General features: G+C 68.6%; 57 protein-coding genes (2 of these 57 cut by a window edge). 23 read left to right on the forward strand and 34 right to left on the reverse strand.

Annotated elements, in window-relative coordinates; all coding sequences use genetic code 11:
• Nucleotides 1-61 carry the 3' end of an Rv2578c family radical SAM protein gene (locus EV653_RS29065; protein ID WP_134107363.1) on the forward strand. 1,187 nt of this gene lie to the left of the window's left edge, so the window shows 61 of its 1,248 coding nt (coding positions 1,188-1,248); its start codon lies beyond the left edge, outside the window; its stop codon occupies nt 59-61.
• A 378-nt stretch (nt 62-439) separates the two neighbouring features.
• Here EV653_RS29065 and map read toward each other — a convergent pair whose 3' ends face one another.
• Nucleotides 440-1,207 carry a type I methionyl aminopeptidase gene (gene map, locus EV653_RS29070; RefSeq protein WP_134107365.1) on the reverse strand — a complete coding sequence of 256 codons (768 nt, stop codon included), beginning with the start codon at nt 1,205-1,207 and terminating at the stop codon, nt 440-442.
• 64 nt (nt 1,208-1,271) lie between these two features.
• Between map and EV653_RS29075 the strand changes: the two genes are divergently transcribed.
• From EV653_RS29075 to EV653_RS29085, 3 genes are all read left to right on the forward strand, one after another.
• Nucleotides 1,272-1,556 (forward strand): helix-turn-helix domain-containing protein, encoded by a 285-nt coding sequence (locus tag EV653_RS29075; protein ID WP_134107367.1) that lies wholly within the window; start codon nt 1,272-1,274, stop codon nt 1,554-1,556.
• A 72-nt stretch (nt 1,557-1,628) separates the two neighbouring features.
• Nucleotides 1,629-2,786 carry a CapA family protein gene (locus EV653_RS29080; RefSeq protein ID WP_238160516.1) on the forward strand — a complete coding sequence of 386 codons (1,158 nt, stop codon included), beginning with the start codon at nt 1,629-1,631 and terminating at the stop codon, nt 2,784-2,786.
• Between the two features lie 61 nt (nt 2,787-2,847).
• On the forward strand, nt 2,848-3,390 hold the full coding sequence (locus tag EV653_RS29085; protein WP_134107369.1) for an rRNA adenine N(6)-methyltransferase family protein: 543 nt from the start codon (nt 2,848-2,850) through the stop codon (nt 3,388-3,390).
• 348 nt (nt 3,391-3,738) lie between these two features.
• Here EV653_RS29085 and EV653_RS29090 read toward each other — a convergent pair whose 3' ends face one another.
• Together EV653_RS29090 and EV653_RS29095 are read right to left on the reverse strand one after the other, a co-directional pair.
• Nucleotides 3,739-5,475: an ABC transporter ATP-binding protein gene (locus EV653_RS29090; protein ID WP_134107371.1), complete on the reverse strand. Its 1,737-nt coding sequence runs from the start codon at nt 5,473-5,475 to the stop codon at nt 3,739-3,741.
• Nucleotides 5,472-7,193, reverse strand: coding sequence for an ABC transporter ATP-binding protein (locus EV653_RS29095; RefSeq protein ID WP_134107373.1), 1,722 nt, complete (start codon nt 7,191-7,193; stop codon nt 5,472-5,474). The genes EV653_RS29090 and EV653_RS29095 overlap by 4 nt, the downstream gene beginning before the upstream one ends.
• A gap of 170 nt (nt 7,194-7,363) precedes the next feature.
• Here EV653_RS29095 and EV653_RS29100 point away from each other — a divergent pair, with 170 nt between their 5' ends.
• A complete protein-coding gene (locus EV653_RS29100) occupies nt 7,364-8,329 on the forward strand; it encodes a glycerophosphodiester phosphodiesterase (RefSeq protein ID WP_134107375.1) in 966 nt (321 codons plus the stop codon).
• Nucleotides 8,330-8,436: 107 nt separating this feature from the next.
• Here EV653_RS29100 and EV653_RS29105 read toward each other — a convergent pair whose 3' ends face one another.
• Nucleotides 8,437-8,778 (reverse strand): PspC domain-containing protein, encoded by a 342-nt coding sequence (locus EV653_RS29105; RefSeq protein ID WP_134107377.1) that lies wholly within the window; start codon nt 8,776-8,778, stop codon nt 8,437-8,439.
• A 119-nt stretch (nt 8,779-8,897) separates the two neighbouring features.
• Here EV653_RS29105 and EV653_RS29110 point away from each other — a divergent pair, with 119 nt between their 5' ends.
• The 6 genes from EV653_RS29110 (at nt 8,898) to groL (ending at nt 13,666) form a co-directional block, all read left to right on the forward strand.
• On the forward strand, nt 8,898-9,638 hold the full coding sequence (locus EV653_RS29110) for a PASTA domain-containing protein (RefSeq protein WP_134107379.1): 741 nt from the start codon (nt 8,898-8,900) through the stop codon (nt 9,636-9,638).
• Between the two features lie 91 nt (nt 9,639-9,729).
• Nucleotides 9,730-10,179 carry a SigE family RNA polymerase sigma factor gene (locus tag EV653_RS29115; RefSeq protein WP_134107381.1) on the forward strand — a complete coding sequence of 150 codons (450 nt, stop codon included), beginning with the start codon at nt 9,730-9,732 and terminating at the stop codon, nt 10,177-10,179.
• Nucleotides 10,176-11,024: a PASTA domain-containing protein gene (locus tag EV653_RS29120; RefSeq protein WP_134107383.1), complete on the forward strand. Its 849-nt coding sequence runs from the start codon at nt 10,176-10,178 to the stop codon at nt 11,022-11,024. Before EV653_RS29115 ends, EV653_RS29120 begins: the two co-directional genes overlap by 4 nt.
• A gap of 34 nt (nt 11,025-11,058) precedes the next feature.
• A complete protein-coding gene (locus EV653_RS29125; RefSeq protein WP_166679613.1) occupies nt 11,059-11,394 on the forward strand; it encodes an MmcQ/YjbR family DNA-binding protein in 336 nt (111 codons plus the stop codon).
• A 97-nt stretch (nt 11,395-11,491) separates the two neighbouring features.
• A complete protein-coding gene (locus EV653_RS29130) occupies nt 11,492-11,815 on the forward strand; it encodes a cupin domain-containing protein (protein WP_134107385.1) in 324 nt (107 codons plus the stop codon).
• Nucleotides 11,816-12,040: 225 nt separating this feature from the next.
• Entirely contained in the window at nt 12,041-13,666 is a 1,626-nt protein-coding gene (gene groL / locus EV653_RS29135) for a chaperonin GroEL (RefSeq protein ID WP_134107387.1), read from the forward strand.
• Between the two features lie 212 nt (nt 13,667-13,878).
• Here groL and EV653_RS29140 read toward each other — a convergent pair whose 3' ends face one another.
• The gene (locus tag EV653_RS29140; protein WP_134107389.1) at nt 13,879-14,859 is read right to left on the reverse strand and encodes a glycoside hydrolase family 6 protein; all 981 of its coding nucleotides are present in this window, start codon (nt 14,857-14,859) and stop codon (nt 13,879-13,881) included.
• A gap of 257 nt (nt 14,860-15,116) precedes the next feature.
• Here EV653_RS29140 and EV653_RS29145 point away from each other — a divergent pair, with 257 nt between their 5' ends.
• Together EV653_RS29145 and EV653_RS29150 are read left to right on the forward strand one after the other, a co-directional pair.
• The gene (locus EV653_RS29145) at nt 15,117-16,055 is read left to right on the forward strand and encodes a GNAT family N-acetyltransferase (protein ID WP_134107391.1); all 939 of its coding nucleotides are present in this window, start codon (nt 15,117-15,119) and stop codon (nt 16,053-16,055) included.
• A gap of 110 nt (nt 16,056-16,165) precedes the next feature.
• On the forward strand, nt 16,166-16,627 hold the full coding sequence (locus EV653_RS29150; RefSeq protein ID WP_134107393.1) for a hypothetical protein: 462 nt from the start codon (nt 16,166-16,168) through the stop codon (nt 16,625-16,627).
• Here EV653_RS29150 and EV653_RS29155 read toward each other — a convergent pair.
• The 12 genes from EV653_RS29155 to EV653_RS29210 all read right to left on the reverse strand — a co-directional run bounded on the left by EV653_RS29155 (nt 16,624) and on the right by EV653_RS29210 (nt 30,174).
• Nucleotides 16,624-17,358: an FHA domain-containing protein gene (locus EV653_RS29155; protein ID WP_134107395.1), complete on the reverse strand. Its 735-nt coding sequence runs from the start codon at nt 17,356-17,358 to the stop codon at nt 16,624-16,626. The genes EV653_RS29150 and EV653_RS29155 overlap by 4 nt on opposite strands.
• Complete coding sequence (locus EV653_RS29160) at nt 17,355-18,632, reverse strand: vWA domain-containing protein (RefSeq protein WP_134107397.1); 1,278 nt, start codon at nt 18,630-18,632, stop codon at nt 17,355-17,357. The genes EV653_RS29155 and EV653_RS29160 overlap by 4 nt, the downstream gene beginning before the upstream one ends.
• A 15-nt stretch (nt 18,633-18,647) precedes the next feature.
• On the reverse strand, nt 18,648-19,712 hold the full coding sequence (locus EV653_RS29165) for a PP2C family protein-serine/threonine phosphatase (protein WP_134107399.1): 1,065 nt from the start codon (nt 19,710-19,712) through the stop codon (nt 18,648-18,650).
• Complete coding sequence (locus EV653_RS29170; protein WP_134107401.1) at nt 19,697-22,036, reverse strand: serine/threonine-protein kinase; 2,340 nt, start codon at nt 22,034-22,036, stop codon at nt 19,697-19,699. Before EV653_RS29170 ends, EV653_RS29165 begins: the two co-directional genes overlap by 16 nt.
• Nucleotides 22,033-23,148 (reverse strand): hypothetical protein, encoded by a 1,116-nt coding sequence (locus tag EV653_RS29175; RefSeq protein ID WP_134107403.1) that lies wholly within the window; start codon nt 23,146-23,148, stop codon nt 22,033-22,035. Before EV653_RS29175 ends, EV653_RS29170 begins: the two co-directional genes overlap by 4 nt.
• Nucleotides 23,145-24,146: a glutamate ABC transporter substrate-binding protein gene (locus EV653_RS29180; protein ID WP_134107405.1), complete on the reverse strand. Its 1,002-nt coding sequence runs from the start codon at nt 24,144-24,146 to the stop codon at nt 23,145-23,147. Before EV653_RS29180 ends, EV653_RS29175 begins: the two co-directional genes overlap by 4 nt.
• Nucleotides 24,143-25,468 carry a hypothetical protein gene (locus tag EV653_RS29185; RefSeq protein ID WP_134107407.1) on the reverse strand — a complete coding sequence of 442 codons (1,326 nt, stop codon included), beginning with the start codon at nt 25,466-25,468 and terminating at the stop codon, nt 24,143-24,145. Before EV653_RS29185 ends, EV653_RS29180 begins: the two co-directional genes overlap by 4 nt.
• Nucleotides 25,465-26,925, reverse strand: coding sequence for an AAA family ATPase (locus EV653_RS29190; RefSeq protein WP_134107409.1), 1,461 nt, complete (start codon nt 26,923-26,925; stop codon nt 25,465-25,467). The genes EV653_RS29185 and EV653_RS29190 overlap by 4 nt, the downstream gene beginning before the upstream one ends.
• Nucleotides 26,922-27,518 carry a hypothetical protein gene (locus tag EV653_RS29195; RefSeq protein ID WP_134107411.1) on the reverse strand — a complete coding sequence of 199 codons (597 nt, stop codon included), beginning with the start codon at nt 27,516-27,518 and terminating at the stop codon, nt 26,922-26,924. The genes EV653_RS29190 and EV653_RS29195 overlap by 4 nt, the downstream gene beginning before the upstream one ends.
• Nucleotides 27,519-27,549: 31 nt before the next feature.
• The gene (locus EV653_RS29200; protein WP_134107413.1) at nt 27,550-28,809 is read right to left on the reverse strand and encodes a toxic anion resistance protein; all 1,260 of its coding nucleotides are present in this window, start codon (nt 28,807-28,809) and stop codon (nt 27,550-27,552) included.
• A 121-nt stretch (nt 28,810-28,930) separates the two neighbouring features.
• Nucleotides 28,931-29,386 carry a dihydrofolate reductase gene (locus EV653_RS29205; RefSeq protein ID WP_134107415.1) on the reverse strand — a complete coding sequence of 152 codons (456 nt, stop codon included), beginning with the start codon at nt 29,384-29,386 and terminating at the stop codon, nt 28,931-28,933.
• Nucleotides 29,383-30,174, reverse strand: a complete 792-nt coding sequence (locus EV653_RS29210) for a thymidylate synthase (protein ID WP_134107417.1) — start codon at nt 30,172-30,174, stop codon at nt 29,383-29,385. Before EV653_RS29210 ends, EV653_RS29205 begins: the two co-directional genes overlap by 4 nt.
• 33 nt (nt 30,175-30,207) lie before the next feature.
• Between EV653_RS29210 and EV653_RS29215 the strand changes: the two genes are divergently transcribed.
• Nucleotides 30,208-30,888, forward strand: coding sequence for a peptidyl-tRNA hydrolase (locus tag EV653_RS29215; protein WP_238160518.1), 681 nt, complete (start codon nt 30,208-30,210; stop codon nt 30,886-30,888).
• Here EV653_RS29215 and EV653_RS29220 read toward each other — a convergent pair.
• Genes EV653_RS29220 through EV653_RS29240 form a run of 5 tightly spaced genes read right to left on the reverse strand, consistent with a single transcriptional unit; the run spans nt 30,873 to nt 33,537 of the window.
• Complete coding sequence (locus EV653_RS29220; protein ID WP_134107421.1) at nt 30,873-31,541, reverse strand: DUF6928 family protein; 669 nt, start codon at nt 31,539-31,541, stop codon at nt 30,873-30,875. The genes EV653_RS29215 and EV653_RS29220 overlap by 16 nt on opposite strands.
• 10 nt (nt 31,542-31,551) lie before the next feature.
• Nucleotides 31,552-32,139 (reverse strand): dihydrofolate reductase family protein, encoded by a 588-nt coding sequence (locus EV653_RS29225; protein ID WP_134107423.1) that lies wholly within the window; start codon nt 32,137-32,139, stop codon nt 31,552-31,554.
• Nucleotides 32,140-32,144: 5 nt separating this feature from the next.
• Nucleotides 32,145-32,747: a dihydrofolate reductase family protein gene (locus EV653_RS29230; RefSeq protein WP_134107425.1), complete on the reverse strand. Its 603-nt coding sequence runs from the start codon at nt 32,745-32,747 to the stop codon at nt 32,145-32,147.
• Nucleotides 32,744-33,211 carry an SRPBCC domain-containing protein gene (locus EV653_RS29235; RefSeq protein ID WP_134107427.1) on the reverse strand — a complete coding sequence of 156 codons (468 nt, stop codon included), beginning with the start codon at nt 33,209-33,211 and terminating at the stop codon, nt 32,744-32,746. The genes EV653_RS29230 and EV653_RS29235 overlap by 4 nt, the downstream gene beginning before the upstream one ends.
• Nucleotides 33,208-33,537, reverse strand: a complete 330-nt coding sequence (locus EV653_RS29240; protein ID WP_134107429.1) for an ArsR/SmtB family transcription factor — start codon at nt 33,535-33,537, stop codon at nt 33,208-33,210. The genes EV653_RS29235 and EV653_RS29240 overlap by 4 nt, the downstream gene beginning before the upstream one ends.
• 124 nt (nt 33,538-33,661) lie before the next feature.
• Here EV653_RS29240 and EV653_RS29245 point away from each other — a divergent pair, with 124 nt between their 5' ends.
• On the forward strand, nt 33,662-33,886 hold the full coding sequence (locus EV653_RS29245) for a hypothetical protein (protein ID WP_130441176.1): 225 nt from the start codon (nt 33,662-33,664) through the stop codon (nt 33,884-33,886).
• Nucleotides 33,886-34,368, forward strand: a complete 483-nt coding sequence (locus EV653_RS29250; RefSeq protein ID WP_134107431.1) for a Clp protease N-terminal domain-containing protein — start codon at nt 33,886-33,888, stop codon at nt 34,366-34,368. Before EV653_RS29245 ends, EV653_RS29250 begins: the two co-directional genes overlap by 1 nt.
• A gap of 71 nt (nt 34,369-34,439) precedes the next feature.
• On the opposite strand, the gene EV653_RS29255 is transcribed toward EV653_RS29250, so the two are convergent.
• From EV653_RS29255 to EV653_RS29265, 3 genes are read right to left on the reverse strand one after another with little or no spacing between them, the layout of a single operon-like run.
• Nucleotides 34,440-35,948 (reverse strand): multicopper oxidase family protein, encoded by a 1,509-nt coding sequence (locus EV653_RS29255; RefSeq protein ID WP_134107433.1) that lies wholly within the window; start codon nt 35,946-35,948, stop codon nt 34,440-34,442.
• Nucleotides 35,945-36,376 (reverse strand): hypothetical protein, encoded by a 432-nt coding sequence (locus EV653_RS29260; protein WP_134107435.1) that lies wholly within the window; start codon nt 36,374-36,376, stop codon nt 35,945-35,947. Before EV653_RS29260 ends, EV653_RS29255 begins: the two co-directional genes overlap by 4 nt.
• Nucleotides 36,373-36,765 (reverse strand): hypothetical protein, encoded by a 393-nt coding sequence (locus EV653_RS29265; RefSeq protein WP_202871885.1) that lies wholly within the window; start codon nt 36,763-36,765, stop codon nt 36,373-36,375. The genes EV653_RS29260 and EV653_RS29265 overlap by 4 nt, the downstream gene beginning before the upstream one ends.
• Before the next feature lie 145 nt (nt 36,766-36,910).
• Here EV653_RS29265 and EV653_RS29270 point away from each other — a divergent pair, with 145 nt between their 5' ends.
• Nucleotides 36,911-37,255 carry a hypothetical protein gene (locus tag EV653_RS29270; protein ID WP_134107437.1) on the forward strand — a complete coding sequence of 115 codons (345 nt, stop codon included), beginning with the start codon at nt 36,911-36,913 and terminating at the stop codon, nt 37,253-37,255.
• Between the two features lie 71 nt (nt 37,256-37,326).
• Here the strand turns inward: EV653_RS29270 and EV653_RS29275 are convergent, their stop codons facing one another.
• Nucleotides 37,327-37,536, reverse strand: a complete 210-nt coding sequence (locus EV653_RS29275; RefSeq protein WP_134107439.1) for a hypothetical protein — start codon at nt 37,534-37,536, stop codon at nt 37,327-37,329.
• A 73-nt stretch (nt 37,537-37,609) separates the two neighbouring features.
• Nucleotides 37,610-38,647: a LacI family DNA-binding transcriptional regulator gene (locus EV653_RS29280; protein WP_134107441.1), complete on the reverse strand. Its 1,038-nt coding sequence runs from the start codon at nt 38,645-38,647 to the stop codon at nt 37,610-37,612.
• Between the two features lie 109 nt (nt 38,648-38,756).
• On the opposite strand from EV653_RS29280, the gene EV653_RS29285 reads away from it, so the two are divergent.
• Both EV653_RS29285 and EV653_RS29290 read left to right on the forward strand, forming a co-directional pair.
• Complete coding sequence (locus tag EV653_RS29285; protein WP_134107443.1) at nt 38,757-39,461, forward strand: copper homeostasis protein CutC; 705 nt, start codon at nt 38,757-38,759, stop codon at nt 39,459-39,461.
• The gene (locus EV653_RS29290) at nt 39,458-39,724 is read left to right on the forward strand and encodes a DUF4031 domain-containing protein (RefSeq protein ID WP_134107446.1); all 267 of its coding nucleotides are present in this window, start codon (nt 39,458-39,460) and stop codon (nt 39,722-39,724) included. Before EV653_RS29285 ends, EV653_RS29290 begins: the two co-directional genes overlap by 4 nt.
• Nucleotides 39,725-39,739: 15 nt before the next feature.
• Here EV653_RS29290 and tuf read toward each other — a convergent pair whose 3' ends face one another.
• Both tuf and EV653_RS29300 read right to left on the reverse strand, forming a co-directional pair.
• Nucleotides 39,740-40,927, reverse strand: coding sequence for an elongation factor Tu (gene tuf, locus EV653_RS29295; RefSeq protein WP_134107448.1), 1,188 nt, complete (start codon nt 40,925-40,927; stop codon nt 39,740-39,742).
• A 329-nt stretch (nt 40,928-41,256) separates the two neighbouring features.
• Nucleotides 41,257-43,638 carry a hypothetical protein gene (locus EV653_RS29300; protein WP_134107450.1) on the reverse strand — a complete coding sequence of 794 codons (2,382 nt, stop codon included), beginning with the start codon at nt 43,636-43,638 and terminating at the stop codon, nt 41,257-41,259.
• 175 nt (nt 43,639-43,813) lie between these two features.
• Between EV653_RS29300 and EV653_RS29305 the strand changes: the two genes are divergently transcribed.
• On the forward strand, nt 43,814-44,698 hold the full coding sequence (locus tag EV653_RS29305) for a Gfo/Idh/MocA family protein (protein WP_134107452.1): 885 nt from the start codon (nt 43,814-43,816) through the stop codon (nt 44,696-44,698).
• Here EV653_RS29305 and EV653_RS29310 read toward each other — a convergent pair.
• Together EV653_RS29310 and EV653_RS29315 are read right to left on the reverse strand one after the other, a co-directional pair.
• Nucleotides 44,682-46,928, reverse strand: coding sequence for an outer membrane protein assembly factor BamB family protein (locus EV653_RS29310; protein ID WP_134107454.1), 2,247 nt, complete (start codon nt 46,926-46,928; stop codon nt 44,682-44,684). The genes EV653_RS29305 and EV653_RS29310 overlap by 17 nt on opposite strands.
• A gap of 97 nt (nt 46,929-47,025) precedes the next feature.
• Nucleotides 47,026-47,337, reverse strand: coding sequence for an ArsR/SmtB family transcription factor (locus tag EV653_RS29315; protein ID WP_134107456.1), 312 nt, complete (start codon nt 47,335-47,337; stop codon nt 47,026-47,028).
• 170 nt (nt 47,338-47,507) lie between these two features.
• Here EV653_RS29315 and EV653_RS29320 point away from each other — a divergent pair, with 170 nt between their 5' ends.
• Genes EV653_RS29320 through EV653_RS29330 form a run of 3 tightly spaced genes read left to right on the forward strand, consistent with a single transcriptional unit; the run spans nt 47,508 to nt 51,158 of the window.
• Nucleotides 47,508-48,698, forward strand: coding sequence for an MFS transporter (locus EV653_RS29320; RefSeq protein ID WP_134107458.1), 1,191 nt, complete (start codon nt 47,508-47,510; stop codon nt 48,696-48,698).
• A 31-nt stretch (nt 48,699-48,729) separates the two neighbouring features.
• Nucleotides 48,730-49,743: a hypothetical protein gene (locus tag EV653_RS29325; protein ID WP_134107460.1), complete on the forward strand. Its 1,014-nt coding sequence runs from the start codon at nt 48,730-48,732 to the stop codon at nt 49,741-49,743.
• Nucleotides 49,740-51,158 carry a hypothetical protein gene (locus EV653_RS29330; RefSeq protein ID WP_134107462.1) on the forward strand — a complete coding sequence of 473 codons (1,419 nt, stop codon included), beginning with the start codon at nt 49,740-49,742 and terminating at the stop codon, nt 51,156-51,158. Before EV653_RS29325 ends, EV653_RS29330 begins: the two co-directional genes overlap by 4 nt.
• Here EV653_RS29330 and EV653_RS29335 read toward each other — a convergent pair.
• The 3 genes from EV653_RS29335 to EV653_RS29345 all read right to left on the reverse strand — a co-directional run.
• Nucleotides 51,155-53,167, reverse strand: a complete 2,013-nt coding sequence (locus EV653_RS29335; RefSeq protein WP_134107464.1) for a HelD family protein — start codon at nt 53,165-53,167, stop codon at nt 51,155-51,157. The genes EV653_RS29330 and EV653_RS29335 overlap by 4 nt on opposite strands.
• Nucleotides 53,168-53,205: 38 nt before the next feature.
• Entirely contained in the window at nt 53,206-53,898 is a 693-nt protein-coding gene (locus EV653_RS29340; protein ID WP_238160519.1) for a phosphatase PAP2 family protein, read from the reverse strand.
• Nucleotides 53,899-54,094: 196 nt separating this feature from the next.
• Nucleotides 54,095-54,639, reverse strand: the 3' portion of a protein-coding gene (locus tag EV653_RS29345) for a carbohydrate ABC transporter permease (protein WP_134107468.1). It continues 343 nt past the right edge of the window; the window shows 545 of its 888 coding nt (coding positions 344-888); the start codon falls outside the window, past its right edge — the gene reads right to left on this strand; its stop codon occupies nt 54,095-54,097.

The following is a 54,639-nucleotide window of genomic DNA, read 5'->3' on the forward strand; positions in this document are numbered from 1 at the left end:
CCGCCGTCCGCCTACCCGGCGGAGTCGCCCCACAACTCCCACACAGGAAGCCCTCTTCTGACCCTAGGCGGTCGACCGGCGCGGTCCAGGGTTCTGGTCACCACGACGCAACGGCGTGATCCGCGATTGTGCGGTCCGCGTGAGTAGATTGCGATCGCCCGCGCGGTAGCGCGTGAGTCCAGCGATGCCGGGGGTGCGCAGGCGGTGAGCCGGGGGTGCGCAGGCGGTGAGCCGGCGGGGTTCCGAACGCCGGGCGCCGGAGGGGTTGGGCAGGCGAGGCACCGGACCGGATGCGCAGGGGATGGGTCGGAGGGTGGGTGGGAGCGGCGCGTGTGGCGACGAGCGAGCCGTGTACGGCTGTAGCTCGGCGGCAGGGGATCGAGTTGCCGGGCCGAGACCGCGGAGCGCCTGGTGGCACACCGCGGGGTGGCCGCGGTGGCTAGGGGAGGGTGAGGATTTGGGGGCCGTCGGGGGTGATGGCGACGGTGTGTTCGGCGTGGGCGCCTCGGGTGTGGTCGGCGGAGCGGAGGGTCCAGCCGTCTTCGTCGATGATGTACGTGGAGCCGGGGCCGGCCCAGAACCAGGGCTCGATGGCGAAGACGTGGCCGGCGCGGAGTTTCATGCCTCGGCCCGGGCGGCCGCCGTTGGGGATGTGCGGGTCCTCGTGCATGCGGCGGCCGACGCCGTGGCCGCCGAAGTCGAGGTTGGTGCCGACGTTGTCGCGCTTGCCGATCCGTCCGATCGCGGCGCTGATGTCTCCGATGCGGTTGCCTTCGACGGCGGCCGCGATGCCCGCGGCGAGCGCTTCCTCGGTGGTGGCGATCAGCTCGAGGTCCTCGGGTCGCGGCGTACCGACGCAGAAGCTGGTCGCGGCATCCGCGCACCAGCCGTTGATCGACGCGCCGCAGTCGACGTTGAGCAGATCCCCGTCTTCCAGTCGAAGGTCGCTCGGCAGACCGTGCAGTACGGCGTCGTTCACCGACGTGCAGATCACACCGCTGAACGGCGACGTCGCGAACCCCGGTTGGTACCCCTCGAACAACGACACCGCCCCGGCGGAACGCAGCACGTCCCGGGCGACCTCGTCGAGCTCGCGGAGCGAGACCCCGGCCGCGGCCTGCTTCTTCACCGCGGCGAGCGCAGTACCGACGACTCGCCCGGCCTCGCGCATCTGCTCGATCTCCGCCGCCGTCTTCAACTCGACCATCGTTTGCTTCCTCGTTCACGACTCGATGCCACCGGATAACTATACCGGTACTATTATCACACTCATGGTCCGACCACCTCTGTCCACCTGGGACCGCGAACGCGGTCGTCAGCTCGGCCGTCTGCTCCGCGCGGCGCGCGGCGAGCGCAGCATGGTCGAGGTGGCTGCGGCGTGCGGCGTCTCGGTCGACACGCTCCGCAAGATCGAGACCGGCCGGATCCCGACGCCGGCCCTGTTCACGGTAGCTGCCGTCGCCGCCACTCTCGAGATCTCCCTCGACGACCTGGTGGACGCGTGCCAGGACAGCCGGCCGGAAGGTAGAGCCAGCAGCTCCGACCTGATCGCGTAGGACACGATCGGATCTCCGTCCCAACCAAAGCCCCCGGCGCCGCGTCTTCATCGGCGACAAAGGGGGCTGGGGATGGCAGTACGACGACGTGCGGTGCTCGGGGGCCTGCTGGCCGGCGCCGCGGCGATGGCGACGACCGGATGTATCGCGGACACCTACGCGGACACGACCAGCGATCACGGCACGAAGTCCGCAAGGACCACAGAACCGAAACAGGCAAACCAGCCTGATCGGATTACCGTCGTGGCGACCGGTGACGTACTGCTGCACGAACGTCTCTGGACAACGGCGAAACGTGATGGCAGCGATGGCGACTGGGACTTCGCACCGCTGATGAGCAGCGTGAAACCCCTTGTGCAGAAGGCGGATCTCTCGATCGCGCACCTGGAGACTCCGCTTGCACCTGCTGGCGGTCCGTACCACGGTTACCCGCTCTTCCAGGGTCCGCCGCAGATCGCAGCCGCGCTCAAGCAGACCGGGTACGACCTGTGCACGACCGCCAGCAACCACAGCTTCGACGGCGGCGCGAACGGGGTCGACCGGACCCTGAACACCTTGGACAAGGTCGGTTTGAAGCATGCGGGTACGGCGCGGTCGCGGGCCGAGGCGGAGCAGACGACGATCGTCGACGTCGGCGGTGTGAAGATCGCTTCGCTCAGTTTCACGTTCGGGTTCAACGGGTTGCCGTACCCGAACGGTCAGACCTGGCGCGCCGGCACGATCGACGCGAAGACGATCGCCCGCAAGGCGCAGGAGGCGAAGGATCGCGGCGCCGATCTCGTCCTGGTCAGCTGTCATTGGGGCACGGAGTACTCGAGCAAGCTGAACGACCAGCAGCGCGAGGTCGCGCCGCAATTGCTTGCTGATAGCAACATTGATCTGGTGATCGGTCACCATGCGCATGTTGTCCAGCCGATGGAGCAGTTCGACGGCAAGTGGGTCGCGTACGGTCTGGGCAACCTGGTCGCCGCGCATCGCGAACCCGAGAGCACGAAGGCCGAAGGGCTGGTCGTCCGCTTCACGTTCAAGCGTGACGGCGACCGGTGGTCGACCGAGCAGGCCGAGTTCGCGCCGCTGTTGATGACGGATGTGCTGCCGGTGCGGGTTCTCGACGTACGGCGTGAGCTCGCAAAGGGCACGTCGGTGGCGAAGAAGAGCCGGCTCGAGCTGGCGCAGCGGCGTACGACGGAGACGGTTCTGTCGCTCGGTGCGGCGCCGAAAATGCTTTGAGCTGTTGGGGTTCGACGGTCTAGGGTCCGTTGCATGATTACGTACTTCGTGATGGTCCGTCGTGCCCGGCTCCGGGCAGGCGAGGGGTGCCTGGGGATGGCATCCGCTCGATAGTCGTTGGGCCCAACGGGTCGTGGACGCGGCCGGGGTCAAGCCCGGTGAGCTCGTCCTCGACGTCGGGGCCGGACTCGGTGCGCTCACTGCACCGCTGGTCCGGGCCGGCGCCCGGGTGGTCGCCGTCGAACTCCATCCTGGTCGTGCCGATCGGTTGCGGAAACGGTTCGCGGACGCGCCGGTGACGGTCGTCCGTGCGGATGCCGGTGATCTCCGGTTGCCGTCACGGCCATTCCGGGTGGTGTCCAGTCCGCCGTACAACATCTCTACGCTGCTGCTGAAGCGGTTGCTGGCGCCCGGTTCACGCCTGGTGTCTGCTGACCTCGTGCTCCAGCGGCAGGTAGCGAACCGGTGGGCCCGCGGCGAGGCGCCGGGCGCGAACCGGTGGTTCCGCTACTACGACCCGTCCATCGGGCTTCGCCTTCCCCGCAAGGCTTTTACCCCACCTCCACATGTCGACTCCGCAGTACTCCTCCTACGCAAACGCTGAAAGAAACCCCGCCCCCTCGCTTCGCTCGGGGGCGGGGGAGGGAGGACCGCCAACCGCTCGACGGGCGGCCCGAGCGAGTTGCGTCTGCTTGAGGGGAGGTGGGCGAGTGCCCGAGCTCAGGGAGGGAACTCCCATGTATGCGACGGGCGGGCGGTGCCCGCCCCTCATGTGCAGGTGGGCAGGGGCCGCCCGCTCGCGGATGACACTCACCCGCGGGGCGAGGCAAACCCTCTCGTCGACTGGAGCGGCGGTGTCCGCGTCCTCAGGCTGACGTGGCCAGGCGGGTGGCTGCTTGCGGATGACACGCAGCCCGCGGGGACCGGCAGGAGCTTTAGCCCTCTCGGCGCGTTAGCCGTGCCAGGAGTTCCACAAGGCGGCGTAGGAGCCTTGGCGGGCTACTAGGTCGTCGTGGCTGCCTAGTTCTGTGATTTGGCCGTCTTCTACTACTGCTACGCGGTCGGCGTCGTGGGCGGTGTAGAGGCGGTGGGCGATGGCTATGACCGTGCGACCCTCGAGGACCGCAGCCAGGGATCGTTCCATGTGGCGCGCTGCTCGGGGGTCGATGAGGGAGGTTGCCTCGTCGAGGACCAGGGTGTGTGGGTCGGCAAGGACCAACCGGGCTAGGGCCAGCTGCTGTGCCTGGGCAGGTGTTAGTGCGAGCTGGCCGGAGCCAACCCGGGTGTCGAGGCCGTCGGGTAGCGCCTGCGCCCACTCACGGGCGTCGACTGCTGCCAAGGCATCCAAAAGCTCGGAGTCGGACGCAGCCGGGCGTGCCATCGCCAGGTTGTCTCGGAGCGTGCCGACGAAGACGTGGTGCTCCTGCGTTACTAGTGCGACTTGCTTGCGGAGCTCGTCGAGTGGCAGCTCCGTCATGCCGACCCCGCCGACCGTCACCGCACCGGTCCGTGGCGGGTGGATGCCCGCGACCAACCGCCCCAGCGTCGACTTGCCGGCACCCGACGGCCCCACCACCGCGATCCGCTCACCAGGCTGGATCGTCAGATCCACACCGTGCAGTACGTCGCGACCATCGACGTACGAGAACCGCACATCTCGCGCCTCGACCAGCTCCGACGAAGGCTGCTGCCCCGACGGCGTCCGGTCATCCGGTACGTCGCTGATGCCCAGCAGCCGGGCGAACGCGGCGCCGCCGGACTGAAGCTCGTCCAGCCAGGAAAGCAACCGGTCGACCGGATCGATCAGCTGGTTCACGTACAGCACGGCAGCTGTCACGGCGCCGAGCGAAGCGTGCCCATTGAGGTGCAGCCAGCCGCCGAACAGCAGCGTCCCCACGACAGGCACGAGATAGCCCAGCTCCGCGACCGGGAAGTACACGGTCCGTAGGAACAGCGTGTAGCGCTCGGCCAGATACGACCCGCGGATGTCCACATCCCCGCGCCGCACGCGGTCGTCGTACCGCCGCAACGCCTCGACCGTCCGCGCACCCTCGACCGTCTCCGCGAGCGAGCTCGTCATCTGGGCGTACGCCGCGTTCTCCCGCAGGTAACCGTCCTTCGCACGACGCAGGTACCACTTCGTGCTCAGCCACAGCATCGGGACCATCGCCACCAGCGGCACCAGCACCCAGACCCCGACCAGCACAGTCGCGATCGCCGTGAAGATCACGGTGACGAACGCGATGATCGTCTCCGGTACCGCGAACCGCACCGTCCGGGACAACGTGTCGACGTCCCGCGACGTCCGCGACAGCAGGTCACCTGTGCCGGCCCGCTCCACCGTGCCGATCGGCAGCGCCAGAGCGTTGTCGACGAACTCCTCACGCAGCTCGGCCAGCACCTGCTCGCCCAGCGCGAACGAGCGGTACCGCGCCCAGCGCGTCAGCAGCGACTGCGCGACGATGAAGACCGCAATCACCACGATGACCTCGTTGACCTTCGCAGCGGTCGTGCCGTTCTGCACGTCCTCCACCAGGCCACCGATCAACCGTGGCGCCGCCAGTCCCGACACCGCCGCCAGCACGTGCAGCACCAACGCGATCAGCAGGTTGCGCGGATGGCGCAGCGCCAGCCGGCGCGCGTGCTGCCGAATCTCGGCCGGCCCGGCAACGGGCAGGATCTGCCTCATCGCAGGGCCTCCTCTTCTTCGGTCTGGCGGGTGACGGTCCGGCGGTACTGCGGCTCGTTCTCGAGCAGGTCACGGTGCTTGCCGGTGGCAACTACTCGGCCGGCGGCGACGAAGATCACCTCGTCGACGCGGTCGAGCAGCAGCGGGCTCGCGGTCAGTACGACGGTGCTCCGGCCGGCTCGGTAGTCGCGCAGCCGGTCCGCGATGCGCGCCTCGGTGTGCGCGTCGACGGCCGAGGTCGGCTCGACCAGGACCAGCACGGACGGGTCCGCGAGCAGCGCCCGCACGAGCACCAGCCGCTGGCGCTGACCACCGGAGAACGAGCGGCCCTTCTCTTCGACCTCGGAGTCGAGCCCGTCCGGCAGCGCGACCAGGACGTCCTCGGCAGACGCAGTACGGAGCGCAGCCATCAGTTCGTCATCGGTACGGCGGCCGTCCGGGTCGAGCTCGGTCCGCAGTACGCCGGTGAACATCTGGGAGCCGGTGTCGCTCACCAGGATCCGCTCCCGAACAGCCGCTCGGGTAGCGCTGGCCAGCGTCACGCCGCCGTACCTGACCTCGCTGGCGTCGTCGTACCGCCCCAGGCGGTCCGCGAGCTCGGCGTAGCTGTCTGACTCGGCGGCCACTACCGCGGTGAGCAGTCCGTCGCGCGCACGCACGCCGGAGACCGGATCGACCAGGTCACCGTGGTCCGGCAGGTCCAGTGGGGCTGCGGGATCGGTGACGTCCGGCTCCAGCTTCAGCACGCGAATCACTCGGCCGGCTGCGACAAGCCCACGCATTAGCTGGTTGGCGAAGTCGGTCGCCGTCCTCAGCGGCAGCACCAGGAACGTCGCGTAGCCGTAGAAGGCAACCAGCGACCCGGCGCTCAGGTCGCCACGCAGTGCGAAGTGCGCACCCAGGCCGACCACGAGCACCACGAAGATCCCCGGTAGCAGCACCTGGGCGGCGTCCAGCATCGACTGGATGCCCGCGACGCGCACACCCGCCTTCCGCACCTCCTGCGACTCACTCCGGTACCGCCGGGAGAACGACTCCTCACCGCCGATCCCGCGCAGCACCCGCAGCCCGGCCACGATGTCCGAACCCAAGGAGTTCAGCTCGCCGACCGCCTCGCGCTGCGCGGACTGCCGCTGGTGCAGCGGCCGCAGCATCGGTCCGAGGCAGAACAGCATGATCGGTACGCCGATGAGCACCACCAGGCCGAGCACGGTCGACGACGAGAGCAGAATCGCCGCGACCACGACGAACGCGACGATCGCGCCCGCGAACCGGGCCGAGACCTCCATCAGGTTGCCGATGTAGGCGAGGTCGCCCGCGCCGACGCTGACCACCTCGCCGGTGGCCAGATGCTTGGGCAGCGTCGCGCCGAGGTGGGCCGACTTCCGTGTCACCACCTGGACGGTCCGGTACGCCGCCATCAGCCAGTTGGTCACAGCGAACCGGTGCCGCATGATGCCGGCCAGCGCCTGCACCACGCCGACCGCGAACAGCAGCGCGGTCCACTGCAGCAGCCGCTCGCCGTCCTGCGCCGCGATACCCTCGTCGATCGCCCGCCCGAGGATCGCCGGGATGAACGCCTGCGCGCCCATCCACAGAATGCCGAAGGCCATCCCGCCTGCGAGCGTGCCGGCCTGACCGCCGGCCACCCACCACAGATAGCGGGCCGGCGAACGATGATTCGGGACGCCGGGATCGGCGAGGGGAAGTTGTCTCATGGCCCCCTCAGGCTAGGTCCCGCCTCCGACACTCCGCATGCGAATTACTCGCGTCTGTGGACCTCCTGATGCGGCACCGTCGCCGGCCTGATGGTGACGGTCGGTAGAGCTTCACCTTGCGTTGGGCAACGGGTTCCCGCCGGGCAATGTGTGGCCCCTGTCCTGGATCCATGTTGGTGATCGCGCATCGGGGAGCGAGTGGCTACCGTCCGGAACACACGCCGGCGGCCTACCGGCTGGCCGCGGCACAGGGCGCCGACTACCTGGAACCGGACCTGGTCGCGACCCTGGACGGCGTCCTGGTCTGCCGGCACGAGAACGAGATCTCCAGTACGACGGACGTGGCCGACCACCCGGTCTTTGCCGACCGGAAGATCACCAAGATCGTTGACGGGACAGCTGTCACCGGCTGGTTCGTCGAGGACTTCACGCTCGCCGAACTGCGCACCCTGCGCGCCCGGGAACGGATGCCCGCGCTCCGGGCGAGCAACACGGCGTACGACGGCTTGGAGGCGATCCCCACCTTCGACGAGGTTGTCCAGCTGGCGCGGCGGGAGTCGGCGCGGCTCGGTCGTCCGATCGGGGTGATCCCGGAGATCAAGCACCCGGCGTACTTCCGGCGGCTCGGACTGCCGCTGGAGGAGCTGCTGACGGAGCGGATCCTGGCGCTCGGACTGCGCGTCGACGAGATCATGGTGCAGTCGTTCGAGCCGACGAGCCTGCGACGGCTGTCGGTGATGACCCGGGTGCCGCTGGTACAGCTGATCGACGCGGAGAGCGCGCCGAACGACTTCCTGCGCACTGGTGACGGCCGCACGTACGCCGACCTGATCGAACCGGCCGGACTGCGGGAGATCGCGACGTACGCCCACGTGCTGGCGCCGCACAAAGACCTGGTCATTCCACGTACTGCGGATGGTTGCCTGGGCGAGCCGACCCGGCTGGTGGAGCAGGCCCACCGCGTCGGTCTGGAGGTGCAGGTCTGGACGTTCCGCGCGGAGCGTCGGTTCCTGCCTACTGCCACCGACTACCCGACAGAGCTGATGCGTTTCGCCGCGCTGGGACTACAGGGCGTCTTCGCCGACCACCCGGACCAGGCGCTGGCTGCACTCCGCAAACCGGCCCTGAACGTCTAGCCCGTCCCCATTTGCCTGGCTGACCCAGCAAGTTCGGGGTTTGTGACCCTGAGTACGGCTCACAAACCCCTACGCTCGTTGGTCGGCCAGGCAAATGCTGGTGGAGGTCACGCGGCCGGGGGCTTGTTGTTGGTCGTGGTGTCGTCGTAGATACGGGAGGCGATGTCGTTCTCGGTCGCGTCCTGGTGCTGGTTGACCGACTGCTGAACGTTCTGCCACACGGCCTTGCCGTCGGACTCCGGGATCACGATCCACGCGACCGCGTAGCCGATCATCGCGGCGCCGCCGGTGATCAGGGTCAGGCCGACCCAGCCGAGGCGGACGAGGGTCACGTCGACGTTGAGGTACTCGGCGATGCCGCCGGAGACGCCGGAGAGCATCCGCTGGTTCGAGGAGCGACGGAGGATCTTGCCGGACAGGTTCTGGAACGGTGCGTTGGAGTTCGTCATGGCTCCACTGTCCCGTTTCCGCGCCGCTCGCGGCATCCGGATCGGTACCGACCGACCCCTGATCCGCCCCTGACGACTTTCGCTACCGGAGTACGTCGTCAGCACTCACACTTAGGGGTGTGGAGCCCCCGCGCACCGGTAGGACTCGCGGCGTTCTGGCGTCGGCTGCCGCCGCGACCACTGTGCTGGCTGTCATCGGCGTCACCAACGCACTGAGCTCCAACGGCAACGGAACACTGATCACCACCCCTGAGCCGCCCCCGGCGCCGCTGGCGATGCGGATGGTCGGCTACGGGCACGCGGCGATCGCCGTACCGAAGGTGTGGGGTACGAACGCCTCTCGCTGCGGTATCCCGCACCGCGACACCGTGCTGATCGACGATCCGGCAGCGGCGTCGTTCTGCGACCTGCCGCGTCCGCCGGACGTTGACAGCGTCGAGCTGGACACCGACCCGCCGAGCGGCTTCCGGATCGACGAGACGTTCACCTTGAACGGCGTACGGGCTGAGCGCCGGCGGACGAGCTGTGCGAGCGACGGAGTGTGCTGGGGTGCGGTAGGCCTGCCGTCGTTGCACGTCTGGTTCCGTGCCTCGTCGTCCACCAGCGCCGGGGAAGTGAACGAGATCCTCGCTCGGATCGCGATCCTGCCGGATCGTGTGGGCGTACCAAGCTCCCGGTTGGTGGACGACGGTCGGGACGGTACGGCGTACGCGACGCGCCTTCGGGAGCTGGGGCTCAAGCCTGAGGTCAGTACGAGGACGTCAACCGTCTACAAGCCTGGTCGGCTCGTCAGCATCTCCCCATCTCCCGGAACGCTCCTGAGCCCGGGCGAAACAGTCACGCTGACAGTGATCAAGTAGAGGGAACCTGCGGCGGCCATCACCCTGTCTGTACGGGTGAGGAGGGGTATGGACGACTTCAGCGAGTACGTCACCCGCACGCTGGCCCACGCTGGTCCGCAGCGCGGTCCTCCTCGGCTGCACCCCGCCGGAAGCCGAAGACCTCGTCCAGACCGCTTTGGAGCGCTGCCTGGTCAAGTGGAACAGAGTCCGCGCCGCCGACGACCGCGACGCGTACGTACACCGGGTGTTGATCAACTGCTTCCACTCCTCCAGACGACGCCGGTGGCACGGAGAGCGACCGTCCGCAGTGCTACCGGAGTACGCCGATGTCGATCCGACCGCTGGTATCGACGAAACAGACGCCGTGATGCGCGCACTCGACGGACTGCCGGACGACCAACGGACAGCTGTCGTACTGCGCTACTACGCGCACCTGACCGAGCTTCAGATGGCGACTGTCCTCGGCGTAGCCGCCGGAACGGTCAAGAGCCGCCTGTCCCGTGCAGTGAAGGCCCTCGCACAGGACCCACATTTGGCAGAACTGCGAGACCCCCGATGAAGCTGACAGACCTACTGGAACGCACTGCCGAGCAAACCCCGGTCGGCCCACCCCCACTGGACACCCTGTACGCCGGAGCAGCCCGCCGACGCCACCGCCGTACTGCGGGACTCATGGCCGCGACCGTAGTAGCGGTCGGGGCTGTCATTGGTGCGTCGACCCTGCTGACCTCTCGCACGTCGACCGTGCCAGGCAGCTCGCCTGCTCCGGTCCCGCCGGCGATGAGGATGGTCGGGTTCGGCCACGCTGCGATCGCTGTCCCGGCGGACTGGCCGTCCAACAAGAGCCAATGCGGTACTCCGAAGCAGGACACGGTCCAGATCGACGACCCCAGCGCCATGCTGTTCTGTGCGGCGTTCCGTCCAGCGGGGGTCGAGAGCGTGGAGATGCACTACGGCAGCCCGCGGGTCGATTTCCGTGCCGATGAGACCTTCCAGATCGACGGAGTGCGCGCCGAGCGGCAACGGACGACCTGCTCGGGGACCAACTATCCGGAGGCGAAGGCCGACACGACGATCTGTGACGGCACGGTGAGCATCCCGTCTCTCAAGGTGTGGTTCCGCGCCGAGTCGTCCACGAGTGCCGCGGAGGTCGACCGCATGCTGGCCCGGATCGCGGTCGTCGCGGACCGGACCGGCGTGCCGAGCTACGAGGCGCTACGGGTGGACCTCCACGGGCCGACGGGGACGGCGTACGCCGCTGTGCTCCGGCAGGTCGGGCTGAAGTCCCGGCTCCTCACGGTCAGGTCGCCCAACTATCCCGCGGGGCAGGTGCTGAAGGTCTCGCCGGCTCCGGGCACGATGCTGAAGCCAGGTGCGACCGTGACGGTGACCGTCGCCGGCTGAGGAAACTGTCGGCGGGGGTGCCTAGCGTTTGGGTATGGATGCGCAGGCGGTGGTGAAGGTGATGGCCGGGTTGCCGGGCGCCGAGGAGCACGAGGGGTGGGCGGGCCAGCCGGTCTTCAAGGTCCGGAACAAGAGCTTCGCCTACATGTCCGAGGACCAGACGCACCTGCATCTGAAGGCTCTCCGGGAGGAGCAGGAAGCGCTGGTCGCGGAGGACCCGGAGGCGTATTCGCCGTCCTGGGCAGGTGGCCGGTTCGCGTGGGTGCTGATCCGGCTCGACCTGGCTGACGCCGAGGAGCTGCAGGAGCTCATCACCGAGGCCTACCGCCTCACCGCCCCGAAGTACCTGGTCGCCCAGCTGACCGCCTGACCGGGTGGCGTGCCGCGCCGTGGCATGTCCGGATGCGTCCGGTCCGGGACCGGGACGAGCCTGTTGCCGGTCGGAGCCGTGGTGCCAGATTGTGAGCATGCCGAACGAACCCCAAGCAGTCCTGCTCGATGACGCCGAAACCAGCCCCGTCGCGCCGGGCATCGTCCGCCGCGCTCTGCCGTCCAGCGGGCAGGTGCTGGTCCGCGCCTTCGACCTCGAGGCCGGTATCACCTGGCCGGAGGTCGACGTCCACGACCGGGACGAGTTGATCTACGTCGCGTCGGGCGAGCTGCTCGACCACGGCCGGTCCTACCCGGCGGGGACGTACCTTTACTACCGGGCCGGCAGCCGGCACCAGCCGCGGACCGAGACCGGCGTACGGATCATCGTCTTCGGTCCGGCGGAGGCGCCGGCCGCGTGAGCCACCGGGGGCCTGGCTTGCACTCGTTTGGGTCGAGTGCTAATACTTGGTTAGCACTCCAAGGGCGAGAGTGATAAGTGCTGGCGCCCCGGGAGTGTGCAAGAAGACGGCCTCGATGAGGTGCCGGAGCGCGGCGGGACATGAGCGTCGCGGGTCGGTGCCGTCCGTCGCGGGCATCCGGGCCGGCTGAACCACAAAGACTCGACGCGGGAGGACTCGCGGAGAATGCCCAAGCTGATTGCTTTCGATGAAGAGGCGCGCCGCGGCCTCGAGCGAGGGATGAACACCCTCGCCGATGCCGTCAAGGTGACGCTCGGCCCGAAGGGCCGCAACGTCGTGCTGGAGAAGAAGTGGGGCGCCCCCACGATCACCAACGACGGTGTCTCCATCGCCAAGGAGATCGAGCTCGAGGACCCGTACGAGAAGATCGGGGCCGAGCTCGTCAAGGAAGTTGCCAAGAAGACCGACGATGTCGCCGGTGACGGCACCACCACGGCCACCGTGCTGGCCCAGGCTCTCGTCCGCGAGGGTCTGCGCAACGTCGCGGCCGGCGCCAACCCGATGGGCCTGAAGAAGGGCATCGAGAAGGCGACCGAGGCGGTCAGCGAGCAGCTGCTCGCGCTGGCCAAGCCGGTCGAGACCCGCGAGCAGATCGCGGCGACCGCGTCCATCTCGGCCGCGGACACCCAGGTCGGCTCGATCATCGCCGAGGCGATGGACAAGGTCGGCAAGGAAGGCGTCATCACCGTCGAGGAGAGCAACACCTTCGGCCTCGAGCTCGAGCTCACCGAGGGTATGCGCTTCGACAAGGGCTACATCTCGCCGTACTTCGTGACCGACACCGACCGGATGGAAGCGGTTCTCGACGACCCGTACATCCTGATCGTCAACAGCAAGATCTCGAGCATCAAGGACCTGGTCCCGGTGCTGGAGAAGGTCATGCAGACCGGCAAGCCGCTGGCCATCATCGCCGAGGACATCGAGGGCGAGGCGCTGGCGACCCTGGTCGTCAACAAGATCAAGGGCACCTTCAAGGCCGTCGCCGTCAAGGCGCCGGGCTTCGGTGACCGCCGCAAGGCCATGCTGGTCGACATCGCCGTCCTCACCGGCGGCGAGGTGATCTCCGAGGAGGTCGGTCTCAAGCTCGACTCGGTCGACCTGGAGCTGCTCGGCCAGGCCCGCAAGATCGTCGTCACCAAGGACGAGACGACCATCGTCGAGGGCGAGGGCGACGCGGACCAGATCGGCGGCCGGGTCAACCAGATCCGCGCCGAGATCGAGAAGTCGGACTCCGACTACGACCGCGAGAAGCTGCAGGAGCGCCTGGCCAAGCTGGCCGGCGGTGTTGCGGTGATCAAGGTCGGCGCGGCCACCGAGGTCGAGCTGAAGGAGCGCAAGCACCGCATCGAGGACGCCGTTCGCAACGCGAAGGCGGCCGTCGAGGAGGGCATCGTCGCCGGTGGTGGCGTGGCTCTGCTGCAGGCATCGGTGATCGCGTTCGAGAAGCTGGACCTCGAGGGTGACGAGGCCACCGGTGCCGCCATCGTGCGGTCCGCGGTCGAGGCGCCGTTGAAGCAGATCGCCGTGAACGCCGGCCTCGAGGGCGGCGTCGTGGTGGAGAAGGTTCGCAACCTCGAGCCGGGCTGGGGCCTCAACGCCGCAACCGGTGAGTACGTCGACCTGATCAAGACCGGCATCATCGACCCGGCCAAGGTGACGCGCTCGGCGCTGCAGAACGCGGCGTCCATCGCGGCCCTGTTCCTCACCACCGAGGCCGTCATCGCCGACAAGCCGGAGAAGGCAGCAGCCGCTCCGGGCGGCGCGCCCGACATGGGCGGCATGGACTTCTGATCTGAAGTCCGACAGCACAGCACACGCAGTAAAGGCGGTCCCGGGCCCAGCCCGGGACCGCCTGCTGTTTGTCGGCGCACCTCGCCGAGTCGTGGCGTTTGGTTCGTGCCTGGAACGGCGAGTCGTGGATCTTGGCTGCGTTTCGTCGCCGGATCTCACGACTCGGCGAAGTCGGCCTCAGCCGTTTGCCACGACTCGACCTCGGAGGTGGGTCAGGTTCCGGCGATGAGGTGGTGGGCCAGGAGAGCGGAGAAGGTTCGGACGGGGAGGGTGGGGGTCAGGCCGCAGGGGCCGTCGGATTCGCCGGGGGTGCGGAGCCAGAGCTGGAGATCTACCGGGGAGGTGGACCTGGCGGGGGGAGTGCCTAGTTTGCGGCCGGGTGGGTTGCAGGAGCTGCCGTCGGAGCCGTTGCCGTTGCGGGCGGTGTCGATGACGAAGTGGCTGCCGCCGCCGAGGGCCTGGAGGATCGCCGTACCGCGGGTGACCGACTCGGCCGTGGTGAAGTAGTTCGCAGTGTTCAAGGCGAACCCGCGGATCTTGCCGATGTCGGCGAGCCGCAACCGACGCGCCATCTCCTTCGCGTCCCCGGACCCCACGTTCCCGGCGTCCAGATACACCCAGGTGTTCACGTTCTTCACCGCGAGCAGCCCCACGGCGTACTTCAGCATCGCGATCCGCCCGTCCCACTCCGCCGGCGGGAAGCAGTCGAGTCGCGCCAGCGCGTCGGGCTCGAGCACCACGACGGCCGGCCGTACGGCGATCCCGTCCGACAAGCCCGCGATCCAGCTCCGGTACGCCGCCTCGGACGCCGCCCCACCGCCGACACCGCACGGTCCGCCGGGCAGGTTGTCCGCGACGAGCACCGGCAGCTTGTCCGCCCGATCCGCATCCATCGTGTACGCCGCAACAGCCGCCTTCACGTCCCCGCTCCACGTGCCGAACCAGCGCGCCGACGCCTGCCCGGCGATCTTCGACGCGAGTTCGGTGTCCTCGGGATGCCGTCGTACATAGGCCGCCGCGGCCGAGCCGGGGTCGACGTAGAACCCGTTGGTCAGCTTCAGCGGATCGCCCGTCGCCTCGGCCAGCCCGGTCTCGGGCCGGCCGAAGGCGAGCAGCGCGGCGGACAGCAACAGACCGGCAGCTATCAATCGGCCGGTACGGCGGCCTGCACGGCCCGCTCGCGGAGTCGGCATCGGTGAGGCGTCCTTCCATCCACGGAATGATCACTCAATGTGCCGATGAGACTACTCTCAGAGCTCGGCCGTTCTCGTCATCCCAGCTGTGAATAACAGGTGGACTATGACCCCGTCGGCACCTTAGAGTCTGGCCCGGCGAGACCGATCCAGGAGTGGAAGGAGCGACCGATGAGCACACTGACTTGTTTCCCGGCGCACCCGATCCGCTCCGACAGCTCGCGCTGAGCGGATCCGCGCCTCCTGCTGGAGGATCTGTGACGATTCGCACCACCGTCGAGGCCGACCTCGACACCATCCTTGCTCTGATCGAGCAGCAGAAGTCCGTCAACACCGTCACCCACGAGCGGTACGTCGAATATGTTGCCGACGGCTACTACCGGGACGACTGGACCTGGGTCGTCGAGGAGAACGGCGTGATCCAGGCCCTCGCGATCTGGTGGGGCGGCCCTGGCGAGGAGCTGCCGTTCAGCATCGACGGCCTGTACTACGCCGGCGACGGCGACCCCGTCCCGGTGTGGACCGAGCTGATCAAGCACGCCCTCGCGTCGAGGCCGGCCGATGCCGAGCAACCGGAGTACCACTTCTTCCTGGCCAGCGACTGGCAGGAGCAGCCGGACGTCGTTGCGGGCCTCGAGCCGCGGGCGCAGGCGGCAGCGGCGGCCGGGCTGACCGCGGTCACCGACCGGCTGCGGTACGAGTGGAGGCCAGAGTACGGACTGCCGCCGCGCTCCACCCGGCTGCGATTCGAGCCGGCCGACGACGACGCGTTCGTCGACGTGTTCATGCAAGTCAGCCAGGGCAGTCTGGATGCCGCAACGGCGCGCGAGATCGCCAGGGTCGGGGTCGAGGCCGCGGCCCGGGAGGAGCTCGACCTGTACAAGGCGATGCACAACAGCGACCGGGCCTGGTGGCGGCTCGCCTATAACGAGGACGGCAAGCTGATCGGCTTCGCGATCCCGTCTGCGAATGCGAGCGGACCGACGGTCGGGTACCTCGGCGTCCTGCCGGAGCACCGCGGTCACCGGTACATCGACGAACTGCTGGCCGAGATCACCCACGTGCACGCCGAATTGGGCGCCGAGCACATCAGGGCCGACACGGACTTCGGCAATGTACCGATGGCGAAGTCCTTTGAACGCATGGGATATCGGAACTTCGCAGTCCGTCGGGTGCTGTCCTTCCCGCAGGGCTGAACTCGCCCGGCCGAGGTGCAGACGAGCGACGACCTCGCACCCTATGCTCCCTGACATGTCAGTTAGGGCGGGTCTGGTGATCCAGCGCCTACTGCGGGGGAGTCGCTCCGATGCGTGACATCGCGTTGATTCTGCATGTCGTGGCGGGCATTCTCGCCATGCTGTTCGGCCCGCTCGCGATCGTGCTGACGTTGCGCCGGCGCGGGCTGAACTGGGCCGGCGAGGTCTATCACTGGACGATCGCGCTGGTCTGCCTGACCGCACTGGTGATGGTCCCGTACGACTGGAGCCGGCTCTGGTACTTCTGGCCGATCACGATCGCGTCGTACCTGTTCGTCTACCTCGGGCAGCGCTCCGCGGAGGCGCCCGGCGGACTCTGGTACCGCGGCGTCCTGCGTGGGTACGGCGGAGGCTGGATCGCGCTCTGGACCGCCGTCGCGGTCGTCGGCCTCCCGCACCACCCCTGGACGTGGGCGATCCCGATCGTCGTCGGCTCGACCGTCATCGAATGGCTGTGCTTCAACCCGTCGCCGGCCTGGACCCGCGAGCCACAGGCCGGCGCAACCTCCTAGGCCTGGCCGGCCTGTTCTTCCGGGGTGGCCTTGCGTACGACGAGACGGGTCCACGCGCCGACGTAGATGCGGTCGTCCGGGTTCAGCTCCTGGCGCTGGCCGGGGATGATCGGGTCCTCCGGGAGCGGCCCGGCGGCCGAGGCGACGTACGTGCCGTTGGAGGACTGGAGGTCCTCGACCCACCAGCGCTGGCCGTCCGTGGTGAGCTGCGCCTGGCGACGGCTGACACCGGTGTCGTCACCGCAGTCGATCTCCGGGTGGATGTTGCGGCTGCGCGACGGACGGCCGATCAGCAGGCTCTTCTCGGTCAACGGGATCACCGTCGGCAGACCAGGCGACGGACACGGGTCGTCGCTCTGCTGTACGGCGTACCAGTCGGGGTCGACCCACCGCTCGACGACCCACTCCGCAACGGCAGCGGGCGGCGCCGGCGGTGGCGGGCCGGCCGAAGAGAGGTCCAGCGGCGACGCGGCTCGCGGCATGGTGCCGGTGGTGAAGTCGTAGCCGCAGTTCTCGCAGAACAGCGCGTCGGCAGACGCAGGCTCCTGGCAGTTGGGGCACGACTGACCGGCCGGGGCCGGAGCCGGCGTGGCAGTCGGACCAGGCGCTGCGACAGCGGGCGCCGGCACGGCAGCTGCCGCCGGTGTGGCGGCGGCGCCGATCGGAAGCCCGCAGACGTCGCAGTAGTCGGTCGAGGTGGACGGGTGCCCACTCGGACAGTTGACGGTCATTTCTTCACCCGGGTGGTCTTGGTGGAGGCCGTGTCGAGTGCCATCTCGTCAGCCTTCTCCACGGTCCGCTTCAGCCGCACCGTACCCGTTTCCTGGTCATCGATGTCGACAACCTTGCGCAGTCGCGTGGTCGCTTCCTCGTTGCCGGTCGCGGCCGCGAGCTGCACCGCCCGGCCCAGCTTCGTGGTCGCGGTCGCCGTGTCGCCGGCGGCCTTCGCGGCCAGACCGTCCTGGATCGCCTGCGCCAGCTCGGTCTGCCCGGTGTAGTGCGCGACCTCCGGGCTGATGCGGGTGGTGAGCGCCTCGTCGGCCGACCACAGTGCCTTGACCAGGCCCTGCGCGACGGTCTGGTCGCCGATCACCAGCTGCACGCGGGCAGCCAGCTGCTCCTGCCCGACCGCCTTCGCGGCGAGCCGGATCGCCACGTGGTAGTCGCGAGACTCGTCACCCCACGAGCCGGTCGGGTACGAGCCGGTGAGCGGGTTGATCGCCGTACGACGAGCCGTCAGGTCCTCGACCGTCGGGGCGACCTGCCGGACGAACAGCACCTCGGCACCCTGCGGCGCCCACACCCGCAGGTCCGCCTGCGCGACGCCGCGGCTCATCGCGTTCTGGATCAGCTTGGAGAACTCCGCGGCCAGCTGGTCCGGCGCCGGGATGATGTCGACCGTGCCGAGCAAAGCCTGCGCGATTCGCCGTACTTCGTCCACCTGCCAGGCCACGCCGACGCCGCGGGTGTCGCACTGGAACTGACCGGTCACCGACTCGATCGCCTGGGTCAGCGCCTCCGGAGTCTCGTGCTGGTTCTCGCCGTCGGTCAGCAGGATCGCGTGCTTCTGGGACAGTGACGGCACGGTCGCGAAGACCCGCGATGCCAGCCGCAACCAGGTGCCCATCGCCGTACCGCCGTCGGCGTAGAAGCGGGAGACCGCGTCCTTGGCCGCCTGCCGGGTGTACGGGTCCATCCGGACCATCACCGGCTCCGAGGACGGCGGGAACGCGAGCTGGGCCCGGTCGTTGCCGGAGATCACGGCGAACCAGACCCCGTCGAGGATCTGGTCGAGCGCGGTCTGTGCGGCGTACGCCGCGGCCTGTACGCCGTCGCGGCCCATCGAGCCGGACGTGTCGACGATGATGATCTCGCCCGCGTCGCCGCTACCGGACTGCCCGGCCGCGCCGGCGCCGGTGCAGTTCACCGTGACGATCGCGTGTACGTCGGTCCCGCCGTCGGGCAGGAACTCGTTCTGGTAGACGCTGGCGGTGAAGTCGGCCATCTCGGGTCCCTCTCCTTAAATGCGTGCGAGCGCGACGGTGATGTTGTCCTGGCCGCCCTGGGCGTTGGCCCAGTCGACCAGTGCGGACGCGGTGGCCCTCGGCTCGCCACCACACGCCGCAGCTGTCTGACGGACGAGGTCGGCCAACGGTGCCGCCTCGGAGCAGTAGTTCCACAGGCCGTCCGAGCAGACTGCCAGCCAGCCCGGCCCGGTCACGTGCAGCGTCGTGGTCCGGGGTGTGTGGTCCGGCGCGTCCTTGCCGAGCCAGCGGGTAATCGCGTGCGCGTGCGGGCCGGACTCGGCCTCCTCGCGCGAGATCCCGGTGGCGATCAGCTCGGCCGCCCACGAGTCGTCGACGGTCAGCGCGACCGCCTCGGCCTCGTCCGGGAACCAGTACGCGCGGCTGTCCCCGACATTGCCTGCCACGAGGAGGCCGTCCTCCAGGACAGCTGCCACGAACGTGCACGATGCCGGGTTCGGGCTGTCCGGACTGGTGTTGTCGAGTACGGCGTCACTCGCCGCGTCAGCCGCCGCCTTGAGCCGGGCTGCGATCGCACTGCCCCGCGACGACTCGGTGCCGAGGCCCTGTGCGTGCCCGGCCTGCAGCACCTCGCACGCTGCCCGCGCCGCGGCCAGTGACGCCACGTCGGAGTCGAGCGAGGAGCTCACGCCGTCGCAGACCACGAGCAGCGCGCGGCTGCCCGGCTCGGCGTCCGCTGCGATCGCCATCGCGTCCTCGTTCCGGCTGTGCCGGATGCCGCGGTCGCACACGCCGGCCACCCACGGCGCGGGCTGCTCCTCGAAGTGGTCCCGCGGCTTTGCAGCCTTGGTGCCGCACGTCTCGCAGTACCCGTCGGCGGCGATGGTGCCACCGCACGACTTGCACGGACCGACCTCCTCGACCGTGGCCGCGGTGATCTCGATGGTCGGCTCGGTGTCGGTGTCCAGCGCTGTCGAGCTCGGCGTGGTCGCCGGGGTGAGCTCGGCGCCGCAGGCCTCGCAGAAGCGATCGGCCTCGGACACCGGTTCGCCACAGCTGGGGCAGACCGTGTCGGTCGTACTCGTCATCGCAACGTCCATCCTCGAACCTCGTTGGCCTGGTCGACCAGGGCGATCCGTTCCGGCCGGGTCTCGGCCTGGTCGGCCAGCAACCGGTAGGTCGCCTCGAGCCCGTCCCGCAGGGCCGACTCGGTCGCCGCCCGCCCGTCGATCCGCAGAGCCTCCTGCGGACCGGACTGCTGGACCTCGGCCAGCGCGGTCCGGAACACGTCCGCGGCCAGGTTTGCCCGGTCGACCGGGTCGATGGTCAGCGCAGTGATGCTGTCCATCGCCTGGGCGAGCGCGGGAAGGCCACGCCCTGATCCTGCCAGCAGTCCGGCTCGCTGGCGACGGGCCCGCACATATGCGCCGCTGGTGCGGGGGACCAGGTCGAGCGCGCCGAGCGCACCGTCGAGGTCGTTGCGCTGCGTACGGATCGTGGCCAGGCCGAACGCGGACGGTGCGATGTAGTTGGCGTCCGTACGTGCACAGGTCAGGTAGAGGCCCTCGGCAACGTCGTACTCGCCGCTCTGCTCACAGGCGATCGCCAGCGCCAGTTTCGGCCCCAGCTCGCCCGGCACCTGGCCATACACCGCGTTGAATGCGGACTGCGCAGCGGCTGAGTCACCGCGAGCAAGAGCGACCAGTCCGGCCATCCAGACAGCCCGCCACTCCCATGGGTCGGCGTTGAGCAGGTCGGCGACCGCAGTGTCGACCATGTCGTAGCGCTCGGGTCCGACCTCCAGCGCAGCCTCCGCGAGCTCGAGGAGCGTCTGCGCAGACTGTTCCGGCGCGTCGATCAGCAGCTCGAGCCGCTTGGCCGCGTCCGGCACGCTGACGGTCTTCAGCCAGCCTGCCATCTTGTCGCTCTCGTCGGGCGCCAGCGACGGCAGCTGCTGCCATGGCTCGACCGTGTCGCCCAGTCCGGTCGACTTGTCACCCGGAGTGCCGAAGAGCAGCGATGAGGCGGAGTGCTGGGCTGCCTTGACGCCCTGCTTGTCCGCGACGACCTCACGCAGTACGCCGAGAAGCTGCACGCGGAACTCGTCCGCGGACTGGAAGCGGTCCGCCGGGTCCTTCGCGCAGGCCTTGAGCAACAACCGGTACACCGAGTCGTACTTCTGGAACAGCGGTACTTCGCCCACCGGCGGCAGCGAGTCCACGTACCGGCCCTGGTAGCCGCGGAACTCCATCGCCAGCACACACAGCGTCCGGCCGAGCGTGAAGATGTCGGAGGCAACGGACGGGCCGACCTCCGCCACCTCGGGCGCCTGGAATCCGACCGTGCCGTAGATCGCCGAGTCGAGGTCGTCGATCCGGCGGACGCCACCGAGGTCGATCAGCTTGACCGCGTCGCCGACCTGGATGATGTTGTCCGGCTTGAAGTCGCAGTACACCAGTCCGAGATCGTGCAGGTACGAGAACGCAGGCAGGATCTCCAGCAGGTACGCGATGGCCTGGTCGATCGGCAGCGCGTCGTACTGGCCGTTGTTGGCCGTCATCCGCTGCTTGAGCAACGTTTTCAGCGAGGTGCCGCCGACGTACTCCATCACGATGTAGCCGGCGCCGTCGTGGGTGACGAAGTTGTAGATCTCGACGATCAGCGGGTGCTCGACGCGGGCCAGGAACTGCTGCTCCGCGATCGCGGCCGCGACGGCGTCCGGGTCCTCGGAGTTCAGCAGGCCCTTGAGGACCACCCAGCGGTCGGACACGTTGCGGTCCTGAGCCAGGTAGATCCAGCCGAACCCGCCGTGCGCGAGGCAACCGCGTACCTCGTACTGCCCGCCGACCAGGTCGCCGGCCTTCAGCTTGGGCGAGAACGAGTACCGGCTGCGGCAGTGCGGGCAGAAACCCTCGGTCCGGCCGGGCTGGCCGTCGCGGGAGCGGCCGACCGCGTTGCCGCAGTTTGGGCAGTTGCGGCGGTCCTCGGGGACCATCGGGTTGGCCAGGATCGCTTGACTGGCGTCGATCGCGGGGATCGACGGCACGTGCGTCAGGCCGGCGCCGAGTCGTGCGCCGCGCAGGCGGGTGGACGACGTACCGAGCTTGCGGGTCAGCTTCGAGCCGGCCTGGGCGGCACGGGCGGAGCCGAGCGGTGTGGATGCCAGCCGGTTGGACGCACGCGAGACGGTCGAGACCGAGCTGATCGGGTCCGGGTCTGCTGCGGTTGTGCTGGGGCTTGACGCGGCGGGGGAGCCGCAGACGTCGCAGTAGCCGTCGACGTACGTGCCGGTGCAGCCGGGCTGGGTGCAGGCACCGGCCGCCGGCGCGCTTGCGGCTTGGCTGGGCGCGGCGGGGGAGCCGCAGACGTCGCAGTACCCGTCGACGATGGAGCCGGTGCAGCCCGGTTGAGTGCAGGTCGTCATTTCGTCCCTTCCAGGTAGGCCTGGTAGGCCGCTACCAGTGCACCGAGGCGAGCCAGATCCACCGGCTCCGCCTCGATCACCGCTCGGCCGCGCCGGTACAGCTCGGCGAGATCTTCGTTGCCCTTGGCAACACTTGCCGCCTTCACCTGATAGGCGTCCAGCAGTTGGGTCAGCTCGTCACGTTTGCCCAGCGCGGCACCGTACGCCGCCTGCGCCTGACCGAGCGCCCGCCGCACGGCGTCCAACCGGGTCAGGTACTTCTCGAGCTCGGACGGCGTGTTCGGCACCGGTCCCAGCGCAGTGACATCCGGTACGGCGAGGCGCGGGGCCGGCGTGACCGTGGCGACCGCCTTGTCCGCGAGCGCGCGGACCGCAGTACCTTGCGCTTCGAGCTCACCGCGCAGCGTTCGCGCCCGGGCGACGTCGGCCGCGCGTTCCTTGCGGGTGGCGGCGCCGACGATCAGGTCGCGTTCGGTGCGGGCGGCATCGATCTCGAACGGCCCGATCAGACCGCCGATGTCCGCGCCGCGTTTGTTGCGGTCGGCAAGATCCGTCAGGCGGCGATCGAGGTCGTGGTGCTGCGCGAGCGCCTGGTCGCGGACGTTGGCCGGCTCGAGTTTCACCAGGTCAGTGATCCGCTCGACCTGTGCCCGCAGTTGCCGCAGCCGAGCGGCCAGGTCGGCGTCACCGGGCTCGAGTGCGAGCTTGGCGCGCAGCGTCGCCGCCAGCGCGTCCGACAATTTGCATGCCTCGGGCAACGAAACCGCGAGCGATCCACCCGCGCCGCCGGCATCCAGCCCGCCCCAGATCAACGCCGAGATGCGCTCGGTCTCCGTCGCTCCGACGCGGCCCGAGTCCCACGTCACCAGGATCAACTCGTACCGATCCGACACGGCCTTCCACACGGTCATGCTGAGCACGACATCCGCACTCAACGCATCCGCGTCCGGCGAATGCAACGCAGCCTGGTCGAGCTCGTCCAGCTCAGCCTTCCGCCGATCCCGCCACTCCCCAAGCGCACCGAGAAAGGACAACAGCTCCGTCGCCGGAACACTGCTCCCCATCCTCCCCGGCGGCGCCGGCGCCGAGACCGTCGGCGTACGAACGGTCATTGCTTCACCGGGACCCGGCCGTAGATCGCCTTCGGCGGAACCGGGGCCGGGCCCAGCGCGGCCTTCAGCCACTTGTCGTAGGACGTCTTCCAGGCGCCGCTGTCCTTCATCTGCTGGAGAACGACGTTCACGAAGCGGACGAACTCCGGATGCAGCAGCGAGATACCCAGGCCGTACGGCTCCTCGCTGAAGCGCTCGGTCGTGATCACCCGAGCGTACGGGTCCTGCGCCGCGTCGCCGGCGAGGACGGTGTCGTCACCGCTGATGCCGTACGCCTTGCCCTGCTGGAAGAGCACCAAGCAGCCGGTGTCGGTGTCGGCGGTGATCGGCACGACCTGCGGGTTCTTCTTCTTCAGATTGGCCAGGCTGGTCGAGCCCCTCGGTGCGCAGATTGTTTTGCCGTTCAGTTCCGTGACGCTGGTCGCCGTCGAGTCCCGGGGTACGAGCGTCTTCTGTCCGGAGCGGTAGTACTCGGCCGAGAAGGCGATGTCGTGCCAGCGGTCGCAGTTGATGGTCATGTTGCGGGCCACGATGTCGACCGGGTTCTTGGCGGCCGTCAGCGACGGGATCCGCTGCGGACTGGAGATCACCCGCAGCTCGACCCGGTTCGGGTTGGTCGCCGCGTCAGGGAAGATCGCCGCCGCGACGGCGTTGATCATGTCGATGTCGAAGCCTTCGATCTTGCCGGTCAGCGGATTCCTCGAACCGAGGTTGAGGCTGTCCGCGGAGACGCCGGCGATCAGCCGGCCACGGGCCTTGATGTCCGCCATGAACGAACCGGCGGGCATCTCCCCGAGAGGGGCCGGCGTGCTGGCGTCCGGCGCGTACGACGCGAGCGCGTCCACGCCGTCCGGGCACGGCCGGGGAGGCGCCGGCGTGGTCGAGGTGGTCGGAGCAGCTTGCGGCTCGGCCGGGATTTGCGTGGCTGCGTAGTTGCCTGAGCTGCAGGCGGTGAGCAGGAGGGCCGTGGCGACCGCGAGGGGGATGAGCTTTTTCATCGGTACTCCTCCAGGCGCTGTGACATGCCCCAGGCGACGAGTAGGGCGGCGAGGATGCCGATCGGGAGGCCGAGCCAGCCGAAGAGGCGGATGCTGCTGCGGGCGTCTGCCAGCCGGCTCGCCACGTCGTCGCTGGTTGACTGCAGCTGGTCAGCCGACTGCTCGTCGAACGCCTTGAAGGTCGTCACCGAGTTGTCCGCGGTGTTCGTCCTACCGACGGCCATGTCGACGGCACCGTCCCAGTTACCGTTGGTGTCGGCCGTCCGGATCTTCTTGTGTACGTCCGTGTATTTGCCCCACAGGTCCTGCAGGCCGTCCGTCGTACCCGATGCTTTGCCGAGTTGGTCGTCGACCACGCCGGCCGCGTCGTTGAACGCCTTGTCGAAGGCGTCGCCGGAGCCGCGGGCGATCAGGGTCAGGCTCTCGTTCGAGCGTGCGTCGTACGCCGCGATCCGGGCCGTCGACAACGCCAGCGTCTTCGCGTACGCGTCGGACCGGGTGTCGGAGGCGGCACCGGACGCCGACGAGAGCGAGACGCCGCCCATGATCGTGACGATCAGGATGAGCGCGGCGCCGACCACGATCGGGATGTTCAGGTAGCGATGCGTACGCCGAGCCAGCCAGCGCAGCGTGATCCCGAAGACCACGAGCGCCAGCAGGCCGCCGACGAGGACCCAGATAGTCCCGTGGCTGACGCCGTCGAACTCGTCGTCCACTCGCTTCTGATTGGCCTGGACCAGCGCGTTCACCAGTGGCAGCGAGTCGTCCTGCAGGACGGCGTTCGCGTCCTTGAGGTACTGCGATCCGATCGGGAGGCCCTGCCGGTTGTTCGCGCGGGCCTGCTCGATGAGGCCGTTATAGGTGATCAGCGTGGTGTTCAGCTGGCCGAGGACGTTCTGGTCGGCCGGCTGGGCGGTCGACGCCTCGGAGATCAGCCGGGCGGCTGCGGCCATCGAGTCGACGAAGTGCTGACGTTGAGCTGGTGGCTCGAGTCCACCGACGAGGAAGGCGTTGGTGGCGTCGGCGTTGGCGCTGACGAGGTTGGTGTGGATCTCTTGGATCCGGACCAGTTGGGCTGCGTTCGCTTCGGCTCGTTCGAGGGCGCCGCTCGACTGGGCGTGGCCCTGGGCGGCGGCGATGCCGAACAGGATGCTGGCCACCGCGGCCAGGATGAGGAAGGCGCGCATGCGGCCCGGGGTGCCCTCGAACCATTGGGCAATCGCGTTGCGGCGGCTTCCGGTCCGGGCGGCCGACTGCGTCGTACCTGTGGACGGCGCTGGAGGCGACCAGGTCGCGGGCGGCGCACTCTGTGTCTGGGTCACGCCTGATCTCCTTGCTCGGACTGGTCTGCTACCTCGGCGCTGGCGGCCTGCTCGAACTCGTCGGCGGTCTGCTGCGGGTTGGTGGGCTGGTTGGGCTCGGGGGGTTGGTCGGGCTCCTCGGTGAGGTCTTCGGGGAGGATCTGACGCAGCTGGTCCCTGGTTGGTGCCGTGACGTCGCGGAGGCGCCAGGCGTGCCGGCCGATAGCGGCCTCGAGGACGTTGCGGGCGAAGCGGCCGTTGCCGAACGAGCTGTCCCGCGGCGTCGCGACCAGGATCTCCCGGAACTTCTCCAGCGACTCGGGGACCAGCTCGTAGTCGGCCGCTTCGCTGAGCCCGGTGAGGATGTCGGTCAGCTCGTCGTCGGTGTAGTTCTCGAACTCGATCGTGGTCCGGAAGCGGCTGGCCAGCCCCGGGTTGGCGGCGATGAACGCCTCCATCGGCTCGGGGTACCCGGCAACGATCACGACCAGGTCGTCGCGCCGGTCCTCCATCTCCTTGACCAGCGTGTCGACGGCCTCCCGCCCGTACTGGTCGGCGCCGGTGTCGCCTGCGGTCAGGCTGTACGCCTCGTCGATGAACAGCACGCCACCCACGGCCGACGCGACCACCTCAGCCGTCTTCGTGGCGGTCTGCCCGAGGTACCCGGCCACCAGCTCCGACCGGTCAACCTCGATCAGTTGCCCCTTGGACAGCAGGCCGAGTGCCTTGTAAATCCCGCTCACCAGGCGCGCGACGGTCGTCTTCCCGGTCCCCGGATTGCCCACGAACACCAGGTGGCGTGTGATGGTCGGACTCTTCAGTCCGGCCTCGGTCCGCAGCTTCTCGACCCGCAGTACGGCGACCTGCCGATGCACCTCCCGCTTCACCCGAGCAAGCCCGGTCAACTCGTCCAGCTCAGCCAGCAGCTCCTCAACCGTCTTCGTCGGCTCAGCCGACGCCTCCTCGGCCACCGCTTCCGCGGCTACCGTCTGGGCTGTCGCTGCCGGTGTCCCCGGGGCCTCGGCCAGGCGGGCGCCGTCAGTCGGCGGAGTCATCACACCAGCGCCCACCTGCAACGTGCGTGCGCCCGCGGCCTGCAGCTGTGCGGCAGCTGCCACGGATGCGTTTCCGACGACCCGCATGGTCGGCTCGCCCAGTGTGCACGCCGCGGATGCGACCTCGGCGAGCGCTTCGGCGTACGCCGCCTTCTCCGGGGAACTGCTGGCGATCAGCTCGGTGAGTACAGCGGTCGGAGCGCCGCGCCAGCGTCGGCCGCGTACCGCTGCGTCGAAGAAGTCCTGTGTCGTCCCACCCGGTACCGCCTTGGCCCAGTCAGCAGGCGCACCCGGCGCGGACTCTGCCAGAGCGGCGGCGAGTGAGAGCGCCTCGGCGCGGGCCTGCTCCTCCGCGACGCCGGCACGGGTCGCGACGGTGAGCAAGCCGGACAGCGCCTCCTGTAGTCCCCCCGCGGTGCTCATGACCCTCCTCGTCCAGGTGGTGGTGCCAATGGTCCCGCCGGCCCTGTGCTCGGCCCGAGGTCCGGAGGCGGGGTTGATTCGGTCGGGCCGAGGGCCAGGCCGCCGCCGGTGGAGCCGGTGCCGAACTTCTCCTGCAGGAACCTGCCGTGGGCGATCAGCGCCGCCGCGTCCGCCCGGTTCACCGCGTCGAACACCTTGTCCATCGTCGCGGCCAAGAGGTCCAACTGGTCGATCAGGATCATCAGCGACGTCTTGCCCCGGTCGACCGGCCGCGTGTCTGCCCACTGCCGCGGCAGGCGCAGGTACCCGCCGATCGCCTCCGGCAAGTAGTCGGTCGCCGTCGCCATCACGGAGTACGCCTGCGCGCTGCCGCCCAGGTTCCCGAGCCGTGGGATGGTCTCCCGTACGACGCGGACCACCCGGCCGACCCGCGACGCGACGACGGCCGGTACGGCGCCGTTGGCAACCAACTGCTCGACGCGGACCAGGGACGCGAGCAGGTCCTCCGTGGTCGGCGGACGGGAGACCGCGGCAGGTTCGGGCGCTTCCTGCTTGCGACCGGTCAGCCGCGCGAAGAAGTCACCGAGTGCCATGCAGTTTCCCGTCCACCGGCCGAAGCCGGAATCAGCGACCCAGGTTCAGGTCGAGGCTGCCGTGCACGACCTGCTGGTTCTGCTGGGCGACCCGGTCCAGGTAGCTGCGGGACTTGGTCACCTCGGTCTCCAGCGTGCCGATCGTGGCGGCCATGTTGTCCAGGGCCTCGACCTTGAACGTGTCGATCGCGTCCATGGTCGCGTAGATGTTCGCGAACGCGGCCTGCAGCTGCGGCAGCCCGATCGTCGCTGACGCGGCCTGCTGCTGGATCGCCACCGAGTTGTCCCGCAGCATCTGCGAGGTGCGCTCGATCATGCCGCTGGTGGTCGTGTTCAGCGCGGTGATCTGGTCCAGCACAAGCTTCTGGTTGCCCAGCGCCTGCGCCACGATGACCGCCGTACGCAGCGCCGAGACCGTGGTGGTCGAGGCGCGGTCGACGCCCTTGATCAGCTCGATGTTGTTCTTGATCACGATGTCGATGGCCAGGTAGTTCTGGATCGACACGGCCAGCTGGGTCAGGATGTCCTGGTGCTTCTGCCGGACGTAGAACAGCACGTCCTCGCGGAACGCCTTCGCCTTGTCCGGGTTCGTCGCCTCGAGCTCCGCGATCGCCGCGGACAGCCGCGCGTCGAGCCGCTCGGCGACGTACACGTACTGGTTGAGCCGGGTCATCGCGTCCCAGAGGTTCTGCTTCTCCAGGTTGAGCGCGGCGTTGTCCTTGCCGAGCTCGTCCTGGCCGTTGCGCAGGCTGTGCAGGATGCCCTCGAGGTGGCTCTGCGCGCTCTGGTACTTGCGGAAGTAGTCCTCGATCTTGTCGCCGAACGGGATCATCCCGAGCAGCTTCTTCGGCCCGGTCGCTTCCTTCGGGTCCAGGTCCTCGACCGTACGACGCAGTTCGAGCAGGGTCTTGCCGACGGTCGAGCCCTCCGACAGGCCACCGCTCTGCAGCGCCTTCACGGGCTGCTGCAGCAACCGGTTCGAGCTCTCGGCCGCGGCGCGGATGTCGACGTCACCCATGCTGCGGACGTCGCTCGCCTTCGCCGCGAACTCCGGCGACCGCGGCTCGGCCGCCATCAGCGAGGTCAGGAACGTGTCGACCTTCGCGTCCAGCCCCGGCAGCGCGGCCGGGTCGACCGCGGGCGCCATGCTGGGCGCGGCCGTCTCGGCAACAGGCTGTGACGGCGGCGGAGCGGTCAGTATGAGCCCCGGCGCGGTAGCCGTGGGCGGCTGCAACGGCGCCTGCGCCGCGGCCGCTTGAGCGGCGCCTGCTGTGTTGTCTGCCTCGGTCATCGTCGTTCCCCTCCGGTGGCCTCCGCGAAGCGTCCCCGCGCCCGCGCCCTGTCACCTCCGTGACGCGCACACAATCTAGTCGGTTCCAGGTCCCCGTGGTTGCCCTGTTGCCTACTCGTTGTTAGCTGCGGCGGTAACTAACAAAGCTGAAGCCGTCGCGGGGCTCGCGCGCGGTTTCCGACCAGTCTGCCGCGCTGATCGGCGGAAACGTAACGTCACCCTCGGGGGATTGGTCGACCTCGGTGAGTTCGAGGGCGTGGGCGCGGTCAAGGGCCTGGCGGTAGATCTCCCCGCCGCCGGCGACGTACAGGGTGCCGTCGTACTGGAGGGCATCGTCGAGGGAGTGGACCACGGCGACGCCGTCGGCGGACCAGTCGGGCTGGCGGGTGACGACGACGGTACGGCGGCCCGGTAGCGGGCGGCCGATCGAGTCGTAGGTCTTGCGGCCCATGACGAGGGTGTGGCCGAGCGTGAGCTGCTTGAACCGTTGCAGGTCTTCGCGGATGCGCCAGGGCAGGTCGTTGTCCCGCCCGATCACGCCGTTACGGCCGACCGCGGCGATCAGGATGACGCTCATACGGCGATGGGCGCCTTGATACCGGGGTGCGGGTCGTAGCCGATCAGCTCGACGTCGGCGATCTCGTAGGCATCGATCGAGTCGCGCTTGGCGAGTTGGAGCGTCGGCAGCGGACGCGGCTCGCGGGTCAGCTGCAGGCGCGCCTGGTCGAGGTGGTTCAGGTACAGGTGCGCGTCGCCGAGCGTGTGCACGAAGTCGCCGACCTCGAGCCCCGTCTGCTGCGCGACCATGTGGGTCAGCAGCGCGTACGACGCGATGTTGAACGGCACGCCCAGGAAGATGTCGGCGGACCGCTGGTACAGCTGGCAGGAGAGCCGGCCGTCCGCGACGTAGAACTGGAACATGGTGTGACACGGTGGCAACGCCATGTCGTCCACGTCGGCCACGTTCCATGCGCTGACGATGTGCCGACGGGAGTCCGGGTTGTTCTTGATCGACTCGATCACCTTGGTGATCTGGTCGATGTGGCGGCCGTCCGGGGTCGGCCAGGACCGCCACTGGTAGCCGTACACCGGGCCCAGCTCACCGTCCGCGTCGGCCCACTCGTCCCAGATCGAGATGTTGTTCTCGTGCAGCCACTTGACGTTCGTCGAGCCGCTGAGGAACCAGATCAGCTCCCCGATCACCGACCGCAGATGCAGCTTCTTCGTCGTCACCGCGGGGAAGCCCTGGGTGAGGTCGTACCGCGACTGGTAGCCGAACACACTCAACGTGCCCGTCCCGGTCCGGTCCCCCTTCTCCGCCCCGTGGTCCAGCACATGCCGAAGAAGATCCAGGTACTGCTGCATGGTGCCAACCTACAGCCCTGGCAGACTCGCGGCGTGGAACAAGTGCTGACTCTCGTGGTGCGAGTCGAGAAGAACGCGCGGCCCGCGCAGACCGATGCGCTGGAGACGGCCGCCCGCGCGGTACTCGCGATCCTCGCGGACGAGCGGTCGTACGGCGAGGGTGAGTGGGCCGAGGCGATGACGTCCTGGCAGGACAACCGCATCCGCAAGATCGTGAAGCGGGCTCGCGGGGCCGAGTGGCGCCGGGCCGAGGCGCTTCCGGGGGTCACCGTGCATGGTCACGGGGTAGGGGCCGAACAGCCGGAGACCGCGGCGGCTGAGGTGCGGGTGTTTCCGCCGGCGCCGGTCGACGACGTACCTGCTGAGATCGCCAACCTGCAGGTGAGCGGAACGGACTTCGTCGACGCGGGGGAGCTCCCCCCGGTCGAGCCCGGCGTACCTGTGCTCTGGGTGAATCCGGCGTTGGAGATGTCGAGTGGCAAGGCGATGGCGCAGTGCGGTCACGCGGCGCAGCTCGCCTGGTGGAGGCTGTCCGACGAGGACCGCAAGGAGTGGGCGGCGTCGGACTTCGCGCTGGCCGTCCGTACGGCGACGCCCGCGCGCTGGGCAAAACTACTGGCGAGCGACCTCCCGGTCGTCCAGGACGCCGGCTTCACCGAGATCGCACCCGGCTCCCGCACCGTGGTCGCCGATCACCCTCAACTCAACCGATAACCCGCCAACGTGATCCGCTCCAGGTCCGGAGCGTCGTCCGGCGGCGTCCCCTCGTAGACGAAGCCGAACAGCGCGCTCAGCGCGTCCTCGCCGAGCTCCAATGGATTGAAGTCGAACGGCTGCTTCTTCACCGCGACCGGCCGCTCGACGACGACGAACTTGGTGAATTCGGCCCAATCGGCATCGTCCTGCTCGGCGCGCTCGCCGGCCCAGTACGGCTGCTCGAACGGGAGCGGTTCGCCGATGTTCTCCAGGATCCCGTCGTCCGGTGACAGGCTGAGCGACCGCCGCAGTACGCCGTTCTCCCACACCGCATAGGCGAACCAGCCCACGACGCTGTGCATCGCATGCAGGTAGACCGTCCGTCCCTGCGCCTCGTCGACGAACCGCTGAGGCAGTTGAGAGGGGCGATCCTGGGCGGCCTCTTCGGTCAGGAGCACGGTGAGCCCTGGGTAGACCCCGGCATACACCGTGCCGTCTTCCGGGTTCGACTGGTCCGCGAGGGTGCCGTCCTGGAACGGGATCAGGCTGGCGCCCGGGTGGAGCCGTTCGACGACGGCCCGGGTGGCGGCCCGGTCGATCGGCGGGTGGTTTCGGAGTATGCCGGCGATGTCGGTGTCGGCGTACATGATCATCCAGTCCTTGGCGCCCATGCGGGACTTTCTACCGGATGACTCGGTAGTGGAGGTGGGTGACGCGGTCGCCTTGGACGATCCGGGGGTTGCCGAGGAGGACCTGCGGGCCGACGTACTCGCCGAAGAACTTGACGCCGGTGCCGAAGAGGACGGGGACCAGGTTGTAGGCGATCTCGTCGACGAGGCCGGCGGCGATTGCCTGGCCGGTGAGGTTGCCGCCGGTGATGCTGACGTCGTGGTCGCCGGCGTAGGCGCGCGCCTGGGCGATCGCTTCCTCGATGCCGTTGACGAACGTGAACGGCGCGTCCGGGAACGGCCAGTCCGTCGGCGGCTTGTGGGTGACGACGAAGACGTGCTCGCCGACCGCCGGTACGCCGTTCCACCCGTTGGTGATCTCGAACAGGCGGCGCCCGATCACGCACGAGCGGACGTTCGGCCAGGCCGCGTTGATGTAGTCGGCGCTCGCCTGGCTGAGGTGGAACGGCCGACCCGGGTCGGTCCCGTAGACCTCGACCGGGCCGTTGCCGTACCAGTCGAACAGCGGCCCGACTCCGTCCTCGGTGTCGGCGACGAACCCGTCCAGGGAGACCGCCGCGGTGGCGATGACGTTGCCCATGGCTACTACTCCTTCACGATCCGGTAGGTGAGGTGTTGCGCGCTCGGAGTGGAGACGGCCTCGGTCAGCTCGAGCTTCAGCTCGGTCGCCGGCTCGGCCGGGAACAGCCGCGTCCCGTCACCGAGTACGACGGTTGCCACGTGCAACCGCAGTACGTCGGCCAGCCCGGCCGCCAGGACCTCGTGACAGATCTGACCGCCGCCCATCACCACGACGTCCTTGCCGTCGGCAACCTCCAGCCCGCGCGTGACCGCCTCGGCGGGGCTGCCGACGAACCGGAACCGGTCGCCGAGGCGAGTCTTCTCCGGGGGAGTGTGGGTGACGACGAAGATCGGCGGATTCACCTCGCCGGTCGGCTTCGCGCCGTACCCCATCTCCTCGCTCCAGCCGCCGGGCCCGTCGATGATGTCGAACAGGTTGCGGCCCTGGACCACGGCGCCGGTCTCCTCGAAGGCTGCGTCCAGCACGGCGCGGTCCGCGTCGTTCCCGTGGAAGACCCAGTCGTGCAAGGCCATGCCGTTGTCGCCGAGCCCGTTGTCGAGACCGACGTTCGGCCCGGTGACGTAGCCGTCCAGTGAGACCGAGATGTCGACGACGACCTGGCTCATGACTTCGCCAGCAGTTCGGCGAGGCGGTCCATGGAGTCGTTGATGCCGTTCTCCATGCCGTACTCGATCGACTGGTCGCGGGCGTCGACCGACGGGAACACCGACTGCTGGTGCAGCCGTACGCCGTTGTCGGTCGGCTCGAGCGTCACCTTCTCCAGGCAGACCTCGCCCGGCGCGCCCTCCCACTCGAAGGTCTGGATGACGAGCTTGTCCTGCTCCACGGTGTGGAAGACGCCGCGGAACGCGTACTCACCGGAGTCGTCGCGGTGGATGTAGCGATACGTGCCACCGGGCCGTACGTCGTACTCCTCGACGGTCGCGTCCAGGTTGCGCGGGCCGAGCCACTCGGCGACCAGATCGGGATCCGTCATGATCTTGAACAGCTGGGCCGGCGTGGCGGCGAACTCCCGGGTCACCTCGACGAACGGGGTGCCGGCCGGGGTGTTGATGACGGTGCCAGTCATGATTCGTTCTCCTTCAACAGTGCTTCCATCCGTCGGAAGCGGCGTTCGGTTTCGAGCCGGTAGTTGTCGATCCAGCTCGTCAGGGCTTCGAGGGCGGCCGGCACCAGGTGGCACGGGCGGCGCTGGCCGTCCCGGGTCCGGGTGATCAGCCCGGCGGCCTCGAGCACCTGGATGTGCCGCGACACCGCCTGCTTGGTGATCGGGAACGGTTCGGCCAGCTCGTTCACCGTGGCCGGTCCGCGCGACAGCCGCGCGATCATCGCCCGCCGGACCGGGTCGGCGAGCGCCGCGAACGACCGGTCGAGCTGATCATCATCAACTGTCATGTTTATCAACCATTTCCTTGATCAACTGATGTGTTGAATATAGGACGAGGCTCCGCAAGCCGTCAACCCGCCAGCTTTAGCAACCTTGGTTGACACTTCGGCTTTGTCAACCTAAGTTGCTTACATGACCGAGTTGGTGGATCCCGAGGACCCGGCGGCCGGGTTGGCCGCGGTGGTGGCGTTGCGCCGGCTGGCTGACCGGCTCGAGGACAGTCAGGTGGAGCGCGCGATGCGGTCCGGCTGGAGCTGGGCCGAGGTGGCCGAGGTGCTGGGGGTCACCCGGCAGGCGGTGCACAAGAAACATGCCCGGCGGCTGCTCGCCGCCGGCGTTGCCCTGAGGAGGCGCTGATGTCGACCGATGTTCGCTCGATCCTGGTGCGGGCGGCCCGCGTCGAGGCCCGCCGCGACGGTTCCCGGACGATCGAGGCCGAGCACGTACTGCTCGCGCTGGCCGGGGAGCACGACTCTGAAGCCGCGCAGTTGCTGGCCGAGGTCGGCCTGACCGAAGATGCGATCCGCTCCGCCCTGAATCGCGAGTGGGAGCAGAGCCTGGCCGTCGCCGGGATCGAGGTCCGCACCGGATCGTTGCCAGAAGCAACACCGGAACGAGGCCGTGACCCGCAGATGGGCGAGTCGACCAAGCTCCTGCTGCACCGGGCGATGGAGGCCGCACCGAAGCCGGGCGGCGGCCGCCTCGGCCCGATGCGCATCCTGGTAGGTCTCCTCGCCACCGAACGCGGCCGCGTGGCCCGCACCCTCGATGCCGCGGGTGTGGACCGCACCGCCCTTCGCGCCAGGGCCACCGAAGCATTAGCAGCAGGCACACGCTGACGACCGCGCCGGTGCGGGGTTGTTCCAGCGGCTCGCGGTGGTCGTCGGGTGGGGGTGCGATTGCGCCGTACCTAGATCGTTTCGAAGGCGGCCATCATTGCCATGTCCTCGTGCTCGAGGTTGTGGCAGTGGATCAGGTACTTGCCTTTGTGGGCGGTGAACTTCACGAGTACCTCGACGACCTCGGCGGGACGGATGTCGACGGTGTCCTTCCAGCCGTGGTCGAACTCGGCGACCTTCGTCTTCCCGCCGCGACTCAGGACCTGGAACGGCGCGAGGTGGACATGCACCGGATGGTGCACGTCGGTGACGAAGGTCCAGATCTCATACTGATCGAGCTTCACCTGCGCCTGCATCACCGCGGGATCGAACGCCTTCCCGTTGATCGTCCACCCCGAGTGACCACCCCCGCGGCGGAAGCGCCACTCCCGACGTACGACGCCGGCCGGCCGGGGCGTCACGGCGTACGACGAGAGCTTGGCCGGGATGTTGCTCTCGTCAACGGCCTTGTGAGCGACCTTGAAGCGCATGACGTTCGAGTTGTTGTCGAGCTTGTTGACGAGTGTGACCTCGTCACCCGGCCGGTACTGCGAGAAGTCCACGATCACATCGAACCGCTCGGCCGGCGCGATCACGACGGTCTTGTGCTCGACCGGTAGGTCGAGCAGTCCACCGTCGCTGCCGATCTGGACGAACTTCGCGGGTCCGTTGCTAAAGGCAAGCTCATACCGACGGGCGTTGCTGGCGTTGAGGATGCGGAAGCGGTAGCGGACCGCGTCGACCTCGTGTACCGGCCACGGCGCGCCGTTCACCAGCGTGACGTCCGCGATCACCCCTTCCATGTACGCCGGTTCGACGCCGGGACCGTCCTTGGCGGCCGGGTACAGGAACGAGCCGTCGGCGTCGAACGCGCGGTCCGCGATGACGAGCGGGATCTCCCGATCATCCTTCGGCAGCGGGAGGTTGTCCTCTTCGTCGTCGCGGATCAGGTGCAGTCCGAACAGTCCTCGATAGACCTGCGGTGCGGTGTAGTCCATCGTGTGGTCGTGGTACCAGAGCGTCGCGGCGCGCTGGGTGTTCGGGTACGTGTACGTGCGGCGGCCCATCGTCATGTCGCCGCCGGACATCACGTGGCGTTCGGTGTGGCCGCCGTTCGCGGGCATGACGAGATCGAGCGGCCAGCCGTCGCTCGGCGCCGGCGTATGGCCGCCGTGGAGGTGGACGACGGTCGAGACATCGAGCTCGTTGACCTGCTCGACGACGGTTGTGCGACCGCTGCGTACGTCGAAGGTCGGTCCGGGGAACAGGCCGTCGTACCCCATCACTTCGGTCGTGAGACCGGGGAGGATCTCGCGGCTCGCCTTGCGCTGGACGACGCGGTAGTAGTCGGCCTTCGCGTCCGAGCGGACCGGCTTCTTGACCGGCGGGATCGGGAGCGGCACCTGGAACGGTGCGGGGAGTTTCGCCTTGCTGCGCAGGAGTTCTCCGGCCTGCGCAGGCTTTGCTTCCTGTCCGCAGCCGGACAGCGCCAGGGTCGCGCCGGCGCCGGCAACCATGAACCCGCGGCGGGACATCTTCATCGTTTCGCCTCCCGGCGACTCGTTCGGGCAGTGGAACGGAACGACCAGACCGTCATCCAGACGACGGCGGTGACGATCGCAGTGCCGAGCGGGATATGTACGGCGAAGTTCTGCGCGTAGCCGAAGATGAGTTGTACGAACTCCGCTACGAGGACTACTGCGGACGCGACGGTCGGCCAGATCCGGCCGCGGCCCGCGGTCGTGTAGCACGCGGCGACGACGGTCTGAAGGAAGGCGATCATCCAGACGGATCCGCCGATGGTGGCATGGATCTCGGTCATCGCGTCGACGTTGCCGGCCAGGAAATACCCGGCGGCGATCGGCTGCGCGATCACCAGGACCGCGTGCAGGACGAGGGTGATTCGGAGAAGCTGGAGGCTGGCGCGCGGACGGCGTACCTTGGCCGGCTGCTCGATGATGGCCGTCATGCTGCCACCCGCTGACGGTCGGTCTGGCGGCTGGTGACCCGCTGACGATTGATCCAGATCGCGAGGGCGACCGTGCTTGCGACCAGTGCGATGCCGAGCGGGATGTGGATCGCCAGCTGGCGGCTGTAGCCCATCGAGACCTGGACGACCTCGCCGACCCAGATCAACAGGCTCACCGCGGCTGCCTGCCAACGTCCGCCGCTCCGCCACCAGATCGTTGCTGCCAGCAACTGTGCGAGCCCAAGGAAGACGATCGCGAGACCGGTCGGCTCGTGCATCCGCAGGCCGGCGGGCGATCCGTCCAGGTAGATCCCCGCGAACACCGGCTGCAGACAGATCGCCACCGCATGCAGCCCGGCCACCACCCGGAGCACCGTCAAAGCCTTCATGTAGACAGACAATAGTAGTGTGGCTACATGTAGAGCAACCAGGTATCACCCGGACCCGGCCATCAGGGCAACCCCGCTGCGCCGGCAAGGGCTTCCGGTGCTTGCGATGGGGTTTTGTCGGTGTCGTCTGGCACTCTGAAGGGCGATGAACGAGCCAGAGGTGTTGCTGACCGCGCGGGCGATGGTGCTCCACGACCTCGCCGCGCGGGGCTTCGATGATGCGGTGATGGTGTCGCTGCTGGAGGATGCCGTGGCCGGTCGTCAGTGGTGGCTCGACCAGTGGCCGGACGGCGCCGAGCACATCGCCGGCCTGGTCGCCCAGGATGTCCAGGACCGCTTGGTCGACTCCGGAGTCCGCTGGCCCCGTTGCACCGCCTGCGACGACCTCCACGACCACGAACTCCGGATCGAGCCGGAGCTGGGCCCCGATCCCCACTGGGTCTGCGAACGAGCCGGCATCACAGTCGCACCACTGGGCCACCTCACCTAGTCCCTGCCGTCCACTGAGGCCTGCAAGACCGAACCCCATGGCCTGTGCGGGACGTGGGGTTCGGGGAATGGTCAGCTGACGGCGGAGCAGGTTGGGTCGAGGCGGTCGGCGAGGCGTAGTTCGTGGCGGGCGGTGGTTCGCAGTGCGGCGCTCAAGCGGGCGCGGAGTGCGAGGGGGCGGCGCGGTTCCTGGTACTCCTCCTGGGGAGCGTTCGGAAGAGCGGACTGGGCCAGGTGGCGGGCGTTCTCGACCGCGGTGTTGCCGGGGATGAAGTACGTCATGGTTCTGCTCCCTCCTGAGAGCGTGTTCGATCAGCCCGGGAACCGGTCGGTCCCAGGTAGGTGTGTGGATTTGTCAGCGCTTAGGAGCCGGTCCGCTGCTGGAGCGGACGATCAGCTGTGTCGGCATCAGTAGTTGGCGCTCGGTGGTCGACGGGTCGAGCAGGATCCGTCCGACCGCGCGTCCTTTGTCCTTGATCGGCTGGCGGACCGTGGTCAGCCCGGCAGCCTCGGCGGCCGGGATGTCGTCGAACCCGGCCAGAGTCAGATCGCGACCGGGAGTCAGCCCCCGGACCTTCATTGCTTCCATCGCGCCGAGGGCCTGGACGTCGCTCAGCCCGACGATCGCGGTGGGCCGGTCCTGCGAGTCGAGCACGTACTCCGCGCCGCGGACTCCGGACGCGAACGCGTTGTGCCCGCCGGAGACGATCCGCAGCCGCGCGTCCGGCATCGTCTTCTGCAGCCCTCGGATCCGCAGCTCGCAGTCGGTGTAGCCGACCTCGTCGAGGGTCAGCTCGACCGGGCGGCCGCCGGCGGCCTCGGCGTTGTCGACCAGTACGACCACGTCGCGGTGACCGAGCCGGGCCAGGTGCTCGCCCAGTTGTGCAGCTGCTTCGACCTCGTCGATCGCGACCCAGGACAGGTCCGGGTGGTCGCCCCGATCGGTCGAGACGGCAGGGATCCCGCGATTGGCGAGGATGTCCAGCGCCGGATGACCGCCCGGCACGCAGAAGATCGCCGCCGCGTCGATGGCTGCCTGCTGTACTGCGTTGCTCCCGCCGGCGATGTCGGTCGAACTGAGCGGCATCAGCAGCAGGCTGGTGGCGAACTCCTCCGCGACCTCGGCGAGCCCGGCCAGGAAGCCGACCGCGTACGGGTCCGAGAAGGCGTAGGCCAGCTTGTCCGTGAAGAGCACCCCGACCGCGCCGGCCTTCCCGCTGCGCAGGGCGCGGGCCGACGCGTCCGGTCCGGCATACCCGAGCTCGCGCGCGGTGGCCAGGATCCGCTCCCGGAGCGTGGTGGAGAGCTGGTCGGGCTTGTTGTACGCGTTGGAGACGGTCGACGGCGACACGCCGACGGCCTTGGCCACCGTCTTCAGCGTCACTCCGGCCATCCCGCCCACCTCTTCTGTATCGTTCTTCTAAATCGTTCTAGAAAAACGATACAGAAGGCTGGCGGCGAGTGCAACACCAATTCCCCGAAGGTGCGAGAGGATAGCGGGCATGGGTTCGTTGCTGGAGATCATCGCGCTGCATCCGGCGGATGCGGAGGCGGCGCAGGAGGGCGGGGCGGACCGGCTGGAGCTGTGCGCCGCGATGGAGGCGGACGGGTTGTGCCCGTCGGTGTCGACGGTCAGTGCGATCCGCCGCGTCACCGATCTGCCGTTGCGGGTCATGCTGCGGCTGGAGAACTCGTTCACCACCAACGGCGCCGAGCTGAACCGGCTCACCGCCATGGCGCAGTCCTACCTGTCCGCCGGTGCTGACGGGTTCGTGCTCGGCTTCCTGACTCCCGACAACCAGGTGGACGTCGAGTCGGTGTCCGCGCTGACCAGCACGTTCGCCGGGACGCCGTGGACGTTCCACCGCGCCGTAGACGCAGTGCTCGAGCAGCAGCGGGCGTGGAGCGCGCTGCGCACGCTGCCCGGTCTGGACTGCGTACTGACGGCCGGCTCGTCGATCGGTGTCAGCCACGGGCTGGACGACCTGTGCAAGCTGGCGAAGGAAGACCCGGCCGTGGCCGGCGTGATGATGGCCGGTGGCGGCCTGCAGCCGGAGCATGTCCCGTGGCTGTTCCAAAGCGGCGTACGCCGGTTCCATGTCGGTTCGTCGGTGCGCCAGGACGGCTCGTGGACGAAGGCGTACGTGAACTCCCGCTTCGTGCGTTCCTGGCGCAACCTGCTCGACGCGCAGGACGCTCGCGAATGATCCTCATCGACCCACCCGCCTGGCCGGCCTGGAACAGAGTCTGGTCCCACCTGGTCAGCGACGAGTCCTACGAGGAGCTCCACGCATTCGCGAAGGCCGCCGGCATCCCGTCCCGCGGCTTCGATCGAGACCACTACGACGTACCCAGTGACCGGTACGACGACCTGATCGCCGCCGGCGCCGTACCGGTGTCCAGCCGTGAGCTTGTCCGCCGGATCACCGCCGCGGGACTTCGGCACAGGAAACGGCCCCCGACCGAGTAGATCGGGGGCCGTTGTTCAGTCGAGCAGTTCGGTCACGGTGCCGGCGGCTACGGTGTGGCCGCCTTCGCGGACCGCGAAGCCGAGGCCGACGTTCATCGCGATGGGCTTCTCCAGCTCCACGCCGAGGTCGATCGTGTCGCCGGGCATCACCAGGGTGATCTCACCGAGGTCGATGCCGCCCGACACGTCCGTCGTGCGGAAGTAGAACTGTGGGCGGTAGTCCGCGGCGAACGGGGTGTGCCGACCACCTTCCGCCGTGGACAGTGCGTGCAGGGTCGCCCGGAACTTCCGGTGCGGCTGCACACTGCCCGGCAACGCCACCACCTGGCCGCGACGGACCTCGTCGCGCTTCACGCCACGCAGCAGCACCGCCGCGTTGTCGCCCGCGTCCGCGGACTCCAGCGACTTGCCGAACGTCTCCATACCGATCGCCGTGCTGGTGACCGTCGGACCGAGGCCGACGACCTCGACCGCGTCACCGAGCTTCAGCGAACCGCGCTCGACCGCACCGGTGACCACTGTGCCGCGGCCGCTGATGGTGAGCACGTTCTCGATCGGCATCAGGAACGGCTCGCCCAGCTCACGGTCCGGCACGGGCACGTAGCTGTCGACGGCGTCCAGCAGCTCACCGATCGCGGCGGTCCACTTCGGGTCGCCTTCCAGCGCCTTCAGACCGGACACGCGGACGACCGGTACGTCGTCGCCCGGGAAGCCGTACTCCGACAGGAGCTCACGGACCTCCAGCTCGACCAGGTCGAGCAGCTCGGGGTCGTCGACGGTGTCCGCCTTGTTCAGCGCGACCACCAGGTACGGCACGCCCACCCGGCGCGCGAGCAGCACGTGCTCCCGCGTCTGCGGCATGGCGCCGTCCTGCGCGGAGACGACCAGGATCGCGGCGTCCACCTGCGCGGCGCCGGTGATCATGTTCTTCACGTAGTCGGCGTGCCCGGGCATGTCGACGTGCGCGTAGTGCCGGGTCGCGGTCTCGTACTCGACGTGCGAGATGTTGATCGTGATCCCGCGCTGGATCTCCTCCGGCGCACGGTCGATGCCGTCGAAGGCGACGAAGCGGTTGACACTCGGGTCGCGCTCCGCGAGCACCTTGGTGATCGCGGCGGTCAGCGTGGTCTTGCCGTGGTCGACGTGACCCATCGTGCCGATGTTGAGGTGCGGCTTGGTCCGCACGAACTGGCTCTTGGCCATGAGTTTTTCCTTGTATGTCAGAGGATTCGGTGAGAGCCAGGACCCTCCGGCAAGCCCTCCAGTGCTGTCACCACACGGAGGGGGCCGGTGAGAGCCACCCTCCTCCGCGGGTCCTGCTCAGCAGGAGGAGGGTCAGCTTCGCGTGCCGGTGAAGGCTGAATCGACTGACGCCCACGTGGGAGCGCCCGTCAGGCCCTTGCCTGACAGGTCGGACTCGAAAACCACGTGGAACATGCGGATCACGGTATTGAGTAACCGTGCCCGCGGCAACAGAATTCCCCGCGCCGCGCGGGCAAAGACAAGGGAAGGAAGAAGGAGGAGGGGAGGGGCTAGTTCAGTGCGAACAGCCGGGTGCCGTCGGAGAAGACGGGGCGGGCGGCGGCCACGGTGACGGCCGGTTTGTTGCAGGTGACCTCTTCGGACTTGGCCACCGGCTGGGCGTTGACGCTGGGCAGGATCGGTCGCGGCTGGATGCCGGTGGGGCCGATCATCACGGGGGAGCAGCTGCCGTTCGGCTGCGGCATCAGCGTGACCACGCGCCCGTCCGGCAGCAGTCCGAACCCGTTCCGCGGGTACTCCGGTTGCTGCAGCTTCGGCGGCACCTGCAAGAGGTGATGCCACTGCGGCGTGCCATCAGCAGGGCTCGACGAGGACACGTCGTACGTCTGCGGCTGTCCGGGGTCGTCCCCGGTGCGGCACGTGATGAGCACCAACGACGCATGCGTGGCGGCCAGTTGTGCGTCGCAGGACGACGAGCCGAGGCGCGGCCGCGGCGTCCCGGGCACCGGCGTGGTCCAGATGATGTGGCCCTCGCCGACGTCGACACTCCACTGGTAGAGCGTCCCGCCGGCTGCCCCGGTCCAGATCAGTCCAGACACCTCACGGGTGTCCGGCACGGCGACCAGGTCCCCTACCCACGTAGACGGGTCCAGCTCTGCACTCAGCTCGATGCGGGCACCCAGATCGACCTCCCAACGCTGAGCGCCGGTCTTGAGATCCAGTCCGCGTACGACGGCACTGTTGCCGGCGCACGCGTCCACGACGACCGCCTGGTCGCCGACCAGCGCGCCCTGCGTGACGTTACAGCGCACCTGTGCCCGCCAGTGCGTCGGGCTGCTCACGCCGTGCGCCACGACGTAGTTGCCTTCAGCTACGAGCAGCTGGTTCTCGTCGACCGCCAGCGCCGTACCGTCGGTGTGAACCTCGGTCAGCACCTGCCCGCTCACCGCATCCAGTACGGCGTAGGTCGGAAGGTCGATGCCCGCGGGTTCGCGGTACTCCGAGTGGGGGAGATGCGCCGCGATCGTCCTGGTGTCCGCCGACACCAGCAGGCCCTTCGCACCACTCGATGCGGCGTCCTGTACGTCGGCGCGCGAGTAGCGCCAGCGGATCTGGCCGGTGGCCGCGTCGGACATCACCACGCCGTCCGAGCGCAGTTCGGCGACTCCACCCGCAGTACCCGTGATCGCACCGGTCGCTGGGACCTGGCGGCTCCACGCCAGCGTCCCGTCGAGCTGCACCGGCAGTTGCGTCGGCTCGATCGTGGTCGTCGTACTGACCGTGTTGGCGGTCTCCAGCCGGGCCTGCACGAACGGCTCACCGGCCGACACCACGACCCACGCCAGCAGCGCTCCGCAGATCGCGGTCGCACCCACGCCCAGCCACCGCGGAGGAGCCTGCGCGTACGGCGGTGCGAGCCGCAACCGCCTCGCCAGCGCCAACAGCGCGCCCGCGAGCACCAGCGCGACCGAAGCGAGCATCAGGTACGGCCAGCGCTCCGACATGGCCGCACCGGGCTGTGCGGCCGGCCAGCGCCACCAGCACAGACCGATCGCGACCACACCGACAACAGCGAACACAACCGCGGGAATGGTCACCAGTCGCTGCTGAGCACGCCGGAACCACGCACAGGTCAGTGCGGCCGCCACCGCCGTACCGGCGATCGGCGCCCACACCGGGAAGCCACCGACCTCGGACGGGTCGGCCGGCCACTTGGCGGCCGCACCGAGGCCGCGGCCCAGGAGGACCGAGGACGCGACGACCGCACCGAGGGCCGCACCGAAGTAGATGATCGGGATCAGCCCGCCGATCGGTCGGGCCGCCCTAGGGCCCAGGGACCCGACCTCCCGGGCCAGGTTCTCCCGGGCTGGTCGCTCCCACTCCTCATGGCCTCTCGGCGTCACGTAGAGCCGGGTGTCGCTCAGGCCCTGCAAGAACGTCATCCGGCCGCGGGCGAAGTCACGGTCCGCGATATGCGCGTACTCCTGCCGGATCCCGGCGGCGTACTCGTCGTAACGATGCTGCGGCAGGCTCAGGATCCGCAGGTCGGCGTCGCAGAGTACGGCGCCGTTGCGGTCGTCCGGTGCGCAGTCGTGCTTCGCGGTCAGCCGGACCAGGCGGCCGATCTCCTCGACCCGCGAGGCCTCGACGCCGTACGCCGCGAGCTCGAGCTCGGCCAGCTGGGCCGAGACCTCCTCGTTCTCACCGGGATCGGCCTGCGGGTCGTAGATCGCGTCGTGGAACCAGGCGGCCAGCCGGACGGTGTCCGCGTCGTCGGCGTATTCGGCCAGGTCGTCGATGGTCTCCAGCACCTCGGTCAGGTGGCGCTGGTTGTGATAGTGGCGATGTTGCTCTGCGTAACGAGCCAGCAGATCCTCGCCCAACGGCTGCGCATGCGGCAGCAGGCGATTCCACTGGTCGCGCAGGTCCATGGATAAGGAGTCTGGCACCCTATCGGAGCCTGTACCGACCGATCCGGGGTTCGCGGATAGGGTCGTGGCCAAAGCGATATCGGCTCGTCACCTGACCGGTTCGACAGGTGCGTCCGGCATCGAATTCCACCGGTGGAATTGCGGTGCAGATCACACTTCGGCTCGGGAGGGCGAGATGCGGTTCGGTCTGGTGGGGACGGGCGGGTGGGCGGCGCGGACGCACGCTCCGGGGCTCGCGGCGGCGGCCGGGGTCGACCTGGCCGGCGTCTGGGGCCGGCACCCGGAGAAAACGGCCGCCTTCGCGGGTGAGTTCGCGCTGGCGGCGTACGACGACTACGCGGAGTTACTCGAGTCCGTCGACGCGCTGGCGTTCGCCGTACCGCCGCGGGTTCAGGCGTCGATGGCGCTCGAAGCGGCGGCCGTCGGGAAGCATCTGCTGCTCGACAAGCCGGTCTCCGACTCGCTGGACGACGCCCGCGCGCTGGTCGAGGAGGCCGAGGACGAGGGCATCGCGTCGGTCGTGTTCCTCACCCAGCGGTTCGAGCCGCCGATGCGCGAGTTCTTCGCCGGTCTGGCGGCCACCGGCGGCTGGAAGGGTGGCTGGAGCCGGATGCTCGCCTCGCTGGACGCGCCGGGCAACCGCTACGCGAACTCGATCTGGCGGCGTGAGCAGTGGGGGTCGCTCTGGGATGTCGGCCCGCATGCTCTGTCCAACCTGGCAGCGATGCTTGGTCCGATCGGTGAGCTCACGGCTGTCGGTGGCGACGACGGCCTGATCCACATGGTCCTCACCCACGAGTCCGGCGCGACCAGCACAGCCAGCATCACCCTGCTCGCCCCACCGGCCGGCAGCAACTTCGAGACCGGAGTCTGGGGCGAGTCGGGTACGGCGCTGCTCCCGGAGCGCACGACCCCGGCCGCGGACGCACTCCGGCTCGCCGCGGAGGAGCTGGTCGTGGCCGCCGAGTCAGGCGAGCCCCACCCGACCGACGTGGCCTTCGGGACCCGCATCGTCGAGCTACTGGCTTCTGCGCAGAAGCAGCTCAGCGCAGGGCGATGACCGTGCCTGAGCCGGACGTGAGGACCAGGTTGCCGACCGCACGCGGATCCCGATTGCAGGAGATGCCGGTAGGCAGGCGGACCTGACGGAAGCCGGTCTGGCTGATCACGTTCGCGATGCATCCGGTCGCGCCGCGGCTCAACGAGATGACGCGGCCGTCCGCGGTCACCGTGACCTTCACGCGGGGGCTGACGGGTGCCTGGGTCTGCCAGGCGGTCAGGCCGGTGTTGGCGTCGATCGCGGTGACGATGCTCTTGCGGTTCTCCAGGCTGCTCGGGCCTGGGCAGTCAACGACGATCAGGTACTTCCCCGCAGCGTTCAGCAGTGTCCGGCACGACCAGGTCCTCGGCACTTCCCAGCGCCACCGGACGTCGCCGGTCCGCGGCTCGATCGCCGTCAATGCGGCTGGTACGTCGGAGTCGCCGCCGGGCTCGGCTACGACAACCAGACCGGCGACCACGACAGGTCGCCGGTAGGTGTCCGACGTCTTCGTCCACAGCTTCTTGCCGGACTGGACGTCCAGCGCAGCCATCTCGTCAGGACGGTCGTCGCAGGTGTGACTGACGAACGTCACCACCGTCTCGGCCGTGGCGATCGCGCCCAGGTCGGTGCAGTCGCCGGAATCGTAGGTCCAGCGTTCGTGGCCACTCGGGTCCACGCCGTGCAGCTTGCCGGAGCGTTCGCCGGTCAGGAGCGGCTGGGACTGCTGGATGTACCGGTCCCTCGTCCGACCGGGCCAAGCCGCCTTGCGCTGGCCCGTGTTCGCGTCGAGCAGTAGATAGCCGACGTCGGCGAACTGGGCGAGGACGTAGTCGCCGTTGCCGGTCGCAGCGATGACTGGTTTCTCGTCGGAGTCGGATCGGCTGTAGCGCCAACGTAGTTCACCGGTGGCTGCATCGAGCATCTCGACCACGCCGCTCGGACGGGGGATCGCGAGGCCGTAGCGGGTGCCGATTGCTTCTTCCGCACCGGTGCCGGCAACCGACCCGCTGACCCACGCCACGCTGCCGTCGAGGACGGACGGCGTTGCCTTGCCCGCTTGGCCTGGTGTTCCTTCGACCCGCTCGTTCGAGCCGAGCACATAGCCGCGCGACAGCGGCTGGATGATCAGCAACAGCGTGAGCGCGACTGCGGCCGGTGCTGCGAGCCAGGCGAGTTGCTGGCCCAGATTGCGCGCCGGGAGGAACCGGGCCGTCCTGGTGCGGAGCAGCGAGGCCACCAGGGCAGCAGCGCCGGCGATCAGCAGCAGGAGCAGTGCGGAGATCATCAACGGGACGCGCAGGCCGACACCGACGGCGACGTTCGTCCGAGGTACCTGCGCCCAGGCGACGAGCAGTCCGGTCACCGCGATCGCCAGTACGGCGCCGGCGATCAAGCGGGCGCGCTGACTGGCGCTACGGGCGCAGCGGAACAGGATCGGTGCGCTGAAGAACGACAGGACGGCCAGCGCGATAGGTGGCCAGCCGGGTTCGTCCTGTGCTGCTGGGGTTTGCCATGACGCGCCAGAGGCGGCGATGGCGACTACCGCGGCAGCGATCGCGGTGAAGGTAGCCGTTGCGGTCAAAGCGGCCTGTTGCCACCCACGCCAGGGGGCGGGGAGTTCGCTGTCCAGTCCGGCCAGCTCTGACTCGAGGTTGACGCGGGCGACCGGTCCGAGCCGTTGGCGGGCCAGTTGCGTGCGGTAGAGGTGGCCGTCGAGCAGTTCGCGTACTTCGTCGTACCGGTGCTCGAGTGCGGCCTTGCGATCGCTGGCATCCCGGCGTACCTCGGCGGTGTGGACGGCGTACCGGCTGGGGTCGGAGGCGAGGATCGCGTTGACGGCATCGAGCAGCACGTCGCCGTTCGCGTCGCGGCGGGGCGGCGCGTAGGCGTCCGGTGGTGGTGCGGCGAGGTCACCGGTCAGACGGATTAGGCGTGAGACCTCTGCGATCCGGATCGGCGGTACGCCGTACTGCGGGAGGAGCTGCTCGGCCAGACGGGCTGAGGCTTCAGCGTCCTCGGATGGCGTGCCGCCCGGCTCGTGGACCGCGCGGTGGAACCAGGCCGCGAGCCGGACGCTCGTCGGGTCGGTCGAGAGCTGGATGAACGAGTCCAGCGCGGTGAGGACGATGGCGAGGTACTGGTCGCGGTACGCGCGGCGGTTGCGTTCGACGTACCGCGCGACGAGCTCGTCCGCGAGCGAGGCAGACCCAGGCACCAGGTCAGCCCACCGCGCCCGTAGCTCCACCACTGCTTCAGTTTGCCAGCAGCACCTCTACAACCAGCCCTCGATCACCCCACCGGCACCTTGCGGTTGGCGTGCAGGTTCACCGGTTGTGTGCAGGCGGTTACTGCTTGGCGGACAGGATGCCTGTGAGCAGGCCCGGGTAGAGGGCCTCGAGGTCCTCGCGGCGCAGGACGCTGATCCGGCGGGTGCCGTCGGTGTGGGTGGAGAGCACGCCGGCCTCGCGGAGCGTCTTGAGGTGGTGGGCGCGGGTGGATGCGGTGACCGGCAGCTCGATGTCGCCGCAGCAGACACCTGCCGGGTTGTCGGCCAATGCACGGACGATCGTGAGCCGGACAGGCTCGCCCAGTGCCTGGAGAACCGCTTCGACGCGGATCTCGTCCCGCTCCGGCTGCGGGAGAACCTTAGAACTCATCGACGCCCTCCGCTTCGCTCCGGGCGCCGACGAGGCACGGGGTGGCTGTGCTTGTAGATGAACTCGCTGCGCTCGTTCATGGTGTCCATAGTACGACGCCGGTCGAAGTTCGACGAGGATCGTAGTACGATGATGATCGAACTAGTGAACCTCTTACCGGAAGGCCTTCGATGTCCGCACGGATCTACCTGCTCGGCGCCGGTGCGTTCGCGGTCGGCACCAGCGCGTACGTCGTGTCCGGTGTGCTCCCCGACGTGAGCTCCGAGCTGCATGTCTCGCTGACTGCCGCGGGCCAGCTCGCCACCGCGTTCTCCCTGTCTTATGCGATCGGTGCGCCGATCCTCTCCACGCTGACCGGCCGGTGGGAGCGCCGTACGCTCCTCATCGCCGCACTGGTCCTGGCCGCGCTCGGCAACCTGGTCGCCGCGCTGGCCGTCAACTACCCGATCCTGATCGCCGGCCGGGTCGTGGCCGCGTTCGGCGCCGCCATGTACACCCCGGCAGCCACTCTGTTCGCCACGAGTTTGCTGCGACCGGAGGAGCGCGGTAGAGCAGTCGCCATCGTCTTCGGCGGTCTGACCTTCGCGCTGGTGCTCGGCGTACCTGCTGGGACGCTGCTCGGCCCGAGCCTTGGCTACAAGGGCGTCTTCGCTCTGATCACCGCAGTCGCCGTACTGGTCGCTATCGCCGAGCGGGCCGCGCTGCCCACGGTCGACGCACCACCGGCGGTCAGTCTGCGCGAACGCTTCGCCGGTGTGACCGATCGGCGCGTGCAGATCATCCTGGCGATCACAGTCCTCGCAGTGCTCGCGGCGTTCAGCGTGTACATCTACATCGTCCCGCTGCTGAAGCACACCGCCGGTCTGAGCGGCAGTGTCACCGGTCTGCTCCTTCTGCTGTACGGCGTGGGCGCGGTCGTCGGCAACTTCCTCGGCGGGCGGGTCACGGACCGCTTCGGCAGTCTCCGTACTCTCGCCGTCCTGATGATCGGCATCACCGCCGTCCTCGCGACGCTCGACGTCACGCTGACGACCGAGGTGGGTGCCGGTGCCGCACTAGTGGTGTGGGGCATGCTGACCTGGGCCTTCAACCCGCCGATCCAGAACCTGTTGCTCGAGCTCGGCGGCGGCCTGCTGATCTCGCTCAACGCGTCCGCCATCTACCTGGGAGCCGGACTGTCGGCCGTGGTCGGCGGACTGGTTATCCAGTCATTCGGCGTCGGCTATCTGCCGGTGCTGGCCAGCGCACTGTCGCTGGTCGTGCTCGGCCTGGTCTACGCGCTGTGGCGTGACTCTGCGCTTCAGCGGGTCGAGGAGCTCGAGCGCGAGGAAGACATCTTCCTCACAGCCACAGCTGACTGAGGAGGCCCTGCGGTAGGGCAGGCTTCTGCCCATGCGTCTGCTTGCCGGTGTGCTGTTGCTCGCCTCCACTCTGACGGGCTCCAGCGATCCGGCGGCAGTGGTCGACGGCTGGAAGACCTCACCGGTGTACGTCGATCCGACACAGCGATCGCTGGTGTCGGACAAGGACGCCGCCGCGCTGGCTGACCGGGTGAACGGGCACGACCCTGCGATTCGCATCGCGGTCGTGCCCGCTGCCGTACTCGGGGCCGGCGACCAGAGCGCGGCCGCCCATACGTACGTCGACCAGCTGGTGGATCGTCAGCAGGCGGACGGCATCTATCTGGTGGTGTTCGGCGGCGCGATCAGCTGGGGGAGTGCGGTCGGCATCGACACTCCGATCGCGGAGATCCTCACCGACGAGCTGGGCAAGCACAGCCGCTCCGATCCGGTCGGCACGCTCAACGGTGTGCTCGACCAGCTCGACGTACCGAAGACGTCGTCAGGCCCAGGATGGTTATGGGCTGGGGCGGGCGTCCTGGTGCTGCTCCTGGCTGCTCTGTTCCTCGCTCGCTCGATACGTGCGCTGTCGCGCAGGAAGGACGAAGGACCCGCGCTCTACCGGCCGTCGTACGAGGTGTTGCCCGACGAGGTGGACACCGTCGACGAGCGGCGTTCGACTGCCCGCGAGGACGTCACGCGGTTCGGTGAGGAACTGGATGCGGCGGACGTGCGTCTGGACGGCCATGACATCACTGACACTGCGGCAGATGTGCAGGCGGCGATGGATGCGTACGCCGACGCCGGTCGCGTTGTCGACGGAGAGCCTGACGACGACAAGCTGCGCGAAGTCCGGGCCACGGTCGAGTACGGGCGCTGGAGACTGGCCTGTGCGCAGGCGAAGGTCGCCGGCACACCCGCTCCGGCACGCAGAGCCGCGTGCTTCTTCGACCCCAGCCACGGCACGTCCTTGACCGACTGGATGTACACGCCGGCCGGCGGCAAGCCACGGGAAGTCCCGGTCTGTACTGCCTGCCGCGACCGCCTCTCGGGAGGATCACGATGAAACGTCTGCTCGGTGCGTTCGCCATCATCGCTCTATCGGCCCTGCCCGCGTTGCCGGCGCATGCGGCCACAGACCCAGACGCGTACATGAACACCGTTGCCAGTCACCTGGGCGACGCCGGTGTCTGGGTCGACCCGGACGTGAAAGAGCTGACCAGCAGTGAGGTCGCGGAGCTCGACGCCGCTGCCAAGCAGGCGTCCGCTCCGATCCGGATCGCTGTCATCCCTGCGTCGAAGATCAACACGTCTGACAGCGGGTACTACGTGAACCTCGCCTGGGAGGGTGAGGAGATCGCGGACCAGCTGTACGACCGCGTCGGCGTCGAGGGCGTGTACGGCGTACTCGTCGATGCGAACTCGGAGTCCCAGGGACGCGGGTTCCACGCCGTACAGCGGGCCGACCACGGACCGACGTACTTCGTCGGCGACGCCGTGGACCAGGCGGTCGACTGCTGTGCGCCGGACTACGAGCCGATGCTGGAGAAGTTCATCGAGCGGGCTCAGGTGATCAACAAGCCGTTCTACGTCGATGCCGCGCCGTACGCCGGTGGCCTGGCCGGGGTGATCGGGCTCTGGTACGGCCTGACCGCGTGGGGTGCTCGCAGGACCCGGCGGAAGGACGAGAAGGCTCACCTCGACGTCAGCAAGCCGCTGCTGGACGAGGAGATCATCGCGCTGTCGCAACAGGTCTCCGCGCTGCCGACTGTGTCCGACCCGCAGCAGTCCAAGCTGTCGAAGGACGTGCTCGACACGGTCGAGAAAGCGCGGCATCGGCTGGACGAAGCGAAGGGCGACAAGGACATCGAGGCAGTCACGACACTGCTCGGCTCCGCCCGCTACGGACTGGCGTGCCTGGACGCGGTCCGGGGCGGCAAGCCGATCCCGGAGCCGACAGCACCATGCTTCTTCGACCCACGGCACGGACCGAGCACCGACCAGATCGAGTGGAAGCCCGAGGAAGGGGCCGCACGTGCGGTTGACGTCTGCGCCGCCTGCAAACAGCGTGACGCGGCCGGTGACGAGCCCCAGATCCGCATGGTGAAGGGCTGGCAGCTCTCGACGCCCTACTGGGAGCACGCCGAAGACCTCGCCGCGTACGTCGACGGCTACTGGTCGCAGGGCGACGGGCGGGTGTGGTGGTTCCCGGACTCCGACTTCCGCCGCCGCAGCGAGGAGATGCGGTCCCGCTGGCGGTCCCGTCGGCCAGGTGCACGCTTCAGCCGCTTCAGCTCGGACGTCGGCAGCTCCGTCGGCGACTGGGCAGCCTCGTCGAGCAGCAGTTCGGGCGATGACAGCGGGAACAGTTGGTACAGCGGTTCGAGCCGGCGAAGCTCCTTCTCGTCGCGGACGCGCTCGAGCGGTGGCGGCTCGTCCCGGCGCTCGTCGCGCCGGTCGGGTGGATCCCGCGGGTTCTAAATATGCGCAGTTAGGACTGCCGGCAGGTCTTCGTTGTGGACCACGACGAGTGAGGTGACGGCGCGGGTCAGGCAGACGTAGAGCCGACGGAGACCGGTCCGCTCGTCGGCCTCACCGGCCACGATGCCGGCCGGCTCCACCAGCACTACGTGGTCGAACTCCAGACCCTTGGCGAGTGACGCCGGTACGACGTCCAGGTGCGCGTCGACGTCGTCTTCGTCGCCAAGGACCGAGAACGCGATGCCGTGCAGTGCCTTCCGGGTCGCTGCCACCAGCGCGTCCGGAACGATCAGTCCGATCGAGCCCGGACGCTCGGACACCTCACGGACGGCGGTGACCGCGGCGGCGAGGCTGTCCGGTACGCGCGAGATCGTGAGCTCACCACGCGCCCGTCGTACGGCCGTCGGGGGCTTGAGGTGTGGTGCGATTGTCGGGAGGAGGCGGGCGGCGTACTCGATGACCTGGCCGGGGACGCGGAAGCCCGCGGTCAGCTCCTCGGTGTGGGCGCCCGTCTTGCCCAGATGCTTCAACGCTTCGTCCCAGGACGGCGTGGCCCACGGTGTGGTGCCCTGAGCGATGTCACCGAGGACTGTCATCGAGCCGGTCGAGCAGCGTCGTCCGACCGCTCGCAGCTGCATAGCGGACAGGTCCTGTGCCTCGTCCAGTACGACGTGGCCGAGTGACGGCGTGCGGTCGACCAGATCGGCGATCTCGTCGATCAGCGTCGCGTCGGCGACGGACCACTTGGCCGCGCCGGCGGACCGCGGGACCTTGTCCCAGATCAGCATCGCCTGCTCGTCCGGGGTGAGGATGCCGTCGGCGTGCTCGGCCAGCAGCTCTGGGTCGGTGAAGAGGCGGAACAGCAGCTTCGCCGGGTCTACGGCCGGCCAGAGCGCCTCGGCGTACTGCTTGACCGGTCGGCTCCGCGCGACCGAGTCCTGGACGCGGTCGTCGGGCGAATCGCCCGCGGCCTCCATCCGCAGCAGGACCGCATGGGCGAGCCGCTGGGGCAGCATCGCCCGGCCCGCGCCGTACCGGATGCCGCGGTTGCGCAGCTCGGTGATCAGCTCCTCGGCCTGGTACGCCGCGACGCGCCAGCGGTGTGCTCCACGCGGCACTACCAGCGGCTCCTTGGGCAGGTTGACGTTCGACCAGACGGCCCGGTGCAGTACTTCGGCCATCCGTGCGTCGCCCTTGAGTACGTCGACCAGCGCCGGCCCCGGTCCGGCGATCTTCACCCGCGCGACCAGCTCCTCGACGGTGGTCTGCTTCGCCTCAATTTCACCCAGTGCGGGGAGGACGTCGCCGATGTAGCGCAGGAAGCTCGCGTTCGGGCCGACCACGAGCACACCGGCCCGGCTGAGCTGGTCCCGGTACGCATAGAGCAGGTACGCCGCTCTGTGCAGCCCGACCGCTGTCTTACCGGTGCCGGGCGCCCCCTGCACGCAAATGGTGTCGTCGACGCCGGCCCGGACGATCACGTCCTGCTCCGGCTGGATGGTCGCCACGATGTCACGCATCGGGCCGGAACGCGGCCGCTCGATCTCAGCGTCCAGGATGTTGCTGTGCTGCTCGGTCGGAGCAGTGCTGGTCAGGTCCTCGTCCTCGAACGCCGTCATCTCGCCGTGCGTGAAGCCGAACCGCCGGCGTACCCCCACGCCCATCGGCTCGGTCTTGCTGGCCCGGTAGAACGGCACCGAGATGTCTGCTCGCCAGTCCACGACGAGCGGCTCGCCCAGCGCGTCGTTCACATGCCGGCGGCCGATGTGGAAGGTCTCATCGGTCGGCTCGAGGTAGTCGAGCCGCCCGAAGAACAGCGGTACGTCCGGGTCGTCCTCCAGCTCTTTCATCCGCCGGTAGATGGCGGCCTTCAGGAACTCCTGGTTGACCCGGTCGGCGCTGTGGATCTCCAGTGCGCCGGTCTTGTCCCGCATCACGGCCAGCGCGGCCCGGGAGTTCTTGAGGTAGTCCTTCTCGGCCTGGAGGGTGTCGGACGTATCGGGGGGCATGCTGAAACCTCCGGCAGCAGTGGGGGAGCCCAGTTACGTTACTTGAGCACCTTCCGTGGTGGTACCGAATTACGCGAGTGCGGCTTGTCGGCGTGCAGGCCGGACCGGAGCAGGAACGGCAGGCTGGCTGCCAGCAGTAGGAGGGCGACGATGCCGTCCAGCCAGTAGTGGTTGCCGGTCATCACGACCACGCCGAACGTGATGATCGGGTGCAGCAGCCACAGCCAGCGCCAGCGCGACCTGGTGATCAGGATCATCGAGAGGGCGATCAGAGCCGCCCAGCCGACGTGCAGACTCGGCATCGCGGCGAACTGGTTCGCCGGCCCGCCGGTGTGTTCCGGGCCGTAGACGGACTGACCGAACCGCAGCCCGGTGTCGACGAAGCCCGGCATCATCCGCGGCGGCGCGAGCGGGAACGCGATGTGACCGATCAGTGCGAGTCCGGTCAGCGACACCATCGTCCACCGGACATGCGAGTAGGCCTTCGGGCGCCAGATGCTCAGCCAGAGCAGTACGGCGGCAGTCAGCGGCGCATGCACGCTCGCGTAGTACAGGTTGGCGCCTTCGACCAGGTGAGGGAACTGGAGCGCCCAGTGCTGGATCGTGGCCTCGTTCGGCAGGTGCAGCCAGTTCTGGAACGACAACACCTCGTGTGCATGGCCGAACGCGGAGCCGGTATGCCGGGCCGCGATCTGCCGCCCCGCACTGTAGACGAGGAAGAGGGTGGCCAACAGGACTGCTTCCCGTACCACCCTCCAGAAAACCTGGACCCCTCGTTGCTGCTGTTCCCCACCCTGCCCCACCCGCTCCAGCGCTTCGATCCCCATACTTTTCGACGGTACCTGGCGTTCCCACAGGGTTTGCCCAGGCGCAACCCTGGCGTTGCCCTGGGCAACCCCCGAAACGTGCTTTGAGACGGAGCTGTGATCAGCCCTTGACAGCTCCGGTGAGAACGCCCTTCGCGAAGTGGCGCTGCAGGAACGGGTAGATGACCAGGATCGGCACAATCGAGACGACCAGGATCGCCATCTGGATCGAGGCCTGCGGCGGAAGCAGTTCGGTGCCCAGCTCGGCACTACCCAGTTGGGTGTCGTTGATGACGTAGGTCCGCAGCACCAGCTGCAACGGCCAGAGCTTGGAGTCGTTGAGGTAGAGCAGTGCGGAGAAGAACGCGTTCCAGTACGCCACTGCGTAGAACAGGCCGATCACGGACAGCACTGCCTTCGACAGCGGCAGCACGATGTATGTGAACGTCTTGAGCTCACCCGCGCCGTCGATCCGGGCGCTCTCGGTGATCTCGTTCGGCAGGTTCATGAAGAACGCCCGCAGGACGACGACGTTGAACGCGCTGATCATCGTCGGCACGATCAAGGCCCAGATGCTGTCCAGCAGCCCGACGCCCTTCACGGTCAGGTACGTCGGGATGATGCCCGGCGAGAACAGCATGCTGAACAGCACAATCAGCAGGATCG

This window comes from Kribbella pratensis, from assembly GCF_004365355.1.
Classification (GTDB): Bacteria; Actinomycetota; Actinomycetes; order Propionibacteriales; family Kribbellaceae; genus Kribbella.

Coding starts and splice junctions, on each gene's coding strand:
- map (WP_134107365.1), bottom strand. CDS start 1,207: ATGGTCGAGTTGAAGACGGCGGCGGAGATCGAGCAGATGCGCGAGGCC.
- EV653_RS29075 (WP_134107367.1), top strand. CDS start 1,272: ATGGTCCGACCACCTCTGTCCACCTGGGACCGCGAACGCGGTCGTCAG.
- EV653_RS29080 (WP_238160516.1), top strand. CDS start 1,629: ATGGCAGTACGACGACGTGCGGTGCTCGGGGGCCTGCTGGCCGGCGCC.
- EV653_RS29090 (WP_134107371.1), bottom strand. CDS start 5,475: ATGAGGCAGATCCTGCCCGTTGCCGGGCCGGCCGAGATTCGGCAGCAC.
- EV653_RS29095 (WP_134107373.1), bottom strand. CDS start 7,193: ATGAGACAACTTCCCCTCGCCGATCCCGGCGTCCCGAATCATCGTTCG.
- EV653_RS29100 (WP_134107375.1), top strand. CDS start 7,364: ATGTTGGTGATCGCGCATCGGGGAGCGAGTGGCTACCGTCCGGAACAC.
- EV653_RS29105 (WP_134107377.1), bottom strand. CDS start 8,778: ATGACGAACTCCAACGCACCGTTCCAGAACCTGTCCGGCAAGATCCTC.
- EV653_RS29120 (WP_134107383.1), top strand. CDS start 10,176: ATGAAGCTGACAGACCTACTGGAACGCACTGCCGAGCAAACCCCGGTC.
- EV653_RS29125 (WP_166679613.1), top strand. CDS start 11,059: ATGGATGCGCAGGCGGTGGTGAAGGTGATGGCCGGGTTGCCGGGCGCC.
- EV653_RS29130 (WP_134107385.1), top strand. CDS start 11,492: ATGCCGAACGAACCCCAAGCAGTCCTGCTCGATGACGCCGAAACCAGC.
- groL (WP_134107387.1), top strand. CDS start 12,041: ATGCCCAAGCTGATTGCTTTCGATGAAGAGGCGCGCCGCGGCCTCGAG.
- EV653_RS29140 (WP_134107389.1), bottom strand. CDS start 14,859: ATGCCGACTCCGCGAGCGGGCCGTGCAGGCCGCCGTACCGGCCGATTG.
- EV653_RS29150 (WP_134107393.1), top strand. CDS start 16,166: ATGCGTGACATCGCGTTGATTCTGCATGTCGTGGCGGGCATTCTCGCC.
- EV653_RS29155 (WP_134107395.1), bottom strand. CDS start 17,358: ATGACCGTCAACTGTCCGAGTGGGCACCCGTCCACCTCGACCGACTAC.
- EV653_RS29160 (WP_134107397.1), bottom strand. CDS start 18,632: ATGGCCGACTTCACCGCCAGCGTCTACCAGAACGAGTTCCTGCCCGAC.
- EV653_RS29165 (WP_134107399.1), bottom strand. CDS start 19,712: ATGGACGTTGCGATGACGAGTACGACCGACACGGTCTGCCCCAGCTGT.
- EV653_RS29170 (WP_134107401.1), bottom strand. CDS start 22,036: ATGACGACCTGCACTCAACCGGGCTGCACCGGCTCCATCGTCGACGGG.
- EV653_RS29175 (WP_134107403.1), bottom strand. CDS start 23,148: ATGACCGTTCGTACGCCGACGGTCTCGGCGCCGGCGCCGCCGGGGAGG.
- EV653_RS29180 (WP_134107405.1), bottom strand. CDS start 24,146: ATGAAAAAGCTCATCCCCCTCGCGGTCGCCACGGCCCTCCTGCTCACC.
- EV653_RS29190 (WP_134107409.1), bottom strand. CDS start 26,925: ATGAGCACCGCGGGGGGACTACAGGAGGCGCTGTCCGGCTTGCTCACC.
- EV653_RS29195 (WP_134107411.1), bottom strand. CDS start 27,518: ATGGCACTCGGTGACTTCTTCGCGCGGCTGACCGGTCGCAAGCAGGAA.
- EV653_RS29200 (WP_134107413.1), bottom strand. CDS start 28,809: ATGACCGAGGCAGACAACACAGCAGGCGCCGCTCAAGCGGCCGCGGCG.
- EV653_RS29205 (WP_134107415.1), bottom strand. CDS start 29,386: ATGAGCGTCATCCTGATCGCCGCGGTCGGCCGTAACGGCGTGATCGGG.
- EV653_RS29210 (WP_134107417.1), bottom strand. CDS start 30,174: ATGCAGCAGTACCTGGATCTTCTTCGGCATGTGCTGGACCACGGGGCG.
- EV653_RS29220 (WP_134107421.1), bottom strand. CDS start 31,541: ATGGGCGCCAAGGACTGGATGATCATGTACGCCGACACCGACATCGCC.
- EV653_RS29225 (WP_134107423.1), bottom strand. CDS start 32,139: ATGGGCAACGTCATCGCCACCGCGGCGGTCTCCCTGGACGGGTTCGTC.
- EV653_RS29230 (WP_134107425.1), bottom strand. CDS start 32,747: ATGAGCCAGGTCGTCGTCGACATCTCGGTCTCACTGGACGGCTACGTC.
- EV653_RS29235 (WP_134107427.1), bottom strand. CDS start 33,211: ATGACTGGCACCGTCATCAACACCCCGGCCGGCACCCCGTTCGTCGAG.
- EV653_RS29240 (WP_134107429.1), bottom strand. CDS start 33,537: ATGACAGTTGATGATGATCAGCTCGACCGGTCGTTCGCGGCGCTCGCC.
- EV653_RS29245 (WP_130441176.1), top strand. CDS start 33,662: ATGACCGAGTTGGTGGATCCCGAGGACCCGGCGGCCGGGTTGGCCGCG.
- EV653_RS29250 (WP_134107431.1), top strand. CDS start 33,886: ATGTCGACCGATGTTCGCTCGATCCTGGTGCGGGCGGCCCGCGTCGAG.
- EV653_RS29255 (WP_134107433.1), bottom strand. CDS start 35,948: ATGAAGATGTCCCGCCGCGGGTTCATGGTTGCCGGCGCCGGCGCGACC.
- EV653_RS29260 (WP_134107435.1), bottom strand. CDS start 36,376: ATGACGGCCATCATCGAGCAGCCGGCCAAGGTACGCCGTCCGCGCGCC.
- EV653_RS29265 (WP_202871885.1), bottom strand. CDS start 36,765: ATGAAGGCTTTGACGGTGCTCCGGGTGGTGGCCGGGCTGCATGCGGTG.
- EV653_RS29270 (WP_134107437.1), top strand. CDS start 36,911: ATGAACGAGCCAGAGGTGTTGCTGACCGCGCGGGCGATGGTGCTCCAC.
- EV653_RS29275 (WP_134107439.1), bottom strand. CDS start 37,536: ATGACGTACTTCATCCCCGGCAACACCGCGGTCGAGAACGCCCGCCAC.
- EV653_RS29280 (WP_134107441.1), bottom strand. CDS start 38,647: ATGGCCGGAGTGACGCTGAAGACGGTGGCCAAGGCCGTCGGCGTGTCG.
- EV653_RS29285 (WP_134107443.1), top strand. CDS start 38,757: ATGGGTTCGTTGCTGGAGATCATCGCGCTGCATCCGGCGGATGCGGAG.
- EV653_RS29290 (WP_134107446.1), top strand. CDS start 39,458: ATGATCCTCATCGACCCACCCGCCTGGCCGGCCTGGAACAGAGTCTGG.
- tuf (WP_134107448.1), bottom strand. CDS start 40,927: ATGGCCAAGAGCCAGTTCGTGCGGACCAAGCCGCACCTCAACATCGGC.
- EV653_RS29300 (WP_134107450.1), bottom strand. CDS start 43,638: ATGGACCTGCGCGACCAGTGGAATCGCCTGCTGCCGCATGCGCAGCCG.
- EV653_RS29305 (WP_134107452.1), top strand. CDS start 43,814: ATGCGGTTCGGTCTGGTGGGGACGGGCGGGTGGGCGGCGCGGACGCAC.
- EV653_RS29315 (WP_134107456.1), bottom strand. CDS start 47,337: ATGAGTTCTAAGGTTCTCCCGCAGCCGGAGCGGGACGAGATCCGCGTC.
- EV653_RS29320 (WP_134107458.1), top strand. CDS start 47,508: ATGTCCGCACGGATCTACCTGCTCGGCGCCGGTGCGTTCGCGGTCGGC.
- EV653_RS29325 (WP_134107460.1), top strand. CDS start 48,730: ATGCGTCTGCTTGCCGGTGTGCTGTTGCTCGCCTCCACTCTGACGGGC.
- EV653_RS29330 (WP_134107462.1), top strand. CDS start 49,740: ATGAAACGTCTGCTCGGTGCGTTCGCCATCATCGCTCTATCGGCCCTG.
- EV653_RS29335 (WP_134107464.1), bottom strand. CDS start 53,167: ATGCCCCCCGATACGTCCGACACCCTCCAGGCCGAGAAGGACTACCTC.